This window comes from Gemmiger formicilis (genome assembly GCF_016900095.1).
Classification (GTDB): Bacteria; Bacillota; Clostridia; order Oscillospirales; family Ruminococcaceae; genus Gemmiger; species Gemmiger formicilis_A.
The window spans coordinates 1-57,671 of the sequence record NZ_JACJJP010000014.1; the positions used below are offsets into that span (position 1 = coordinate 1).

Annotated in this window: 49 protein-coding genes, 3 tRNA genes and 2 riboswitches (1 of these 54 running past the window's edge); of the genes, 42 read left to right on the plus strand and 10 right to left on the minus strand. The window is 57.3% G+C overall.

Annotated elements, in window-relative coordinates:
• Window positions 1-162 precede the first annotated feature (162 nt).
• Window positions 163-1,572: a uracil-xanthine permease family protein gene (locus H6B15_RS08115; RefSeq protein WP_204647499.1), complete on the minus strand. Its 1,410-nt coding sequence runs from the start codon at window positions 1,570-1,572 to the stop codon at window positions 163-165.
• A gap of 421 nt (window positions 1,573-1,993) precedes the next feature.
• On the opposite strand from H6B15_RS08115, the gene H6B15_RS08120 reads away from it, so the two are divergent.
• From H6B15_RS08120 to H6B15_RS08140, 5 genes are all read left to right on the plus strand, one after another.
• Window positions 1,994-2,500, plus strand: coding sequence for a CarD family transcriptional regulator (locus tag H6B15_RS08120; RefSeq protein ID WP_204647500.1), 507 nt, complete (start codon window positions 1,994-1,996; stop codon window positions 2,498-2,500).
• 253 nt (window positions 2,501-2,753) lie between these two features.
• On the plus strand, window positions 2,754-3,992 hold the full coding sequence (locus H6B15_RS08125; RefSeq protein ID WP_204647501.1) for a glutamate-cysteine ligase family protein: 1,239 nt from the start codon (window positions 2,754-2,756) through the stop codon (window positions 3,990-3,992).
• Window positions 3,979-5,310: a glutathionylspermidine synthase family protein gene (locus H6B15_RS08130; RefSeq protein WP_204647502.1), complete on the plus strand. Its 1,332-nt coding sequence runs from the start codon at window positions 3,979-3,981 to the stop codon at window positions 5,308-5,310. The genes H6B15_RS08125 and H6B15_RS08130 overlap by 14 nt, the downstream gene beginning before the upstream one ends.
• Before the next feature lie 71 nt (window positions 5,311-5,381).
• Window positions 5,382-5,903: a DinB family protein gene (locus H6B15_RS08135; protein ID WP_243424335.1), complete on the plus strand. Its 522-nt coding sequence runs from the start codon at window positions 5,382-5,384 to the stop codon at window positions 5,901-5,903.
• 14 nt (window positions 5,904-5,917) lie between these two features.
• Window positions 5,918-6,379, plus strand: coding sequence for a hypothetical protein (locus tag H6B15_RS08140; protein WP_204647503.1), 462 nt, complete (start codon window positions 5,918-5,920; stop codon window positions 6,377-6,379).
• Window positions 6,380-6,423: 44 nt separating this feature from the next.
• On the opposite strand, the gene H6B15_RS08145 is transcribed toward H6B15_RS08140, so the two are convergent.
• Window positions 6,424-7,518 (minus strand): mechanosensitive ion channel family protein, encoded by a 1,095-nt coding sequence (locus H6B15_RS08145; protein WP_204647504.1) that lies wholly within the window; start codon window positions 7,516-7,518, stop codon window positions 6,424-6,426.
• Between the two features lie 168 nt (window positions 7,519-7,686).
• Window positions 7,687-7,810: riboswitch (FMN riboswitch) on the plus strand.
• A gap of 147 nt (window positions 7,811-7,957) precedes the next feature.
• Between H6B15_RS08145 and H6B15_RS08150 the strand changes: the two genes are divergently transcribed.
• From H6B15_RS08150 to H6B15_RS08160, 3 genes are all read left to right on the plus strand, one after another.
• Window positions 7,958-8,554 (plus strand): ECF transporter S component, encoded by a 597-nt coding sequence (locus H6B15_RS08150; protein ID WP_204647505.1) that lies wholly within the window; start codon window positions 7,958-7,960, stop codon window positions 8,552-8,554.
• A 102-nt stretch (window positions 8,555-8,656) separates the two neighbouring features.
• A riboswitch (SAM riboswitch) is annotated at window positions 8,657-8,754 on the plus strand.
• Window positions 8,755-8,884: 130 nt separating this feature from the next.
• Window positions 8,885-10,036, plus strand: a complete 1,152-nt coding sequence (gene metK, locus H6B15_RS08155; protein WP_204647506.1) for a methionine adenosyltransferase — start codon at window positions 8,885-8,887, stop codon at window positions 10,034-10,036.
• A gap of 185 nt (window positions 10,037-10,221) precedes the next feature.
• Window positions 10,222-10,692: a GNAT family N-acetyltransferase gene (locus H6B15_RS08160; protein WP_204647507.1), complete on the plus strand. Its 471-nt coding sequence runs from the start codon at window positions 10,222-10,224 to the stop codon at window positions 10,690-10,692.
• A 60-nt stretch (window positions 10,693-10,752) separates the two neighbouring features.
• Here H6B15_RS08160 and H6B15_RS08165 read toward each other — a convergent pair whose 3' ends face one another.
• Entirely contained in the window at window positions 10,753-11,277 is a 525-nt protein-coding gene (locus H6B15_RS08165) for a DNA topology modulation protein (protein ID WP_204647508.1), read from the minus strand.
• Between the two features lie 177 nt (window positions 11,278-11,454).
• On the opposite strand from H6B15_RS08165, the gene recD2 reads away from it, so the two are divergent.
• The 9 genes from recD2 to H6B15_RS08210 are packed head-to-tail and all read left to right on the plus strand — an operon-like array spanning window position 11,455 to window position 23,133.
• Window positions 11,455-13,668 carry an SF1B family DNA helicase RecD2 gene (gene recD2 / locus H6B15_RS08170; RefSeq protein ID WP_204647509.1) on the plus strand — a complete coding sequence of 738 codons (2,214 nt, stop codon included), beginning with the start codon at window positions 11,455-11,457 and terminating at the stop codon, window positions 13,666-13,668.
• Window positions 13,665-14,435, plus strand: a complete 771-nt coding sequence (locus H6B15_RS08175; RefSeq protein ID WP_204647510.1) for a phosphoribosyltransferase family protein — start codon at window positions 13,665-13,667, stop codon at window positions 14,433-14,435. Before recD2 ends, H6B15_RS08175 begins: the two co-directional genes overlap by 4 nt.
• Entirely contained in the window at window positions 14,432-15,505 is a 1,074-nt protein-coding gene (locus tag H6B15_RS08180) for a rod shape-determining protein (protein WP_204647511.1), read from the plus strand. Before H6B15_RS08175 ends, H6B15_RS08180 begins: the two co-directional genes overlap by 4 nt.
• Window positions 15,506-15,562: 57 nt before the next feature.
• Window positions 15,563-18,169: an ATP-dependent helicase gene (locus H6B15_RS08185; protein WP_204647512.1), complete on the plus strand. Its 2,607-nt coding sequence runs from the start codon at window positions 15,563-15,565 to the stop codon at window positions 18,167-18,169.
• Between the two features lie 15 nt (window positions 18,170-18,184).
• Window positions 18,185-18,967 (plus strand): FAD-dependent thymidylate synthase, encoded by a 783-nt coding sequence (gene thyX, locus H6B15_RS08190; protein ID WP_204647513.1) that lies wholly within the window; start codon window positions 18,185-18,187, stop codon window positions 18,965-18,967.
• Complete coding sequence (locus tag H6B15_RS08195) at window positions 18,960-19,634, plus strand: dTMP kinase (RefSeq protein ID WP_204647514.1); 675 nt, start codon at window positions 18,960-18,962, stop codon at window positions 19,632-19,634. Before thyX ends, H6B15_RS08195 begins: the two co-directional genes overlap by 8 nt.
• A 33-nt stretch (window positions 19,635-19,667) precedes the next feature.
• The gene (locus tag H6B15_RS08200; RefSeq protein ID WP_204647515.1) at window positions 19,668-20,513 is read left to right on the plus strand and encodes a GNAT family N-acetyltransferase; all 846 of its coding nucleotides are present in this window, start codon (window positions 19,668-19,670) and stop codon (window positions 20,511-20,513) included.
• A 60-nt stretch (window positions 20,514-20,573) separates the two neighbouring features.
• On the plus strand, window positions 20,574-21,887 hold the full coding sequence (gene mltG, locus H6B15_RS08205) for an endolytic transglycosylase MltG (RefSeq protein WP_204647516.1): 1,314 nt from the start codon (window positions 20,574-20,576) through the stop codon (window positions 21,885-21,887).
• Window positions 21,888-21,900: 13 nt separating this feature from the next.
• Window positions 21,901-23,133: a peptidase U32 family protein gene (locus H6B15_RS08210; protein WP_204647517.1), complete on the plus strand. Its 1,233-nt coding sequence runs from the start codon at window positions 21,901-21,903 to the stop codon at window positions 23,131-23,133.
• A gap of 55 nt (window positions 23,134-23,188) precedes the next feature.
• Here H6B15_RS08210 and H6B15_RS08215 read toward each other — a convergent pair whose 3' ends face one another.
• From H6B15_RS08215 to H6B15_RS08225, 3 genes are all read right to left on the minus strand, one after another.
• Window positions 23,189-25,570 (minus strand): ATP-dependent DNA helicase, encoded by a 2,382-nt coding sequence (locus tag H6B15_RS08215; RefSeq protein ID WP_345941959.1) that lies wholly within the window; start codon window positions 25,568-25,570, stop codon window positions 23,189-23,191.
• Window positions 25,571-25,646: 76 nt separating this feature from the next.
• Window positions 25,647-26,747: a hypothetical protein gene (locus H6B15_RS08220; protein ID WP_204647519.1), complete on the minus strand. Its 1,101-nt coding sequence runs from the start codon at window positions 26,745-26,747 to the stop codon at window positions 25,647-25,649.
• A 107-nt stretch (window positions 26,748-26,854) separates the two neighbouring features.
• Window positions 26,855-27,421 carry a uracil-DNA glycosylase gene (locus tag H6B15_RS08225; protein ID WP_204647520.1) on the minus strand — a complete coding sequence of 189 codons (567 nt, stop codon included), beginning with the start codon at window positions 27,419-27,421 and terminating at the stop codon, window positions 26,855-26,857.
• A gap of 101 nt (window positions 27,422-27,522) precedes the next feature.
• Here H6B15_RS08225 and H6B15_RS08230 point away from each other — a divergent pair, with 101 nt between their 5' ends.
• From H6B15_RS08230 to H6B15_RS08260, 7 genes are all read left to right on the plus strand, one after another.
• Window positions 27,523-28,074: a hypothetical protein gene (locus tag H6B15_RS08230; protein ID WP_204647521.1), complete on the plus strand. Its 552-nt coding sequence runs from the start codon at window positions 27,523-27,525 to the stop codon at window positions 28,072-28,074.
• A gap of 225 nt (window positions 28,075-28,299) precedes the next feature.
• Window positions 28,300-28,376: transfer RNA gene (locus H6B15_RS08235), tRNA-Asp, on the plus strand.
• A gap of 3 nt (window positions 28,377-28,379) precedes the next feature.
• A tRNA-Thr gene (locus H6B15_RS08240) sits at window positions 28,380-28,455 on the plus strand.
• 40 nt (window positions 28,456-28,495) lie between these two features.
• Window positions 28,496-28,571: transfer RNA gene (locus H6B15_RS08245), tRNA-Trp, on the plus strand.
• A 171-nt stretch (window positions 28,572-28,742) separates the two neighbouring features.
• Complete coding sequence (locus H6B15_RS08250; RefSeq protein ID WP_204647522.1) at window positions 28,743-30,155, plus strand: MATE family efflux transporter; 1,413 nt, start codon at window positions 28,743-28,745, stop codon at window positions 30,153-30,155.
• A gap of 135 nt (window positions 30,156-30,290) precedes the next feature.
• The gene (locus tag H6B15_RS08255) at window positions 30,291-31,565 is read left to right on the plus strand and encodes a diaminopimelate decarboxylase (protein ID WP_204647523.1); all 1,275 of its coding nucleotides are present in this window, start codon (window positions 30,291-30,293) and stop codon (window positions 31,563-31,565) included.
• Window positions 31,566-31,613: 48 nt separating this feature from the next.
• On the plus strand, window positions 31,614-31,955 hold the full coding sequence (locus H6B15_RS08260; protein WP_204647524.1) for a hypothetical protein: 342 nt from the start codon (window positions 31,614-31,616) through the stop codon (window positions 31,953-31,955).
• A gap of 71 nt (window positions 31,956-32,026) precedes the next feature.
• Here the strand turns inward: H6B15_RS08260 and mnmA are convergent, their stop codons facing one another.
• Both mnmA and rnhA read right to left on the minus strand, forming a co-directional pair.
• Window positions 32,027-33,091, minus strand: a complete 1,065-nt coding sequence (mnmA, locus tag H6B15_RS08265; protein ID WP_204647525.1) for a tRNA 2-thiouridine(34) synthase MnmA — start codon at window positions 33,089-33,091, stop codon at window positions 32,027-32,029.
• A gap of 21 nt (window positions 33,092-33,112) precedes the next feature.
• The gene (gene rnhA, locus H6B15_RS08270; protein WP_204647526.1) at window positions 33,113-33,577 is read right to left on the minus strand and encodes a ribonuclease HI; all 465 of its coding nucleotides are present in this window, start codon (window positions 33,575-33,577) and stop codon (window positions 33,113-33,115) included.
• A 302-nt stretch (window positions 33,578-33,879) separates the two neighbouring features.
• Between rnhA and H6B15_RS08275 the strand changes: the two genes are divergently transcribed.
• From H6B15_RS08275 to H6B15_RS08345, 15 genes are all read left to right on the plus strand, one after another.
• Window positions 33,880-35,856, plus strand: coding sequence for an RNase J family beta-CASP ribonuclease (locus H6B15_RS08275; protein WP_243424336.1), 1,977 nt, complete (start codon window positions 33,880-33,882; stop codon window positions 35,854-35,856).
• 51 nt (window positions 35,857-35,907) lie between these two features.
• A complete protein-coding gene (locus H6B15_RS08280; RefSeq protein ID WP_204647527.1) occupies window positions 35,908-37,884 on the plus strand; it encodes a DHH family phosphoesterase in 1,977 nt (658 codons plus the stop codon).
• A 50-nt stretch (window positions 37,885-37,934) separates the two neighbouring features.
• A complete protein-coding gene (gene rplI, locus H6B15_RS08285) occupies window positions 37,935-38,378 on the plus strand; it encodes a 50S ribosomal protein L9 (RefSeq protein ID WP_204647528.1) in 444 nt (147 codons plus the stop codon).
• A gap of 46 nt (window positions 38,379-38,424) precedes the next feature.
• Complete coding sequence (gene dnaB / locus H6B15_RS08290) at window positions 38,425-39,819, plus strand: replicative DNA helicase (RefSeq protein WP_204647529.1); 1,395 nt, start codon at window positions 38,425-38,427, stop codon at window positions 39,817-39,819.
• Window positions 39,806-41,209: a tRNA lysidine(34) synthetase TilS gene (gene tilS / locus H6B15_RS08295; protein WP_204647530.1), complete on the plus strand. Its 1,404-nt coding sequence runs from the start codon at window positions 39,806-39,808 to the stop codon at window positions 41,207-41,209. The genes dnaB and tilS overlap by 14 nt, the downstream gene beginning before the upstream one ends.
• Window positions 41,210-41,221: 12 nt before the next feature.
• Window positions 41,222-41,764, plus strand: coding sequence for a hypoxanthine phosphoribosyltransferase (gene hpt / locus H6B15_RS08300; RefSeq protein ID WP_204647531.1), 543 nt, complete (start codon window positions 41,222-41,224; stop codon window positions 41,762-41,764).
• 129 nt (window positions 41,765-41,893) lie between these two features.
• A complete protein-coding gene (ftsH, locus tag H6B15_RS08305) occupies window positions 41,894-43,888 on the plus strand; it encodes an ATP-dependent zinc metalloprotease FtsH (RefSeq protein WP_243424339.1) in 1,995 nt (664 codons plus the stop codon).
• 21 nt (window positions 43,889-43,909) lie between these two features.
• Window positions 43,910-44,968, plus strand: coding sequence for a hypothetical protein (locus H6B15_RS08310; protein WP_204647533.1), 1,059 nt, complete (start codon window positions 43,910-43,912; stop codon window positions 44,966-44,968).
• 153 nt (window positions 44,969-45,121) lie between these two features.
• The gene (locus H6B15_RS08315) at window positions 45,122-45,499 is read left to right on the plus strand and encodes a GntR family transcriptional regulator (RefSeq protein WP_345941960.1); all 378 of its coding nucleotides are present in this window, start codon (window positions 45,122-45,124) and stop codon (window positions 45,497-45,499) included.
• A gap of 60 nt (window positions 45,500-45,559) precedes the next feature.
• The gene (locus H6B15_RS08320) at window positions 45,560-46,363 is read left to right on the plus strand and encodes a hypothetical protein (protein WP_204647534.1); all 804 of its coding nucleotides are present in this window, start codon (window positions 45,560-45,562) and stop codon (window positions 46,361-46,363) included.
• Window positions 46,321-47,859 carry a hypothetical protein gene (locus H6B15_RS08325; RefSeq protein ID WP_204647535.1) on the plus strand — a complete coding sequence of 513 codons (1,539 nt, stop codon included), beginning with the start codon at window positions 46,321-46,323 and terminating at the stop codon, window positions 47,857-47,859. Before H6B15_RS08320 ends, H6B15_RS08325 begins: the two co-directional genes overlap by 43 nt.
• Window positions 47,772-48,641, plus strand: a complete 870-nt coding sequence (locus H6B15_RS08330) for a hypothetical protein (protein ID WP_204647536.1) — start codon at window positions 47,772-47,774, stop codon at window positions 48,639-48,641. The genes H6B15_RS08325 and H6B15_RS08330 overlap by 88 nt, the downstream gene beginning before the upstream one ends.
• Before the next feature lie 16 nt (window positions 48,642-48,657).
• Window positions 48,658-50,073, plus strand: coding sequence for a hypothetical protein (locus H6B15_RS08335; RefSeq protein ID WP_204647537.1), 1,416 nt, complete (start codon window positions 48,658-48,660; stop codon window positions 50,071-50,073).
• A gap of 3 nt (window positions 50,074-50,076) precedes the next feature.
• Window positions 50,077-50,808 (plus strand): ABC transporter ATP-binding protein, encoded by a 732-nt coding sequence (locus tag H6B15_RS08340; RefSeq protein WP_204647538.1) that lies wholly within the window; start codon window positions 50,077-50,079, stop codon window positions 50,806-50,808.
• 2 nt (window positions 50,809-50,810) lie between these two features.
• Window positions 50,811-51,044 (plus strand): winged helix-turn-helix domain-containing protein, encoded by a 234-nt coding sequence (locus H6B15_RS08345; protein WP_204647539.1) that lies wholly within the window; start codon window positions 50,811-50,813, stop codon window positions 51,042-51,044.
• A gap of 51 nt (window positions 51,045-51,095) precedes the next feature.
• Here H6B15_RS08345 and H6B15_RS08350 read toward each other — a convergent pair whose 3' ends face one another.
• A complete protein-coding gene (locus H6B15_RS08350) occupies window positions 51,096-52,058 on the minus strand; it encodes a pseudouridine synthase (protein WP_204647540.1) in 963 nt (320 codons plus the stop codon).
• 78 nt (window positions 52,059-52,136) lie between these two features.
• On the opposite strand from H6B15_RS08350, the gene H6B15_RS08355 reads away from it, so the two are divergent.
• Entirely contained in the window at window positions 52,137-52,898 is a 762-nt protein-coding gene (locus H6B15_RS08355; RefSeq protein WP_204647541.1) for a JAB domain-containing protein, read from the plus strand.
• Between the two features lie 53 nt (window positions 52,899-52,951).
• Here the strand turns inward: H6B15_RS08355 and hpf are convergent, their stop codons facing one another.
• The gene (hpf, locus tag H6B15_RS08360) at window positions 52,952-53,467 is read right to left on the minus strand and encodes a ribosome hibernation-promoting factor, HPF/YfiA family (RefSeq protein WP_204647542.1); all 516 of its coding nucleotides are present in this window, start codon (window positions 53,465-53,467) and stop codon (window positions 52,952-52,954) included.
• Between the two features lie 194 nt (window positions 53,468-53,661).
• Between hpf and recQ the strand changes: the two genes are divergently transcribed.
• Together recQ and uvrB are read left to right on the plus strand one after the other, a co-directional pair.
• Window positions 53,662-55,512, plus strand: coding sequence for a DNA helicase RecQ (recQ, locus tag H6B15_RS08365; RefSeq protein ID WP_204647543.1), 1,851 nt, complete (start codon window positions 53,662-53,664; stop codon window positions 55,510-55,512).
• Between the two features lie 118 nt (window positions 55,513-55,630).
• Window positions 55,631-57,671: the 5' portion of an excinuclease ABC subunit UvrB gene (gene uvrB, locus H6B15_RS08370; RefSeq protein WP_345941961.1), read on the plus strand. The gene runs 14 nt beyond the window's last position; the window shows 2,041 of its 2,055 coding nt (coding positions 1-2,041); its start codon is at window positions 55,631-55,633; its stop codon lies beyond the right edge, outside the window.

A 57,671-nucleotide genomic window follows, 5' to 3' on the forward strand; every position in this document is an offset into this window, starting at 1 on the left:
GAAGGCATAAAAAATGCCCCCGAGTAGGGGGCGGCCCGTGGTAAAAGTGTGGTTGCCAGACTTTTCGGGGCTCCCTTTAGGGAGCGATCACAGGAGATAGGCCCTTATAGGGCCTGTTCAAACCACCCGTTCAACGGGTGGTTTTGATTTGGAATTGCGGGATCAGGCCTCAGATTCAACCTTGTCTTTGGGCAGCAGAATGTTCATTAGAATGGCCACAAAAGCGGCGGGCACAATGCCGGAACCGCCAAAGATCAGCTGAACCGCCTGGGGCAGACCGGCCAGAACGGCACTGTTGGCGCCGAGGCCGTATCCAAGGCCCAGGGCCACCGAGACGATGGACATGCTGCGGGCCGTCAGGGGCTCCCGGGTGATCAGCTGAATGCCGCTCATCACAATGGAAGAGAACATAATGACCGCAGCGCCGCCCAGAACGCTCTGGGGCATGATGGAAACAATGGCTGCCAGTTTGGGCAGCAGACCGCAGAGAACCAGGAACACGGCACCACAGGCCAGCGCGGTGCGGTTGACAATCTTGGTCATGGTGACCAGGCCCACGTTCTGGCTGAAAGAGGTGTTGGGCAGCACACCGAACAGGGCGGCGAAGGAGGAGCCCAGACCATCGCACATGACGCCGCCTGCCAATTCCTGGTCGGTGGCCTCGCGGCCCATGCCGCCTTCGGTCACGCCGGAAATATCGCCGACGGTTTCCACGGCAGTCACAATGAACATGATCATGACAGGGATGATGGCCCGCAAGTCAAAGACAGGCTTTACAGGCATCAGCTGGGGTACAGAGAACCAGTCCGCCTGCGCCACCTTGTCCCAATTGAGAACCCAGGCTTTGGTGTATTCCACGCCGTCGGCGGTGACACCGGTGGTGGACAGGAACAAGGGTAGAATTGCACAGATCACATAGCCGCAAATGATGCCGATCAGAATGCAGGAAGAACTGGCCAGCCCCCTGGCGCCGTGCTTCAAGATCAGGACAATGACCATGACGGCCAGGGCAATCAGCAGGTTCTCGATAGAACCGTAATCGGCGGCGGAAGTGCCGCCGCCAAAAGAGCCGACGCCCACACTGATCAGAGACAGACCGATGGACAGCACCACCGTGCCGGTGACCACGGCGGGAAAGAACCGGCGCAGCGGCTTCAGAAAAGCGCCCAGGACCGTCTCAAAGAGGCCGCCCAGAATGGATGCGCCCATAATGGCCGCATAGGAGACAATGCCGCCGCCCATGACCTTGACCACGCTTTGGAAAACGCCGATAAACCCGGAACTGGTGCCCATGATGATGGGAACTTTGCCGCCCACAGGTCCGATGGCGAAAAGCTGCACCAGGGTCACAAGTCCTGCCACCAGCATGGCGTTCTGAAGCAGGGACACCTGAATTGCCGCAAATTCTTCGGCACCGCCGCCGGCGGCGCACAGACTGGTGATGATCAAAATAGGGGTCAGATTTCCCACGAACATGGCCAGCACATGCTGAAGCCCCAGAGGAATGGCCTGCCGCAAAGGCAGCTTTCCTTCAAATTCGTAGGGAGTCGAGTATTGCTGTGTCTTTTCCATTATATCCTCCCGAATGGCTGTAATAAAACGAACACACAACATTATAGCAAAGATGGACGGCAGTTCACACAATTTTTTGCCAAAAACAGCCATTGTTTTCCAAATTCTCTCTTTTATTCAATAGGGATCGTGAAAACGTAAAGTTTCTTGTGGCGGTTGCCGGTAAAATCCGGCTATGGCTGTTTTTTCCGATGATAGAAAAGGCGTAAAGTTAATTCGCTTTACAGAAAGTGAGCGCAGAAAAAGCGAAAAAACAGGCAGGAATTCCAATTTGCGCAAAAATGACCGTATATAGGGGGAGCTGTACGGAGCAGAATCACCAAAAATCGCGTTTATACGCACAGTTGCCTTTGCCGGATTCCATTTTTTGTGTTATAATAAAAATATACGAAGCTAAGTGAAAGAAAGAAGATGGGGTATCATGTATAACGTTGGGGATATTATCGTGTACGGGGAACATGGTGTCTGCAAGGTGGCGGCAGTGGGGCCGCTCCAGTTGGGAGGCCCGGGGGGCCGCCTGTACTATACGCTGCGGCCGTATTACCATCCGGAACTTGTGATCTATGCCCCCATTGACAATGACCGGGTGGTGGTTCGTCCGCCGATCACCCGGGAACAAGCCCAACAGATTGTAAGTGAATTGCCTCAGGTTCCGGAACTGGAAATTCCGGAGGAAAAGGGACGGGAAACATTGTTTTCCCAGGTTCAGCACACCTGTGATTGCCGGGCACTGGCAGGCCTGCTGAAGGCATTGTACCATCGCCGCGCCCAGCGCCAGAAAAAAGGGCGGCGGGCCACCAGTGTGGACGAACGATACTTCCATGCCGCCGAAGATCAGTTGTATGGGGAACTGGCTTATGCGCTGGGAATGAACCGGGAGGAAACGCCGGATTACATCCGTGCCTGTTTGGGGCAAACGGACGCATAAATTTCAGGTCGGGCACAGCGTCTGCTGGCCCGGCCGTTTTGCTTTTTGGGGATACTTGCAGCGTATTTGTGCGCATAGCGGCCCAAACTGAAAAAGAGAGGCAGAATCAGGCCGGAAAAGCGCCCGAAAATGCTTGCTGGCAACCGGCATCAGCCATTGCTTTTATCTTTTGATGGGTGTACAATACCTATGTGTATGCCGTAGGGAGCGGAAGACAACTTCCGCCGGGTATGCATGGAAACAGGAGGGTATTTTGGCAAACCTGAGAAGACAAAAAGAAGCCCTGGTCAACTATTTTCTGGCGGGATGCAAGACCGACGGAAGGATGACAGTGGGGCTGGAAGTTGAGCATTTTATTACCCAGGCTGACGGAACTCCGGTCAGCTTTGAGCAGATTCAGCAGGTCATGCAAACCCTGCAGCAAAGCGGGGATGTGCCTGTGGTGATGGAAGGGGAGTATGTAGGCTTCTACAATGATGCCTATGCGCTTTCGTTGGAACCGGCCTGCCAGCTGGAAATCAGTATCCTTCCCCAGCCAAGTGTCAGCCGTCTGATGGCGGTATATGAGGGGTTTGCCGCACGGTTGCACCGGGCTTTGTCCAAGCTTGGCATGCGCGGCTACAACCTTGGGTACCATCCCACACGGCGTGCATCGGCGCTGCCTCTGATTCCGAAAAAGCGGTACGAGGTCATGGACCGCTATTTTCAAAAGCGCGGACACCATGGTATGCAGATGATGCGTGCCACTGCCTCCACCCAGGTATCGGTGGATTATTTCAGTGAGCAGGACTTTGTCCGCAAATACCGTGTGGCCTGCCTGATCGCGCCCCTTCTGGCACTGCTGACGGACAACGCGCCGGTGTATGAGGGAGAACCCAATCATACCTACAGTGTGCGGACTTCCATCTGGAATGATGTGGATCCGGACCGCTGCGGGATTCCACCCATCCTGATGGATGAGGATTTCGGCTTTGAAAAATACGCCGATTATATCTTGCAGAAACCGCTGGTGGTGTCCCGCCGCGGCCCCCGCACCGAAGGTGTGGGCCGCAAGTCGGCCTTTGAAGTCTATCCCTCTTCCATGGGCCGGGAGGAGATCGAGCATGTGCTGTCCATGTTCTTCTTCGACGTAAGACTGAAAAGCTATATCGAACTCCGTGTGGCCGACAGCATGCCGGCGGCCTATGTGGCCGGTTATGCCGAATTGGTCAAGGCTGTTTTGTCCAGCCCGGCGGCGCAGGACGGGATTCTGCGCCATTATGCAGGTGTGACGGTGGCGGATATTGAGGCAGCCAAGGTGGGAATCTGCTGCAACGGATACAAGGCACAAGTGTACGGGCGTCCGGTGGCCGATGAGGTCGCCTGGCTGATGGCCCAGGCCAAAAGCCGGGTGACCACGCCGGATGCCCGACGCAATCTGGAGCCGCTGGCTGCCCTGGCCGCACAGAAAAAGACCATCCGGGAAACGGTGACTGACTATGAATCACTTTAACAACGCCTTGGCACTGGATGCCGAGTATCTTGCCATGGCCCGCCGGGATCCGGCGGCGCTGCGGCGGGACTTTGACGCCATTGTCGAATATATGAAACACTCCACCGCCATTCACCACGGGGAGTATGTCCGCACCTGCTTCAAGCCGAAACTGCTGACCGAATCCCAGTTTGCGGCCATCAAGGCAGATATGAAAATTCTGTACTCCATCTTTGCACGGGTGATGGATGAGTATGAACAGGACGCATCCTATCGGGCTCTGTTCGGTTTTGATTCCCGGGTGGAAGAGCTGATTCTGCGGGCCAACCGGCAGCCTTCCTTGCTGCCCATGGCGCGTATCGACTTCTTTTACAACGAGGAGACGGGGGACTACACCTTCTGTGAATTCAATACCGATGGCGCCAGCGCCATGAACGAAGACCGTGAACTGCACAATGCCCAGCAGCTGTCGGCGGTGTACCGGGAATTTACCGCTGCCCACAAAACCCGCCGCTGCGAATTGTTTGACAGCTGGGTCGAAACCATGAAGCGGATCTGGCAGCGCGCCGGCGGATACGGGGTTCCCCGTGTGGCCATCGTGGACTATATGGAATGCGGCACGGTCAATGAGTTCGAAATCTTCCGGCAGCATTTCGAGCAGGCGGGTATCCCGGCGGAAGTCTGCGATGTGCGGGCTCTGCGGTATGACGGCCATAGGCTGACCGGCGATTCCGGAGAAAAGATTGATATGATCTACCGCCGGGCGGTAACCAGCGATGTGCTGGCTCATTATGAGGAGAGTACCGCCCTGCTGCAGGCGGCCCGGGACGGTGCCGTGCTTCTGGTGGGGGACTTCCACACCCAGATTGTGCACAACAAGGAACTGTTCCGCGTGCTGCATCTTCCGCGCACCTTGCAGATGTTGGATGAAACACAGCGTGCCTATATAGAGGCCCATGTGCCCTATACGGCGGAATTCGGCGCAGAGCATCTGGAGCAGGTGCTGGAAGATAAAGACCGCTGGATTCTCAAGCCCACCGATTCCTACGGATCCCGCGGTGTGTATGCGGGAGTGGAGTACGATACCGACCGGTGGGCCGAAATCGTGCGCAGCGTACCCCATACCGGATATCTGCTGCAGGCATTCCACACGCCTTATGTGACCGAAAACTACGGTCTCAACGGGGATGTGTTCGGGTTGAACCGGTACTATAATCTGACCGGTATCTATACCTATGACGGTGTGGCCCAGGGGGTCTATTCCCGGGTATCCTTGACCCCCATCATCTCTTCTCAGTACAGCGAAAAAACTTTGCCCACCCTGTTGGTGGAAGACTGAATGAATGAGGGACGGCTTTTCTGCGGATACTAGCCCAAAGAACCGTTTGAAACGGGAAAGGGGCGCAGTCCATGCGGGAATCATCTTACCATGCCATATTGACCGAGATGACCGTGCGCGCTTTGTGGGAAACCCAGAATGTCATCGATTGTATTCCGGATGATCTGTGGGACAAACCCTATGGCGGAGCACCGTTATGGCAGCATATCTATCACATGCTGCACGGGCTGGACCAGTGGTTCATCAATCCCCGCGACCGAGATTTTGTGGAACCGCCCATCCATACGCCGCTTTTGCAGGACCTGGCCATCTATCCGGCCACCCGGCTGAGCCGGCGGCAGATCAACGATTATTTCCATACCATCAAGGCCAAACTTTCGCTATACCTGCCCGCCCTGCATGATGAGGATCTCTTGCAGCGTCCGGAAGGCTGCGAATGGACCCGCATGACCCTGATTCTGGCCCAATACCGGCACCTGCATCTGCATCTGGGGATGCTGATGGGATTTGTTCAGGCCGCTACAGGGCTGTGCCCGCGGGTGCTGGATCTGGGTACCGAGATTCCCCTGGGCCCCTATGACCCTTATGAATGAAAGGAAGTTGCCCCATGAAACACTGGCTTCAGCTGACAGTGCTGCTGTTGGTTCTGGCGGTGCTGGTCTCCTGCGCTAAGGCGGAGGAAACACCGGCATGGCAGGGGACTCTGCCCAACAGCGGCGTGGTGATGACGGTGTCCGGTGGGGAAGTGGCCGAGTCGGAAACGTTCTGGTGTCCGGACAACCGGCGCCACTGGCAGGAAACCTGTCTGCTGACCGCACCGCATTCGGTGACGCTGACCTGGCAGGGTGTTTTTCCTGAGCAGGTGAGCATCGCTTTTGCCAATCCGGACAGGGACGGCTTTGTGCCGGAGACTGATTCGGATCTGATCGAAAAGGTGGATTATACGCCTCGTGTCACGGCGGACGGCGCCCTGCAATACCGGATCGATACAGCTTATTGCTTTATCATCACGGTGAGCACCGAGCGGGGAACCGACTTTTTCCTGTTGGATTGTCGGCGAGAAATCTGAACCATACAAAAAACAGCCCGGCCGGTTTGGTCGGGCTGCTTGCTTTACGACTGGGACGTTTTTTCCAGATAGACGCTGGTGGAGGGGAAGGCGAAAGAGCAGCCTTCTTTTTCCATCAGGTCCATGATCTGCAGGTTCAGACGGTTTTTCATGGCACGAAAATCCGCCAGGCTCAGCGCGGTCACATACATGCGCACGTCGATGTCAATGCTGGAAGCACCGAAGTTGGTCAGGCAGACCTGGACGGTTTCCGGCTGGGCGGTGGGCTCTGCCTTGCAAAGTTTGGTCAGGGCCCGGCAAAGGGCTTCAATCTTTTCGCGGGAGGTGTCATAGGTGACGCCGATCACAAAATTCCACAGGCGGCTGTTGCGGTCGGTGACATTCTGGATATATTCGGCGCTGACCTTGGAGTTCTCCACGGTGATCTGGCAGTTGTCCGGTGTGCGCAGCTTGGTGGAGCGGAAGGAAATCTCCTCCACCGTGCCCTCAAAGCTGCCCAGCATGATGTAATCCCCGATGCCGAAAGGCCGTTCCATCACCAGGGTGATGCCGGCAATCAGGTTGGACAGGGTGGACTGGGCGGCCAGGGATACAGCCAGACCGGCAACGCCGGCGCCGGCCATGAGCCCCGCTACCGGGACGCCGAAAAGCTCTAGCGTGGCCAGGATGGTAATGACAACCACCAATGCCCGGTAAATCTTTTCAAAAAAGCGGGTCATGGTTTTGTTGCTTTCCAGGTCCAGGCGATTCTGGGCGCTGCGCAGCAGCAAACCGCAGAGGTTCTCGCTGCGCCAGAAGCCCAATCCCAGCAGGAGGATGGCAACGGCACCGAACACCGGGCCTGCCAGCAAGGCGGTCTGCTGCGGTGTCAGGGGCAAAGGGAAAGCCAGCACGGCCAGATAAATCAGGAAAGCCCGCAGCAGCAACACCAGGGAACCGGAAAAGCCATCATAGAGGATGCGCAGCCACTCCGGCATAAACCGGAGCAGCCGGGCCCGGATGGTGCGGATCAGCGCCCGGTACAACCGGGTGCCGAACACCGCTGCCAGAGCCAGGACAGCGGTGAGCAGAATGCGAAGAAGATCATTGTGGGTGTTGATAAGGCCCATGAAAAGAGTCCAGAATTCTTGAAATGCCATTGATTTATACTCCCGTACAGACAAAAAACAGGCTGAATTTGAGCTTGCGTACGATCAATTCCGTACGTGGTAAGGATACCTTGAATTGCCGGTCGTGTCAAGGTCAAAACAATCTGCACAAAAAAGCACTTGCAATCTCTGTAGACTGTGCTATACTGATGCTCAGAAAGTCTGTTTCAGGGCGGGGTGAAATTCCCCACCGGCGGTAAAGCCCGCGACCGGCTGCTTTGGCAGCCGCTGATTCGGTGAAATTCCGGAGCCGACGGTATAGTCCGGATGGAAGAAACGGAAGCTTTGCTTTATTTGCTGTGCTTTTCGTGCCCTGCTGCATCCTTTGCGGCAGGGCATTTTTGCTTGGCAGGAAAAACAGGCCTCCCGACAGCTGTGGCAACCGGCTTTCACATTTATGATCGGGCCGCAACGGCCGGGAGGTATTTGTATGAAAACCAAAAATCACGTCCGCGAACTCACTGTAACCGCCATGCTTTCTGCCATCGGCTTTGTGCTGATGATGGTGGATTTCAGCCTGCCCATGTTCATCCCGTTCTTTGTCAAGATGGACATTTCGGAACTGCCGGCCCTGCTGGCTTCCTTCAGCCTGGGCCCTGTGTACGGCGCCGCGGTCTGTCTGATCAAGAACATTCTGGCCGCCATCTTCCACGGCTCCACCGGCGGCATCGGCGAAGTGTGCAACTTCCTGCTGGGGGCTGCGTTCACCGTTACGGCAGGGCTGATCTATAAACATCACAAGAGCCGCAAGATGGCCGTTGTTGGCGCCCTGGTCGGTTCGGTGGTCATGGCCCTGATCAGCGTGCCGGTCAACTACTTCATCACCTACCCGGTGTATGCCCAGATGTTCGGCGGTATGGATCTGATCCTGGGCGCGTACCAGGAACTGAACCCCAACGCCACCAGCCTGCTGTTCTGCCTGGTCATGTTCAACCTGCCTTTCACCTTTGTGAAAGGTCTTCTCGATTCTGTCATTTGCTTCCTGATCTACAAGCCCCTGTCTCCGATTCTGCACGGCCGCCGCTGAGCTTTTGTAGGACACTTGTCCAAAAGTGTCACAAAACGGACGAAAAATCGTTGACATCCCATCTGGGGTATGGTATTATACATCACGACATCAGAATAAGGTGACTTATCAAGAGCGGCTGAGGGAACAGGCCCAGTGAAGCCCGGCAACCTGCGCAATGCGTAAGGTGCCAATTCCTGCGGGAAACCGAAAGATAAGCGTTTTGTGCGCGTTTCCCGCCGTGTGTGGGGAACGCGCTTTTTGCTGCGTTTTCCTGCGGCGGAAAACACATGCAAGGTTTTCGTCAAGTTGCCTTTCTGACCAGCATTTTTTCAAGGAGGCAGCTTACCTATGTCCAAGTACCTGTTTACATCCGAATCCGTTACCGAGGGGCATCCCGACAAAATCTGCGACCAGATTTCCGACGCGGTGCTCGATGCCATTCTGGCCCAGGACCCCGGCGCCCGCGTGGCCTGCGAAACCACCTGCACCACCGGTCTGGTGCACATCATGGGCGAAATCACTACCAGCTGTTATGTGGACATTCCCGGCATTGCCCGCAGCGTCATCAAGGATATCGGCTATGACCGCGCCAAGTATGGCTTTGACTGCGATACCTGCGGTGTTATGACCAGCATCGACGGCCAGAGCCCGGATATTGCCTTGGGCACCAACGATGAAGTGGCCGGGGCCGGTGACCAGGGCATGATGTTCGGCTATGCCTGCAACGAGACCCCCGAACTCATGCCACTGCCTATCTCCCTGGCCCACAAGCTGGCCAAACGTCTGGCCCATGTGCGCAAGGACGGCGAAATGGCTTACCTGCGTCCGGACGGCAAGAGCCAGGTCACGGTGGAATACGTGGACGGCAAGCCGGTCCGAGTGGACACGGTGGTCATTTCCAGCCAGCACAGCCCTGAAGTGGATCAGCAGCAGCTGCATGCCGACGTGATGGAAAAGGTGATCAAGGCCACCATCCCGGCGAATCTGCTGGACGAAAATACCAAGTACTTCATCAACCCCACCGGCCGTTTCGTGGTGGGCGGTCCCCAGGGTGACAGCGGTCTGACCGGCCGCAAGATCATTGTGGATACCTACGGCGGGTATGCCCGTCACGGCGGCGGCGCTTTCAGCGGCAAGGACCCCTCCAAGGTGGACCGCTCCGCTGCGTATGCGGCCCGCTGGGTGGCCAAGAATCTGGTTGCCGCCGGTCTGGCCGACAAGTGCGAGGTGCAGCTGGCCTACGCCATCGGCGTGGCAGAACCGGTTTCCATCCTGGTGGATACCTTCGGCACCGGCACGGTGGCGGACGACAAGCTGGAAGCGGCGGTGGAAAAGGTCTTTGATCTGCGGCCCGCGGCCATCATCCGTGATCTGGATCTGCGCAAGCCCATTTACCGCAAACTGGCGGCGTACGGCCATATGGGTCGTGAGGACCTGGGCGTCAAGTGGGAGAACACCGACCGTGTGGACGCGCTGAAAGCGGCGGTTGCCTCCCTGTAATCCTCAGCTTTCCACAAAAAATAAAAACAGACAGGCTCTGTGTCCGTCGGCTGTCATTTCCGGGCAGCCGGGGCGCGGAGCCTGTTTTTACGTGGTGCGAACAACTTGCAAAACGCCGATTCGGATGTATAATTATTTGTGTATCAAAAAGAAAATGAAATATGCAGAAGGGAAGCGCATTGCTTATGAAAATCCGCAGAGCCGAAACCTGTGACATGCCTCGCATTGATGAATTGCTGATGCAGGTGGAGCTGGTCCATCACAAAGCCCGCCCGGATCTGTTCAAGAACGGCGGCCGCAAGTATACGGACGAAGAGCTGGCCGCCATTATTGCGGATGACAAGCGCCCGATTCTGGTAGCGGTGGATGATAACAATCGTCTGCTGGGATATGCGTTCTGCATTTTCCAGCAGTATCTCGACAATACCATTATGACCGATATCAAGACACTGTACATCGACGACCTTTGTGTGGATGAAGCCTGCCGCGGCCAGCACATCGGCTGTGCTTTGTACGAGGCGGTCCTGGCCTATGCCCGGGAACACGGCTGCTACAACGTGACCCTGAACGTATGGTCCGGCAACGACAACGCCCAGCGGTTCTATGAATCCTGCGGTCTCAAGCCCCAGAAAATCGGCATGGAAGTCATCCTGTAAAATCTGTATCACCAACAAAACGGCCCCGCCGCCCGTACAGGGAGGCAGGGGCCGTTTTGCTTATGGCTTTTCAAGACTATACCGTCGGAAACAGTCGTCCAGTTCCCGCTGGTTCCGGATGCGGTGCGCTTTTTCCGGCCAGGCTTGCAGCACGTGTTCATAGTGCTGCACCTTCTCTCTGGTCCGGCCGCCCCACAAGACCCAATGAAGAAATTCGGCGTCGATTTTTTCCGCGCAGTCCTTGGCCATGGACGCCCGGGTTTTTCCGTGGTAGTGCAGGTATCGGGATAAAACTCGGTACAGGCAGGTCCAGCGCCCGAAATCCAGAAAGAAAATCAGGTCGGACTCGGCCAGACGGCGGTCATAGTACAGATTGGTATAGTTTCCGTCCATGACCCAGCCGTCGGGATGGCTGTCCAGAAAGGTGCGCACGTCGGCCAGCTTTTCTTCCCGGTCCCGCTCGCTCCAGCCGGGGCCGAACTGCACTGTGTCCAGGTGCAGAACCGGCAGATGGTATCTTTGCCCGAACGCGGCGGCCAGGGTGGATTTTCCGCTGCCGCTGTATCCGATAATGCTGATCTTCATTCCGAACCTTCCTTTCCGGTTTGGCCTACGATACATCGCCAAACAATGGCACAGACTATTACTATATATAAAAAGGAAAGCCCTGTCAACGGCATTGCCAAATAAGGGGGGATTGGCTATAATATAAAAGTATATTGGGTGATTCTGTCCAAAAGACAAAGAAAGGAGGAAATGGCCATGCCCGGGGAACTGCTGAAACTGGAAGGCGTTGTGGAACACGTGATTTTTGAAAACCAGGAAACCGGTTATGCGGTGTTCGAAGTCAACGCGGGCGGTACCGACGTGGTCGTTTCCGGCAATGTGGGCAGTATCGACAACGGAATGTCGGTGGTGGTGTACGGGCAGATGACCAACCATCCCAACTATGGGGAACAGTTCCGGGCCGAGACCTGCGAAGCGGCACTGCCCCAGGATACGGCGGCCATTCAGAGCTACCTGGCCAGCGGTGTGCTGCCCTATATCGGCTCTTCCACCGCCAAGAAGATGGTGGCCAAGTTCGGGGCCGAAACCCTGACCGTGATTGCGGAGGAGCCGGACCGGCTGTGCGAGCTGAAAGGAATCACGCCCCAGAAAGCCGCGGCCATTTCTAACGAGTTCCGCCGCTTGTACGGTGTGCGGGAGGTCATCGCCTGGATGGCACGTTTCGGGCTTTCGGCCCAAAGCGCGGTGACGGCCTACCGCGCCTTCGGCCCCCACACGGTGGAAGCACTGAACAATAATCCGTATATGCTTTGCGGGGAACCGCTGAACCTGAAATTCAGTCAGGTGGATGCCATTGCCAACACCTTGCAGGTGGGGGCGGACAGCAGCCTGCGCATTGCCGCAGGGCTGCTGTATACTCTGCGGCACAATGCGGGCAACGGGCACACCTGTCTGCCCCGGGCCAAGCTGACCGACGCCACGGCCCGGTTTATCCGCCAGGAACCCCAGCGGGTGGAACAGGCACTGGATGAACTGCTGAACACCGAGGAGATGCGTGCCCGCACCTATGAGGGCACCGAGTACATCTACCTGCCGGACCTTCTCAGTGCGGAGGAGGACATTGCCGCACGCCTTGGCGAAATTTCCACCTATCCCACCGAGGCGCCGCCAACTCTGGAAAATGATATCCGGGTGTTGGAAATGGCCCAGGGGTTTGCCTATGCACCATTGCAGCGGGAAGCCATCCGGATGGCCTTGTCCAACCGGGTCATGGTACTCACCGGCGGCCCCGGCACCGGTAAAACCACCACGGTCAACGCGATCCTGACGCTGTACGAGGGGCTTTACGACCGGGTGGCCCTGTGTGCCCCTACCGGCCGTGCCGCCAAACGCCTGAGCGAACTCACCGGGCACAGCGCTTCCACCATTCACCGGCTGCTGGAAGTGGATTACTCCACCGGTACGGTGCGGTTCATCCACAACGAAAAGAACCTGCTTCCCTTTGACGTGATCATCCTGGATGAGATGAGCATGGTGGATGTCAAGCTGTTCCAGGCCTTGCTGGCGGCGGCGCAGTCCCATTGTCGCATCATCATGGTGGGGGATGCCGACCAGCTTCCCAGTGTGGGGCCCGGCAACATTCTCAGCGAGATTCTGCGGGCGGATATCCTGCCCACAGTGCGTTTGACCGAAATCTTCCGGCAGGCGCAAAAGAGCCTGATCATCCAGAATGCCCACCGGATCGTGCACGGGGAGATGCCCCGTACGGGGGGACACGATGACGACTTTTTCATGATCGAATCCTTCGGCCCCGCCTGCCAGCGATTGGTGTGCGACCTGGTATCCACCCGGCTGCCCCGCACCTACGGTTTCGACCCCGTGCGGGACATTCAGGTCCTTTGCCCTACCAAGGTGGGCCCCACGGGCAGTGTGGAACTGAACCGGCGGCTGCAGGCGGTTTTGAACCCGCCTTCGCCGGACAAACCCCAGATCGCCTGGGAGCAAAGCGGCCGGGTACTGCGGTTGGGGGATAAGGTCATGCAGATCAAGAATGACTATGACATTCCCTATGAGCGTTCCGGTGCCGAAGCAGGTGTGGGCGCTTACAACGGCGACCTGGGCATCATCACCGAGGTGGACCCGTCGGCCCGCAGTGTGACCGTCATGATGGATGACCGCAAATATGTGTACGGCGCCGATCAGCTGGCTGAGTTGGAGCCCGCCTATGCGGTGACCATCCACAAGAGCCAGGGCTCGGAATTTCCGGCGGTGATCATCCCGGCAGCGGATGTGCCCGCCCGCCTGTGCTACCGCAATCTTCTGTATACCGGTGTGACCCGCGCCAGAAAGCTGTGCATCATCACGGGTATGGGGCGCACGGTGCAGGCCATGACCGAAAACGTCCGGCAGAATCTGCGTTACAGCGGACTGCGCTACCTGTTGGCGGATGCGGTCCGTCATCAATCGTGAACGCGCTGCCGGAACGGCTGGCGGCTCTGATCTGGCCACGGCGGTGTCCCTTTTGCGGCAAGCTTCTGGGAGCCGATGCGGTGGCCGGCTGCCATTGCCGGAATTGTCTGCCGGAGGTGGAGCGGCTGTCCCATGATCCGCCCCGGCTTCCCGCCACGGAGCATGAATTTTACGCGGTGTCGGGGGCAGCCAGCGCTTTTTATTATGCGGATACCGTCCGCTACGCCATTCTTATGTGCAAGGGACACGGCAACCCCTGGTATGCCAGGGAGCTGGCGGACCTGATGGCTGTGCGTGTGTTCGGTGCACAGGCTGCGCCCGCTGCGGCGGGGCGTCCGGCGTACACAGCGCCGGGGGAACTGAAACCCTACACCTTGATTGTGCCGGTGCCGCCGCGGCGGCCCGGTACAGGTACCATGCCCCGTCTGCTGGCAAAACGCCTGTCCCGGATTCTGGACATTCCCGTGGCGTACCCGCTGTACACCACGCGCAAGATGCAGCCCCAGAAAAATCTGGATCTGAATGCCCGCCTCAGGAACACCCGCGGGGCATATGCCTGCCGCCGCGGAACCGATTTGTCCGGTATGCGTGTTCTTTTGGTGGACGATATTATCACCACTGGCGCCACCGTTTCCGCCTGTGCCCTGGCTTTGTTGCAGGGCGGTGCAGTTTCGGTGTTTGCGGTTAGCGTGGCCGCCAAGGAAGACTTACCCCCGAACAAACGTCTGCCCAAGCAAGGGCAAACGCAGGAGAAACAGAGCAAATGAAGCAATATGATATCGGCATTGATCTGGGAACCAGTTCCATCATCATTGCAACCGAACAACAGGGCGTGATCTTCCGTCAACCCAGCGTGGGGGCGGTGGACACCCGCTCCAATACCGTCATCGCTGTGGGGGAGGATGCCCTTCGTATGGTGGGGCGTGCGCCGCGCTATATTGATATCATCCGTCCGCTGCGGGACGGCGTTATCCAGGACCACCGGATGACCAATGAACTGATTGTGCGGTTCATCAACCAGGTGTGCCCCTCCCGTCTGATCCGTCCCCGGGTGGCGGTGTGTGTGCCCGCAGCTATTACGGGAATCGAGGCCGACGCGGTGGTGGAATCGGTGATGGCAGCTGGCGCCAAACAGGTGTACCTGGTGGACGAGCCGGTAGCCGCCGCCCTGGGAGCGGGACTGGATATCCGCACACCCAAGGGTTGTATGGTCATTGATATCGGTGGCGGGTCCACCGATATCGCGGTGATCAGCATGGGGGGACGGGTGCGTGCCGCCAGCCTGCCGGTGGCCGGCAACGCCTTTGACAACTGCATCGCCCAGTATGTGCAGGAAAAATTCAGCATTGCCATCGGCCCGCTGACCGCCGAAGCCTTGAAAAAGCAGGTGGCCTGCTGCTTCCAAAGCGAGTTTGAAGGCGTGATGGAAGTCCGCGGCCATTCCTGGGAGACCAATCTGCCGGCCCGCCGCCTGATCTATACCCGGGATCTGTACGAGCCGGTCCGGGAACTGGCCGCCCGCATTGCCGCTGCCGCCCATAATGTGCTGCAAAGCACCCCGCCGGAACTGGCGGCTGATGTGGGCAAAAACGGCATTTTGCTCACCGGCGGCGGGTCCATGCTCCGGGGCCTGGCCGGATACCTGGCCGGGGAACTGCATGTGGACGTGGCCATTGCCCCCGATCCGCTGAACTGCGTGGCTCGCGGTACGGCGGCCAGCCTGTCTCTGGGCAAGTATCTGACGGCCGGGTTCCGGGACGCCACACCCAAGGTATGGAAAAGCCGCCTGATGGGGCCCCGTGACCCTTTCCATGCATGGGGTTTTGTGGTATACTAAACACTTATGATTTTGTCTTTTTTACACAGATTGCAGCAGTAAAGGAAGAAAACACCTATGCCCGACGCCATTTTGAATGAATATCTTCAACTGCGGGACCAGTATATCGAATCCTGTTTTACCCGCCTGAACCCGGTACAGCGCCAGGCGGTGTTTACCACCGAAGGTCCGCTGCTGATCCTGGCCGGCGCTGGTTCCGGCAAGACAACCGTGCTGGTCAACCGCATTGCCAACATTATCCGCTTCGGTCAGGCCCACGGCAGCCGGGAAGTTTGCCGTCCGGTCACCCAGGAAGATGTGGACCACCTGCGGGCCACCATGGAAAGCGGACGCATGCCTTCCGCGGACCAGGCGCGCCTGCTGGCGGTGTCTCCGGCCCGGCCGTGGAATGTGCTGGCCATCACCTTTACCAACAAGGCCGCCGGGGAACTGAAAGACCGTCTGAAAGCCATGCTGGGGGAGACGGTGGGCAGCGACGTTTTCGCCTCCACCTTCCATTCCGCCTGCGTGCGGATTCTGCGCCGGGACGCCGAGCGCATCGGTTTCCCCACCAGTTTCACCATCTACGATTCCGACGACCAGCAGCGGGTCATCAAACAGATCTATAAAGAACTGATGATCGATGACAAGTTCCTGCCCCCCAAGCAGGCGGTGGCCCGCATCAGTGCCTTCAAGGACAAGCTGTTGTCTGCCCGGGATGTGGCGTCTGAACCGCCGAAGGATACCAAGGCGGCGCTGGTCAGCAAAATTTACACCGCCTATTCCGAACGCCTTAAAACCGCCGGCGCCATGGATTTTGACGATCTGATCTTCCATACGGTCCAGATGCTGAAAAAAGACGCCGAAGCCCGGGAGTATTACCAGAACAAGTTCCGCTACATTGTGGTGGACGAATACCAGGATACCAGCGTGGCGCAGTTCCATCTGGTTCGCCTGCTGGCCGGCGGTACCAACAATGTGTGCGTGGTGGGTGACGATGACCAGTCCATCTATAAGTTCCGCGGCGCCACCATTGAAAACATCCTGAATTTTGAAAAGGTGTTCACCGGTGCCAAGACCATCCGCCTGGAACAGAACTACCGTTCCACCTCCAACATCCTGAATGCCGCCAACAGCGTCATCAAAAACAACAACGGCCGAAAGGGCAAGACGCTGTGGACCGAAAACGGCACCGGCGCCAAGGTGCAGCATTACACCGCTGCCAGTGAACAGGACGAGGCCAGCCATATTGCCGACATCATCGGCGAAAATCTGCGCAACGGCGCCAGCCTGCGGGACCACGCGGTGCTCTACCGTATGAACGCCCAGTCCAGCCCGGTGGAAGCGTATTTCGCCCGGGCGGGTATTCCGTACCGCATTGTGGGAGGCCAGCGCTTCTTTGACCGCAAGGAAGTCAAGGATATCAACTCCTACCTGGCCGTTGTGGTCAATCCCCGGGACGATGTGCGGCTGCGCCGCATCATCAACGAACCCGCCCGCAAGATCGGTGCCACCACTGTGGACAAGATTGCGGAGTTGGCGGCTTCCCGCGGGGTTCCCATGCTGCAGATCATCTCGGAAGCCTCCACCTATCCGGCGCTAGCCCGGGCGGCCTCAGCACTGGGAGCGTTCTATGATATGTACCGCACCCTGTGTGATCTTTCGGTGACCCTGCCTCTGGATGAGTTCGTGGGGGAGGTCATCCGCAAAACCGGATACGAGGCCATGCTGAAGGCGCAGAAGGAGGAGGGGGAGACCCGCCTGGAGAACCTGGGCCAGCTGGTCAACTCGGTCAAGACCTACGCCGACCAGAACGGGGAGGACGCAACCCTTTCCGGCTTCCTGGAAGAGGTGGCGCTGATTGCGGACATCGACTCCTATGATGAGGACGCCGACTCGGTCACGCTGATGACCCTGCACAGCGCCAAGGGCCTGGAGTTCCCGTATGTCTTTATCATCGGCATGGAAGACGGCGTTTTCCCCGGCGACCTGGCCCGCTACAGCGAGGAAGACATGGAGGAGGAACGGCGCCTTTGCTACGTGGGAATCACCCGGGCCAAAAAGGAGCTGTATCTTTCTTCTTCCCGAAGCCGGATGATTTTTGGCCAGACCCGGCGCAATCCGCCGTCCGATTTCCTCAGTGAGATCGATCCCGATCTGCTGGAAGAGACCCAGAGCCCAGAACTGGCGGCGGCCGGCGGCGGATTCGGGGCGGGATATGGCACCTATTCTACCAATGTGCCCGGCGGGCGCAGCGGGTATTCCGGCGCGTCCCGAGGCTATCTCAACAGCGAGTACAACGCCGGGTTCGGCAGCCGTTATGGTTCTTCCGGCGGATTCCGCAGTGGGTTTGCCGCCACCGGCGGCCACGAAAGCCCCCGCGGCGTGGGACATCATACAGTCCCCGGCAGCGGGTTCGGCGCCGGATACGGTTCTTCCCGCAGTGCCGCCCCGGCCGGGGGCGGCTCCTCCACCTTGCTGGAAACACCGGCCTCCGCCCCCAAAAAGAAGGCGGCCGGTTTTGCGCCCGGCGACTTTGTGGATCACAAGGTGTTCGGGCGTGGCAAGGTCATCAAGGTCACGCCGGTGGCGGGGGACTGCATTGTGGAAATTCAGTTTGACCGGGTCGGCGTCAAAAAGACCATGGCAAACTATGCGCCGCTGACAAAACTTTCCAAGGAATAAACGGGAGGATACAACATGCTGGTCAACCTGATCGCCCATACCAACGACCCGGAAAAGACGGTGGCCGCTGCGGCCAAGCTGTGCTATTCCGATGCCCATATCGAAACGCTGCTGGATGGCCTTACACCGGAAAAGACAGCTGCCTTTCTGCAGCGGCTGAACGATGTGGGACATGCCAGTCCCATCGAGCATGCCTCCTTCACCTTTGGTATCGAAGGGGTCAGCCGCACCTTCCTGGCCCAGGTCACCCGGCATCGCATTGCCTCTTTCAGCGTGCAAAGCCAGCGCTATGTCCGCTTGGAAGATTTCCGCTATGTGATTCCGCCGGAAATTGAGGCCATTCCCCAGGCAAAGCAGCAGTTCATTGAATCCATGAACGAGGATGCCCGCCGTTACCTGGACCTGGTGCAGACGCTGGAAGACGCACACACTAAGACCTTTATGGCACAGGGGCTGGATGAGAAAGCTGCCCGCGCCAAGGCGTCCAAAAAGGCCAATGAAGACGCCCGTTTTGTATTGCCCAATGCCTGTGAGACCAAAATGGTTATGACCATGAACTGCCGCAGTCTCATCAATTTCTTCCAGCTGCGCTGCTGCGAGCGCGCACAGTGGGAGATCCGTGCTGTGGCGGACCGTATGTTGGAACTGGTGCTGCCCTTGGCCCCGCATATCTTTGCGGCGGCCGGGCCGCGCTGTTTGACCGGGCCCTGCCCCGAAGGCCGCATGTGCTGCGGTCGTCAGGCACAGGTCCGGCAGAAATATTCCGAAATGAAAGAGAGGGTTCTCACCCATGGGTAAACTGATCATCTTTGAAGGCTTGGATGGTTCCGGCAAAGGCACACAGACCGATCTTCTGTGCCGTACCCTCCGCGAACGCGGACAGGACCTGCGGCAGATCACCTTCCCGGATTATGAAAGCGATTCCTCAGCATTGGTAAAAATGTACCTTTCCGGTCAGTTTGGCCAGAAGCCGGACGATGTGAACGCCTTTGCTTCCTCCACCTTCTATGCGGTGGACCGCTTTGCCAGCTACAAGACAAAGTGGGGCGATTTCTATCGCCGCGGTGGGCTGGTGATCTCCGACCGATATACCACCAGCAACGCGGTGCATCAGTGTTCCAAGCTGCCGCCCATGCATTGGGACGGTTTTCTGGAATGGCTGTTTGACTTTGAATACAAAAAGATGGGCATTCCGGCCCCGGATGCCGTTGTCTATCTTTCGGTGGACGTGGATGTCTCCCAGAAACTGATTGCGGAGCGCTATCACGGGGACCAGACCAAGATGGACATCCAGGAGAAGGATGCCGAATATCTGGCCCGTTCCCGGGCGGCCGCCGAATATTGCGCCCGTAAACTGGGCTGGCGGCGGATTGTCTGCACCAAGATGGAAGACGGCGTCAAGACCATGCGCAGCGTGGAAGACATTCACCAGGAAGTGCTTTCCAAACTGGCGGACGTGCTGTAAAGGATTCAACCGGCAGGGAAGGAGGTGGACCCGATGGCCGCTGTTCTGCGTAAGGCAACTGTGCAGGATCTGGACACCCTGGCACAGCTGCGCGCACAAGCTTTTGGTACAGACCGGGAAGAGGCCTCTTCCTGGCTTCGGAACATAGCGGGCCTGGACAACGTTCTGGTTCTGGAGCGGGCGGGAACCGATGGCAAGCCGGGCATTCCGGCAGCACTGCTGGGAGCGGTGCCGGTGGAATGCGGGCACCGGCGGGGCATCTGGTTCTGCGGCATGCTTACCCGTCCTGAACTGCAAGGACGTGGTCTGATGAGCCACCTTCTGGATTCCTGCCTGCGCGCTTACGCGGCCGGCGGATACGATTTTGCCGTTGCGGTGCCTCCCTCCCCCCAAGTCGGGCAAAGCCTGAAGAAGCTGGGGTTTCAAAACGCTTTTCCGCTGCGGATGGTGCGCAAACCCATCGAGCACAACCTTCGGGCGGTGGCGGAATTTGACAACCTGACCGTGCGGCGCCTGATTGACACCCGCATGCGGTACCAGCCGGCGTGCATCATATTGCCGGAGTCCACCATAACCGAAATGATCACCCGTCTGTACCGCAAGGGGATGACCATTGTTTCCAACCAGAGGGGATACGGCCTGTTCTGTCAGCAGGATGATGTCTTGCAGGTGATGGAACTGCAGGCCGACAACGACCACTGCGCCGATCTGCTGTTGCAGGCAGCGCGGGAAAAAACCGGCGCTCATTATGCCAGTATTCTTCTGGCGGAAAACCAGACCCTGTACCTGGGGGCCGGCAAACGATGCGGGTACGGCATGATACGGTTTCTATCCCAGCCGTTTCCCATCACGGACGTGTATTTCCGGCTGCTGCAGTAAAGCGGAGCCCTGTAACAATACACCTGAACAGCAGTTGTGCGGGTGAAAAGGAGCAAAAAGATGAAGATCAATCGTGAACCGGAAAAATCTTCTTCCACCAAACAGGAAAAAGCACAGCCTTCCCGCCGTGTTCCGGCGCCGGAACAGCCGCAGCGCCGCGCTTACGATGTGGCCCAGGACGGCGGTTTTGAGGATCCGGAACCGTATGAGGAAGAGGAAGAAGTGGTTGTGCGCAAGAAACGCCGTTTCCCGGTGGGGCTTGTGATTGTGCTGGTTGTGCTGGCGCTGGTGGCTGTGGCCGGATGGCAGATGATGCAGTTTTACAGCGAGGTGGACGGCCATGGCTCCGTCGGTCAGGAAGTGACCGTGTCGGTGGAGCAGGGCTCTTCGGTGGCAGATATTGCCGCAGTGCTCAAGCAGAACAACATCATCAAGTATGACTGGCTGTTCAAGCTGTATACCAAATACAGCGGCCGTGCCAGTGGATTGCAGTACGGCGATTTCCAGGTGCATGCCGGCATGTCGTACAACGATATCATCACCACCCTGTCTGAGCAGAAAGTTTTCCGGGACACCGTGCGGGTGACCATACCGGAAGGCACCACCGCCGTGGGCATTGCCCAGATCTTTGTGGACCAGGGCCTGGTGGACAGTGTGGACACCTTCCTGAACTGCGCCGAAGGAAAAGACGGGTCTGATTTCAGCCAGTATGAATTCTGGAATGAGATTCCCGACAATGAGGGCCGCCTGCTGAAGTGTGAAGGCTATCTTTTCCCGGACACTTACGAGTTCTACTCCGATGCCAGTGTCTATGATATCGTGGACCGTCTGTACTCGGAATTCGATACCAAGACTTCCGGCCTGATGTCCACCATTGAAGAAAAGGGTACGACTCTGGATCAGGTGGTAATCCTGGCGTCCTTTATCCAGGAGGAAGCGGGGCTTGCTTCGGAGGATGCCAAGGTCAGTGCCTGCTTCCACAACCGGCTGGAATCCGACGATCCGCTGTGGGCGGAGCATAAGCTGGAATCCAACGCCAGCAGCGATATCATGCAGGACGGTGACAACAACTATCTGTGGAATTCGCCTATGGCGGAGTATATGGGCTGGCCTCAGGAAGGCACCATTCCCGAAGAGGTCCTCAATGCCTACGACACCTACCGCATCAGCGGTTTGCCGGCGGGCGCCATTTCCAACCCCGGTATCGATGCCATTGAGGCCGCGCTGAACCCGGACGAAGAGTTCCTGAACGAAGGGTATTTCTTCTTCGTCACCGGCAATCCCAGCGGGGATTACCCGGGGCAGTACTTCTATGCCAAGACTGCGGACGAACATTACCAGAATTGTGAGAAAGCCGGTTGGCCGCAAGGCTAAGAGAGGAGATCGTATGCTTTCACAGCCTGAACTGCTGTCCCCGGCGGGCAGCCTGGAAACCCTGAAATATGCGGTGCTGTATGGAGCAGATGCCGTGTACTGTGCACTGCCGCAGTTCGGCATGCGGGCGGCACCGCCGAACCTGACCAATGATGAACTGCGGGAAGGGTGTATCTTTGCCCATGCCCGCGGCCGTCGGGTGTACCTGACCCTGAACACCCTGCCCACCAACGAAGAGCTGGAGCGCCTGCCCCAGGCCATGAAGGATGCGGCAGAGGCGGGCGTGGATGCCTTTATCATCGCCGATCTGGGGGTCTTGGCCCTGGCCCAGAAGTATGCCCCCGGGGTGGAGGTACATTTTTCCACCCAGGCCGGCATTGCCAACTATGCCGCCGCCACCCAGGCCTACCAGATGGGGGCCAAACGGGTGGTTCTTGCGCGGGAACTGAGCCTGACCGATATTGCCTATATCCGGGACCATACACCGCCAGAGCTGGAGCTGGAAGCCTTTGTGCACGGCGCCATGTGCATGAGCGTCTCCGGCCGTTGCCTTCTGTCCAGCTATATGACGGGGCGCAGCGGCAACCGGGGCGAGTGTGCCCAGCCCTGCCGATGGAAGTACTATCTGGTGGAAGAACGCCGCCCCGGGCAGTACATGGAAATCGGGGAAAATGAAGACGGAAGCTATATCCTCAATGCCAACGACCTGTGCACCGCGCCGTTTATCGACCTGCTGTGCAAGGCCGGCGTGGACAGCCTGAAGATCGAAGGCCGGGCAAAAACCTTCTACTATGTGGCCTCCGTTACCAGTGCGTACCGGCGCGCGCTGGATACGTATCTGGCCAATCCGGACAGAGAAGAGTTCGAATTGCCGGATGCGGTCATTGATGAACTGAACCGCACCAGCCACCGCCATTACTCGCCGGGGTTCTACTTCGGCAAGGAAAAAGCCTTGCAGACGCCCAGCCACAGCTATGTGCGGGACTGGGACTTCATCGGCACGGTGGACAACTGGGAAAACGGGGTGGCCTCCTGCACCCAGCGTAGCAAATTCTGCCTGGGGGATACCCTGGAAGTGCTGCAGCCGGACGGGTCGGTGATCCGCCTGACTCCGGACTGGATCAAGAACGAGGAAGGGGAAAGCGTGGATGCCACGCCTCATCCGCTGATGCATTATACCATCCCCTGCGAAACACCCCTCATGCCCTACAGCTTGCTGCGCATGCAGAAAGCGGAAGACCAGTAAAATGTAATGAAAAGAAGCCGCGCAGGCACCCGAAAACGGACCTGTGCGGCTTCTTTTACAATTCGGAGGATTCCGTTGCCGGCATCTGCCAGAATGCCTCCAGCGTGGCCTGCAGGGCTTGCTCGTTGTATACAGTGCGCAGGTGGGACCAGTGGGGCGGCATTAAGCGCAGATACTCCGACGCAACAAAACGGTCGTCAAACAAAAGCACAACCCCGCGGTCGGTGGGGGTGCGGATCAAACGCCCCGCCGCCTGCAGGACCTTGTTCATGCCGGGGTAGCGATAGGCATAATCAAACCCGCAGCCGCGGGTCTGCTCAAAATGGTCCCGCAGCTGTTCCTGCCGGGCTCCGACCTGGGGCAGTCCGGGGCCTATCACCGCCACGCCGATGAGCCGGTCCCCGGCCAGGTCCACTCCTTCGCCGAACACGCCCCCCAGAACGGCAAATCCAAGCAGACTTCGGGAGGGCGACGGAGCAAACCGTTCCAGAAAAGCGGCTCGTTGGTCTTCTTCCATGGCGCTTTCCTGCCGGCATACGGCCAGGTCCGGGTATCTCTCGCAAAAGTTGTCATACACCTTGTCCAGATAGGCATAGCTGGGGAAAAAGGCTAGATAATTGCCGGTCTGCGCCCGCACCATGGTGGCCAGATAATCCGCGATGGCGGGAATGCTTTTCTCTCGGTCGCGGTACCGCGTGCTGACACTTTGGGCACACAACAGAGCCATGTTCTGTTGGGGGAAGGGACTGCGCAGCGCCACAGCTCGGGCGTTTTCCAGGCCGCATAAATCCTTGTAGTAGGCAGCAGGTGCCAGGGTGGCGCTGAACAGAACTGCGGCGCGCCCCAGCGAAAAATCGGACGCCAAAAAGTTGCTGGGATCCAGGCAGAGCAGGGAAGCACGTACCTGGGACCCGTATGCACTGATCTGCAAAACAAAATGGTCGTCGAAGGTTTCCGCCACCCGCAGCCAGGCACGGGCATCAAAATACAGCTGCAACAGCTCGCTGTGCTGTTCACTGGGGTCGCGGTGCTCATCCAGCCAGATTTCCAGCTGCTCGCACAGCCGTGTCAGCAGGCGGTCAAAGGATTCGTCAAGATCCGGCATAAACAGGGTCTGGCCGAATCTTGCGTCCTCACGGGCGGCGGCTTCCTCGCAGCGATGACGCCACTCTATAAAATGGTCGTTTACCCGGCTCAGAGCCGTTTTCAGCGAGCTTTTGCCTTTCCCCAAGTTCTTCTTTGCCTGGTAGAAAGAAGCCTTCTCCAGACTGGCACTGTGCATCTCCCGGGCACGATCCGGCAGGTTGTGGGCTTCGTCGACCAGAAAGAGATAGTCGCCCTTGGACTCGAAGAAGCGTTGCAGCCGAACCACGGGGTCAAAGAGATAATTGTAGTCGCCGATGATCACGTCACTCCAGAGGGATAAGTCCAACCCCATCTCAAAAGGGCAGACGCGGTGCTTGCGGGCGTATTCCTGCAGTACGGCGGCATTCAGGGCGCCGGTGGTGTCATCCAGGGCATCCCATAGGGCGTCTTTAATGCGGTCGTAGTAGCCGTTGGCATAGGGGCAGGCCTCCGGGGTACACTCCCGGGTTTCGCACAGGCAGATTTTGTCTTTGGCTGTCAGCGTCACGCTGCGCAGCGGCAGGGAAGAATCCTGCGTACGGAAACGGTTCAGTGCATCTTCGGCCGCCGCGCGGGTGGTGCCGCGAGCCGTCAGATAAAAGACGGGCCCCTTCACCCCGTTTCCCAGAGCTTTGAGTGCGGGAAAAAGCACGCTCATGGTTTTGCCGATGCCAGTGGGCGCCTGACAGAGCAGCTGCCCGCCATCCCGGCAGGTCGTATAGACCTCGCTGATCATGGCGCGCTGCCCGGGACGATAGGTGGGAAAAGGAAAAGCAAGCTGCCGCATGCCTTCCCGGCTCTTCTCCTGCCAGTCCGCTGCCAGCCGTGCCCAGGGCGCATACCGGTGCAAAAGATTCTGCACAATCTGGTCCAGTTCTTCGGCGGTGTAGGTGTGCTCATACGGTACGGTCAGCTCCTCGTCCACCTGAAAATAGGTGAGCAGTACCGTGATCCGGGGCAGATCGTTCTGCAGGGCATAGATAGCGGCATACACCTGGCCCTGTGCCCAGTGCTCCGGGGCGTGATTTTCGGTGATCTCTTCCAGGGGCAAGGTGGTGGATTTGATTTCCTCCACAACGGGAACCCCATCCCGCGTAAAAATACCGTCGGCGCGGCCTTCCAGGGTGTAGGTGATGCCATCGCATGTATACTCCTGACGCAGGGCAACCTCGGCCTTGTAGTCTTCGTGTACCTTGGCGGCGGCACGCTGCAGCCGGCGATGGATACGGGCGCCCTCGTTGGCCCGATCAAAGCCGGAAAAACGGCTGTCGATGCTTCCGGTTCGCAGCAGAAACTCAACAAGCCGCCGCACGGAAAGTGCGACGGCCAGAGGGGCCTTGTTTTCAGAAAGCGTGGCAGACATGAAACAATCACAAATCCTTTGATACTTACAACTCAAAAATTTCCCGTTCCACATCCTTGCGGATACGGTCGACCACCGTAAAGTCGGACGCACGCACATAATACTGTTCCAGTGCATCGTGCAGAGTTTTGGCTGCGGCCTGACTTTCACATGTCTTTTCCAAAAGACTGAATACCAGTTTCTTTTGATACAGCATCAGACGCTTGATGCGGGGGACGGGCTGTTCCGCGGCAAAGCGGGCTGCATGGATGTTCTTTTGACCTTCAAAATTCATGGGATGCCAGGGGTTGTTGGTGACAAATCCCAGGCCCAGGGAAGGAATGAAGAGGTGGTCCAGCTTGTTGCGCTGGTCGCTGGCGCAATGACAAAGGTACGCGTCGTATCCGTTTTTCCGGGCGTGGTCGGCCAGCTGCGCCATCATCAGGGAAGAGGCGGCTCCGTAGGGATCATGCACGGCATACAGGGTAGTGTGCGCCAGTTGCAGGACGGTTTGGCTGAAGACCAGCAACCCTTTGGGCGTTGGGGCGGACAAAAGGCGATGGTACTGTTTGCCGGGGGCTGCACCGCGCCGGGCAGGCATGGTGCGGGCGGCCAGACGCGCCGTGAACTGCCGGAGCTTCTTTTGATCCAACAGGGAAGCTGCCAGGCTGCGGCGACGGATGAGCACGGCGGAGGCCAGCGCCCAATGGGCGGAAGCCTGCTGCATCAGCTGGGCGTGGTCGTGGCCGATCTGCAGAATTTCTTTTCGGTTGCGGACCAGATCACGGTGGTCCAGGGCATCGTACAGTGGAATCAGCCGTTCGGCTGCATCCGGAAATTTGCAGTCCAGCGTGTGGGGGGCGGTGGCATCCAGTACCAAAACGCCCACGTCGCTCATCCGAACGCCGTCCAGACTGTCTGGGTCGCTGGAACAGTGAATCCGTTCCATCCAGCTTCCGTCACGCCGACAAACGGCGGCATCCCGCTCCAGCAGAAGCCGCATCAGCGTGGACTTTCCGCAACCGGGACCGGCTTTGATCAGCCAGGGGGTGATTTGATCATCGGCAGCGGCTTCGGCAAACCATCCGGAAAAGCCGCAGGGGGATAAAGCCCCCAAAAAGAAATCCAAAACCGGCTTGCATTGCATGGTTCAAAACCTCCCTTATTGGCAAGATTCTGAGCCATGCTATGCGGTAAAAACAGGGTTTGTGTATAAAACCGTTCTTTACGGAAATGGAAAATGCGTGGGATGGATCAGTATGTGTGATCACACACTTCGTGGATTTTGTCCCGCAGGGCGGCAAAATCTTCAAAGGCAAGGGGCTTGTTGCCCGGATTGCGCAGCAGAGCGGCCGGGTGCAGGGTCGCCATAAAGAGTGTACCCTGTTTGTCGAAGAACTTGCCGTGGTCCTTTGTGACGGAAAAGGATTTGTCAATCATCTGTTGGGCGGCAATGCGGCCCAGACAGACGACGATTTTGGGACGAAGCAGCTGGAACTGCTGGCGCAGCCAGGGCATGCAGGCGGCAGATTCCTCCGGCAGCGGGTCACGGTTTTCCGGTGGGCGGCATTTCACGATGTTGGCAATAAAAATATTGCGGTTCCGGTCCAGATCAACGGCTTCCAGGTAGCTGTCCAGCAGTTTCCCGCTGCGCCCCACAAAAGGCAGGCCCTGTTCGTCCTCGTTGGCACCGGGACCTTCTCCCACAAACAGCACTTCGGCGTTGGGAACGCCTTGGCCGAACACCACGTTTTTGCGTGTTTCGCACAGGCCGCAGCGGCGGCAGGAAAGGCACTCGGCTTTCAATGTTTCAAAATCCATAAAAAACACCTCGGATAAAATTGTGTGTCCTCAATCAGGAATGTAAGCATTTCAGCCCGTCGATGGGGCATACTGTTCTTATATTAAGGAGGAATGAGGTAATGCCTGTGAATTCGGCGACCGTTTTACTGCGGCTCGGGTGTCTGGCCTTCGGCACGGTGGCGGGGGTTCTTTTCCCAAAACATCTGCTGCTGTCGGCCAGCCGGACTTCGGCGCGTTCCTCCGCGTGGGTATGGCTGGATATTTTGCTGGGTATCTGCAAGGTGGTGGTATCCTGTGCTGTCGCCTTGCTGGTGGTACCGCTGTCAGTTTCCGTCACATTCCTATATACGGGAACCGGTATCCTGGCGGCTGCAGTTGGCGCCGAACCGGATCAATGGCAGCATCATCTGCCGGTTGTGTGCGCCTGGATGATCTTGTATCTGCCGTTTACCGGTGTGCTGGCATGCTTGGGGGGCGTCCTGCTGGTTCTTGCCGCCGAGGTGCCGGGCGTGTCCGTCCTGGCCGTGCTGGTGTTTGCCGCGCCTATGGCGTTGCTGCAGTTCGGCCCGGAAGGGGGACTGGTTTTGCTGGCGACTGCCGCCATGTGGTGCATCTGGCAGGCCGGATATCACCGCCTGCACCGAAAAAATACGGGGTTGTTTCCGGGGTAAACCGTATGATATCATCATACCATGGGGGAAAGAGAAATGCAAAACGGCTTTTTGCGCAGATTTTTTAAAAATAAAACGACGTTACAAAGATGAAAAATGAAAAACTTTCATATTTTTCAAAAAAAATGAAAAAAACCTGTTGACATTTCGGGATTCGTCCGCTATAATTATTAACGTTGCAGCCGCCAAGGCCAAGCGCCAAAGACGAAAGCAACCGCTGGTTATGGCCCGGTAGTTCAGTTGGTTAGAACGCTAGCCTGTCACGCTAGAGGTCGTCAGTTCGAGCCTGATTCGGGTCGCCATCTGCTGATATAGCTCAGTCGGTAGAGCGCATCCTTGGTAAGGATGAGGTCTCCAGTTCGAATCTGGATATCAGCTCCAGCGCAAGACCCACAGCTGTTAAACTGTGGGTCTTTTATGTAGGGGCATAGCTCAGTTGGTAGAGCAGCGGTCTCCAAAACCGCGTGCCGAGGGTTCGAATCCTTCTACCCCTGCCAAAAAGCCTGACCGATAGGTCAGGCTTTTTTGTTTGTTTTGCGGCGGAAAAGCTATTTGCACTATTTTTCTGCAGACCGCTTGATTTTCCGTTCCGATATAGTATAATTATCACCGCATTGATGCGCGGCTGTGGCCGCGCCGTTGTATTTTTGGGGATAGGGGAAAACAAAATGACAAAGGATCTTACAAGCGGGATGCCCTTGAAGGTCATCACCATGTTCACGCTGCCGCTGGTGCTGGGCAATCTGTTCCAGCAGTTCTACTCGTTGGCAGATACCATTATTGTTGGTCGCTTTGTAGGTGTGGATGCTTTAGCGGCCGTCGGCGCAACCGGATCGGTAAACTATCTGATTCTGGGATTCGTGATTGGCATCTGCAACGGCTTTGCCATTCCCATTGCCCAGTATTTCGGGGCCAGGGATTTCTCTCAGATGCGCCGGTATGTGGCCAACGCGGGCTGGCTGTGTGTGGCTCTCAGTGTGGTGCTGACCATCGCCACCGTCCTTCTGACCCGGCCGATCATGCAGCTGATGCAGACACCGGCAGACATCATTGACCAGGCATCCACCTATATCGGCTGGATTTTTGCGGGTATTCCTTTTGTATTTCTTTATAATATGGTTTCGGCCATTATGCGGGCTCTGGGCGACAGCAAGACGCCGTTGTACTTCCTGATCCTGACCAGTGCCCTGAATATCGGATTGGATCTGTATCTCATTATTGTCTACGATATGGGGGTTCTGGGGGCGGCCGTGGCCACGGATCTTTCCCAGGCTATTTCCGGTGTTGGAAGCTTTGTGTATATGCTGCGCCGCTTTTCCGTGCTCAAGATGGAAGGGGACGAGCGGCGGTATGATTCCGCTGCGTGTGCCCGCCTGTGCGGAATGGGCGTGCCCATGGGGCTGCAGTGCAGTATTACGGCCATCGGCTCGGTGATCATGCAGAGCGCGGTGAATGTGTTGGGTTCCACGGCGGTGGCTGCCGTCACGGCAGCCGGCAAGACCCAGAATCTGCTGACGGTGCCCCTGGAAAGTGTCGGCACTGCCATGGCAACTTACGCAGGGCAAAACCTGGGCGCCGCCAAGCTGGGACGTATTCGCCGCGGCACCCACAGCGCCATGCTGCTCATCACCATCTATTCGGTGGCGTCAGCCTTGTTCCTGCATTTCTTCGATGTGGTCATTGTCGGTCTGTTTATTGACACGGCTACCGAAACCACCATCGTGAGCATGGCCCGGGAATATATGTTCTGGAACAGCCTGTTCTTTATTCCGTTGGGCGCCCTGATTGTCTGGCGGTATGTGATTCAGGGCCTGGGCTATTCCACCCTGGCGATGATGGCCGGTGTGGCCGAAATGGTAGCCCGCACGGCGGTTGCCATTACGCTGGTACCTCGTCTGGGGTATTTCGGGGCGGAACTGTCCAACCCGGCTGCCTGGGTGGCGGCATGCATTTTCCTGTGGCCGGCCTATCGCTGGACCGTGGGGCAGCTGCAGAACCGGATGCATGCGCGCCGCCTGGCGGCTCTGCATGCCATCGGGATGGGCGCCGGGCAGGAACTTCCGGAAGAGCAAGCCGACTGAATACGCTAAAACTGCATAAATATACCAAAATGTGGATGAAACCCTTGCCCTGGGTCATAAAAAGTATTATAATCCAACTATATGTCTAGAGTTGTCAGACAGTACAGAGGGATAACAAGGAAAGGAAGATCATCCATGTCCAATACCAAGAGGCCGTTCATCAATCTGGAACAGGCACAGCGTATCATTGCGGATGTGCCGACGCCGTTCCATATCTATGACGAGAAAGGTATCCGGGAAAACGCACGCCTGGTCAATAAGGCGTTTGCGTGGAATCCCGGATTCAAGGAATATTTTGCCGTGAAGGCGACGCCGAACCCCTATCTGCTCAAAATTCTGCAGGAAGAGGGATGTGGCGTGGACTGCTCCAGCTACACCGAGCTGCTGCTGAGCGAGGCCTGTGGTTTTACCGGGTCGGATATCATGTTTTCCTCCAACGAAACGCCGGCGGAAGACATGAAGAAAGCCTATGACCTGCAAGCCAACATCAACCTGGATGATCTGACCCACGTGGATTTCCTGAACCGCGTGGCGGGAATTCCGCCGGTGATCTGCTGCCGCTACAATCCGGGTGGTGTGTTTGATCTGGGCAATGGCATCATGGACAACCCGGGGGATTCCAAGTACGGAATGACCGAAGACCAGATGGCCGAAGCCTACACCCGTCTGATGCAGTTGGGGGCCAAGGAATTCGGTATTCATGCCTTCCTGGCCAGCAACACCGTGACCGATGATTACTACCCGGAACTGGCCGGAATTCTGTTCCGCTTGGCCGTCCGGCTGAAGGAGCGCACCGGCGCCAAGATCAAGTTCATCAATCTGTCCGGCGGTGTGGGCATTGCTTACAAGCCGGGGCAGCGGCAGAATGATATCATGGCCATCGGCGAGGGTGTGCGCCGTCAGTATGAAGCCATCCTGACCCCGGCCTGCATGGGCGATGTGGCCATTTACACCGAGATGGGCCGTTTTATGCTTGGACCTTACGGCGGGCTTGTCACCACGGCCATCCACCAGAAACATATCTACAAAGAGTACATCGGTGTGGATGCCTGTGCAGCCAATCTGATGCGCCCGGCTATGTACGGGGCGTACCATCATATCACGGTGCTGGGCAAGGAAGAGGCCCCGGCCGACCATGTGTATGACGTGGTGGGCGGTCTGTGCGAAAACAACGACAAGTTTGCCATTGACCGTGAACTGCCCGAAATCAACACCGGGGATGTCCTGTTCATCCACGATACCGGCGCCCACGGCTTTTCCATGGGGTATAACTACAACGGCAAACTGCGCAGCGCCGAAGTGCTGCTGTGCGAAGACGGCACCCATCAGCTGATCCGTCGTGCCGAGACACCCGCCGACTATTTTGCTACGTTGGATTTCAGCCCCTTCTACAAGAAGATGGGCTTCTGAACCCGGGACATCCTGTCGGGCTGCTTTTTATAAGGGAGGACCGCTGCCATGTTTCAATTTCTTCTGGTGATCGGCCTGGTGCTGGCCTACTACGGTTATGCCGTGACCAGAAATCCGCATATCTGGGGAGACCAGGGCAAGGACAGCATCAAGGAAGAGTACTGGAAAGAATATGTGCTTCGTAATGGCCGCTTTGTGATGTATGCAGGGTTCCTGCTGGCGGCATTGGCTGCGCTGGACGCGGCGGTTTCGCTGGCCGGCTGGCTGTATCTGGTGATTCTGCTGGGTGGTTTGGCGTTGCTGGGGTATCCGCTGGCCCATTGGATGAAAAAGACCCACGGAACCTGGAACCCCTGGCCGCGCAAGAAGAAAAAGAAAAGCCGGCGCTGAGTTTTTCAAGATTGTATAAAAAAGACCGTCGCTTCCGCAAACACGGAAACGACGGTCTTTCTTTGTGCGACTTATTCGGCGGAAAGGATGAACCCACCACCGAAGACGAATCCGCCGCGATAGAATACGGCGCTCTGGCCGGGGGCCGGGGCACGTACCGGCTCGGGGAAGGCAACAATCAGGGTACCGTCCGGTGCATGGGAGACCTGGCAGGGGACCGCCTTGGCGGCACTGCGTACCTTGACCCGGTAGTCACCCTCAGCCAGAGGCTCACCGTCCGGGGTGGCGATGTTACTCACCACCATGCGGGTGGCATATTCGCCGCCGCTTTCGGCCAACTGAATATTGCCGTCGGGCAGAATTTCTTTGACGAACAGCGGGCGGCCCGCAGCGATGCCGAGGCCCTTGCGCTGGCCTACCGTGTAGTGGTCCACCCCGGCGTGCTCGCCCAGATCTTCACCTTCCGGACCGATGAAGCGGCCGGCCTTGGGTACAAAGCCCCGTCCGCGGATGAAATCGGCATACCCGCCGTCGGGAATAAAGCAGATTTCCATGGAATCCGGCGTGTCGGCACAGGAAAGTTCAATATCTCGGGCAATCTCCCGCACATCCTCTTTCTCGAAGTTGCCCAGAGGCAGAATCAGTCGGGAAAGGATTTCCTGGGGCAGACGATAGAGCATGTAGCTCTGGTCCCGGGCCACACTGTCTGCGGTGCACAGACGGCTCTTGCCGTCGTCGCAAAGTTCCACCCGGGCATAATGGCCGGTAGCAATAAATTTGCAGCCCAGTTCGTCGGCCTTTTTCAGCAAAAGGCGGAATTTTACGGCCGGGTTGCAGAGGATGCAAGGATTGGGGGTGCGGCCCGCGCAGTAATTTTCGCAGAACGGTGTGATGACTTCCCGCTCAAAATCCTCCTGGGCATCGATGACATGCACCGGAACACCCAGCTTGGCACCGGTTTCCCGGGCGGACTCGACCGCTCCGTCATGAGCCGGCGAAAAGCGGATCACTGCGCCCTGTACCGCGAATCCCTGCTCCTGCAGGATACGCACAGTGACACTGGAATCCACGCCGCCGCTCATGCCTACAAGCACCTTGTCCTGTTCTTCAAATGTGTTGAATCCGAGAGAATCCATATTCCATTTTCCTCCGTTGAATTATGCCTGGCGTCCGCCAAAACGTTTGCTCTGTTCCACCGCCATGCGGTCGCAGCGCTCGTTTTCGGGATGCCCGGCGTGGCCTTTCAGCCAGTGATAGTGGATGGTGTGTTTTTCACTTTCTTCCAGAAGCGGAGCCCATAAATCGGGGTTCAGGGCAGGGGATTTGTCGGCTTTTTTCCAGCCGCGCGCCCGCCAACCCTTGGCCCAGCCTTTTTCCAGCCCGTTGATCACATATTGGCTGTCGCTGTACAATTCAATGAGGCAGGGCTCCTTGAGCTGACGAAGAGCTTCCAACAGGCCGGTCAGTTCCATGCGGTTGTTGGTGGTGGAAGCCTCCCCGCCGCTGATCTCCTTTTCGTAGACCTTGCCGGTGCTGGTGCGGAACCGCAGTATGGCACCCCAGCCGCCGGGGCCGGGGTTGCCGCTGCAGGCGCCGTCCGTATAGATTTCGATTTGTTTCATTGTGTTTTGCAGCCTTTCCTGGTCCATACTTGATTTGTGCCCCTATTATACCCGTTTTGGCTTTGCGTGGCAACCATCGGGTCGACAAGGTGTATTTGACAAGCCTGTGTACAGGAATTATAATAAGACTAATTGCAATGTCATGTTTTTCGCAGGGCCCGGTCGCATCCTGTCGGATGGACTTTTCGCGCCCAACCGCCTGAAGGCAAAAATCATACGATGCAAAGAACGATCCCACCGCAGCAAGGCGGCGGCCGTGTGCGCGCAGGCCTGCCGGTGTGGAATTTTCCGGAGGTATTTGAATGGAAGAAATGAACCAGAACCCCAAGCGTCCGGCGCAAAAGCGCACCCGTCAGAACGGTAACGGTCAGAATCGTCGCCCCCGCGGGGAGGGTAAGGCCCAGAAGGCTGCCAACAACAATAACAGCAAAAAGTCTGCGGCCGGTCAGGAACAGAACAAAACTGCCAAGAACATCCGCGCACCTCGTGGCAGCAAAGCAGAAGGCCAGCGCCGCGCACCGCGGCAGAACAACGGCCAGCCCCGTCTGCCGGCGCCTGCCCAGACGCCCCGCTTGCCGCGCCGCCGCCAGAATGCGCCCATTTATGATGAACCTGCCATTCCCATGCACATCTGCCCGCTAGGCGGCCTGGGAGAAGTGGGCAAGAATATTACCCTGTATGAGTGCCAGGGTGATATGATCCTGGTGGACTGCGGCCTGGTTTTCCCGGATGAGGAAATGTTCGGTGTGGACCTGGTGATCCCCGATTTCACCTATGTGCTGGAAAACAAGGACCGCATCAAGGGCCTTTTCATCACCCATGGCCATGAGGACCATATCGGCAGCCTGCCGTATCTGCTCAAGAAGTTCAATGTGCCCATCTATACAGCCAAACTGACCATTGGACTGATCAAGAACAAGCTGGAAGAGCATGGTCTGGCCTCCAGCGCTGAATTCCATGAGATTCGGCCCCGCCAGAAGATCCGTTTGGGCTGCTTTACGGTGGAGCCCATCCACGTGAACCATTCCATTCCGGATGCTCTGGCCTTCGCCATCGAGTGTCCCGCCGGTATTGTGCTGCACACCGGCGACTTCAAGATTGACTATACGCCGCTGTCCGGCGATGCGGTGACCGATCTGTCCACCATTGCCGAGTACGGACGCCGTGGTGTGTTGGCCCTGCTGGCCGATTCCACCAATGCCGAGCGACCCGGCTTTACCGCCACCGAACAGACGGTGGCCGAAGGGGTGCGCCGCCTGTTCCTGCGGGCCGGCAACCGACGTATCATTGTGGCAACCTTCGCTTCCAACATTTACCGTATCCAGCAGATCATCGAGCTGGCCATGGAAAGCGGCCGCAAGGTGGCTGTCAACGGCCGCAGCATGGTGTCCAACACCGAAATGGCCCGGGAACTGGGATACATCCGCGTGCCGGACAATGTGCTGATCGACATCGAAGAGGTCAACAAGTATCCGCCGGAAAAAGTGGTCCTGATCACCACCGGCAGCCAGGGAGAACCCCTGTCTGCTTTGTCCCGCATGGCGCAGGCCAGCCACCGCACCGTGAAGGTCGGTCCCAGTGACTTCATTATCATTTCTGCCCGGCCCATCCCCGGCAACGAGAAGACTGTTACCAAGGTGGTCAACGGGCTGTTGTCTCTGGGCGCGGAAGTCATCTACGAAAACATGTACGACACTCATGTTTCCGGCCACGCCTGCCAGGAGGAACAGAAACTGATCCTGACCCTGGCTCATCCCCAGTATTTCCTGCCGGTGCACGGCGAGTTCAAACAGCTGAAGCGCCATGCCGAAACGGCGGAGCATCTGGGCTATATTCCCAAGGGCAATATCTATATCGCGGAAAACGGCCAGAACATCCGCATTTCTCAGGATGGTCTGACTGTGGAAGGGACCGTTCCTTCCGGTGCCGTGATGGTGGACGGCTACGGCGTTGGCGACGTGGGCAACGTGGTCCTGCGCGATCGTCATCATCTGTCCGAGGACGGCATTATCATCGTCACGGTGGCGGTGGACGGCCGCACGGGCCAGGTGGTTTCCGGCCCGGAACTGGTTTCCCGTGGCTTTGTGTATGTTCGTGAAAGCGAAGAGCTGATGGACGGCGCCCGCACCCAGGTGGAGATGGCGCTGGATCGCAGCCTGGCGGAAAACCTGCACGACTGGGCCAGTGTGAAGGCACGTGTGCGGGAAGCGCTCTCCAGCTATATTTATCGCCGGACCAAGCGCAGCCCCATGATTTTGCCCATCCTGATGGAAGTGTAAAGCGGATCTTGTGCGGAGCATACCGCACAGGCAACAACAGCCGAGGATACCATGAAACACAAAAGAAGTCCGGATAATATCGCCGTGATCATCCTGCTGGCAGCCGCCTGCCTCGCCCTGGCGGTGCCGGTGGCGGTTCTCAATCCGATATGTCTGATTGCCCCCGCTGTGGCGGTACTGGTTGTGGCGGTCCTTGTGTTTGTCAACATCCGGCGTCTGCGCCGGTTTGTGGCAAGAAATCTGTGCGGCCGTCAGTTCGAAAACAGCAAACTGCAGTATTCCCTGGCGGAATTGCCGGTGCCGGTCATGCTGCTGGATGGCAAAACCATTGTCTGGTATAATGATCTGTTCCGTGAACAGGTTTTATCGGATGTGGACGCCGTGCAGCCGGCAGTGGAACGATTCCTGCCGGGATTTGATCTGGCTGTGTGCGCCCGCGCCCATGGCCAGGATCTGACGGCAAACGGCAACCGTTTTACGGCATACGCCAGCCCTGTGCGCGGGTCCGGCGGCGGAAGTCTTGTGTACCTGATCAACGATACCTTCTTCAAGGACACGTTGGATGAGTACAATGCCAGCCGCCCGGCCTATCTGAACATCGTGATTGACAGTTACGATGAACTGTTCACCGATATGAAGGATTCGGAACAGGCGCGGGAACTGGAAGCCATCAACCGCCTGCTGGAAGAGTATTTTGCCCAGACCACCGGATTCCTGCGCCGGGTGTCCAACAACCGGTACATTGCGGTGGTGGAAGAGCGGGATGCCCGCCGGATGATCGAACAGCGGTTTGATATTTTGGACAAAGTTCGGGCACTGAATCCCAGTGGGATGCTGACCATCTCCATCGGCCTGGGCCATGGCGGAAAGACTTTGTTCGAATGCCAGGAGATGGCCCGGGAAAGCATTGATATCGCCCTGGGCCGCGGCGGTGACCAGGCCGCCGTAAAAACCGCGGACGGGTTTGAATTCTACGGCGGTGTGTCCCACGGTGTGGAAAAGCGCAGTCATGTGCGCAGCCGTATCATCGCCAACGCTCTGGCCGATCAGATCCGCCAAAGTGACAGCGTGATCATTATGGGGCATCGCATGACGGACCTGGACGCTGTGGGTTCTGCCATCGGCGTGCTGCGCATGTGCAAGATGTGCGAAGTGCCGTCTGTGATTGCCATACATAGAGATGCAACGCTGGCCGGTGCCTTGCTGGATGTGTTTGACGAAGCAGGGGAAGACCACAATTTTATTGAGCCCAAGGAAACGCTGGACCTGATCACACCGGACACCTTGCTCATTGTGGTGGATACCTATCAGAAATATCTTCTGGAAAGCCCGGAAATTTATGCCAAGTGCAAGCGTGTGGTGGTCATTGACCATCACCGCATGGCAGTGGGACATATCGACAATCCCATTTTGCTGTATCATGAACCCTATGCCTCCAGTGCCAGTGAACTGGTATGCGAATTGCTGCAATTCATGCCGGCGCAGGGCAATATCACCCCGCTGGAAGCCCAGGCGCTGTTGGCCGGTATTATGCTGGACACCCGCAGTTTTGCCCTGCACGTGGGGGTGCGTACGTTTGAGGCAGCCGCCTGGCTGCGCAGCCGTGGTGCCAAAACCGCCGAGACAAAGCTGCTCTTCAATGTTTCCAAAGAAGAATATGAAGCCCGTGCCGCCATTGTGGAGAGTGCCTATATCTACAAAGGCTGCGCCGTGGCGGTGTCCGGGGAACTGGACCCCGGCATGAGCGTGGTTCTGCCCATGGCGGCCAACGATCTGCTGACCATCAACGGTGTGGATGCCAGTTTTGTGGCGGTGGCCAAAAACGGCGGCGTCAACATCAGTGCCCGCAGCATGGGGGCGCTGAACGTCCAGGTGATTCTGGAACCGTTGGGCGGCGGCGGTCATCTGACCATGGCAGGTGCGCAGCTGAAGAACTGTACCGTGGACCAGGCGGAAGCCCGCATTCGGGAACAGATTGACCGGTATCGGGCCGCCCAGGCTGCCAGCAAAGCTGATGCCCGGGTGTGATTTGATTCTGTCTATACCATATTTTTTACATAAAGAGGGGAGAAACCACTATGAAAGTCATTCTCAAACAGGATGTCAAGACCATCGGCAAAAAGGACGAAATCCATGAAGTGTCCGACGGGTATGCCCGCAATTTTCTGTTTCCCCGCGGTCTGGCCGCTCCGGCGGATGCCAATGCACTGAACACCGCGCGCACCAAGAGTGAGGCCAAGGCGCACCATGAAGCCGAAGCCCGTGCCGCTGCCGAAGCTCTGGCTGCCCAGATCAAGGACAAGACCGTGGCCATCAAGGTCAAGGGAGGCGCTTCCGGTAAGCTGTACGGCAAGGTGACCGGCAAGGACGTGGCCGAAGAACTGGGCCGGATGATCGGCACCGAAATCGACAAGAAGAAGGTGGAACTGCCTTCCATCAAGGAATTCGGTTCCTATGATGCACAGGTTCGCCTGTATGCCGGTGTGGCTGCCTCCTTCAAGGTGAAAGTGGAAGAGCTGTAAAGCAATATGCCTTTACAGATGAAAAGCACAAGAAAGGGGAATCTGTATGCCTGCCGGTGAATTGAGTTTATCCAGTCTGGGAATTCAGATGCCCTACAACATGCAGGCCGAGCAGAGCGTGCTGGGCGCCGCGCTGATGGATGAAACCATCCTCAACCGTCTGATCACCGAACTGGAACCGGACATGTTTTATTCGGACCAGAACCGGGCTATTTATGAGCAGATGCGTGCCCTGTTTGCGGACAGCGAGGCCGTGGATGTCATCACGCTGGTGGATGCGCTGGCGCAGAACAGCGCATTCAAAGGGGCGGATGACGCCAAAATCTACATCGCACACATTGCCGAGACGGTTCCCGCCATCTCCAATGTGGATTCTTACATCAAAATCGTCCGGGAAAAGTACCAGACCCGTCGGCTGATCGAGGCGGCCCGTTCCACCCTGGAACAGGCGGTGAATGAGCCGGATGCGGATATGCTGCTGGAAAGCGCGGAGCAAAAACTGTATGATATCCGCGGCGGACAGGAAAAATCCGGCGTCAAGACCATCCGGGAGTCCATTCTGGAAGTCATTGACACCATGCAGAAGCTGAGCGGCGCCGACCGCGACAAGTTTGCCGGTATTCCCACAGGCTTTCACTATCTGGACAATGTTCTTACCGGATTGGGACGTTCGGACCTGGTGATTCTGGCCGCCCGTCCCGGCATGGGCAAAACCAGTTTCGCCTTGAATATTGCCACCAATGTGGCCCGGCAGCAGAAAATTCCCACCATCATTTTCAGCCTGGAAATGACCTGCGAACAGCTGACCGATCGCATTCTGTCCAGTGTGGCGGGCATTGACAGCCAGGCGTTCCGGACCGGACGGCTGAACAACTCCGACTGGAATGATTTCGCCACGGCTACCTCGCTCTTGTACAATGTGCCCATCTATATGGACGACTCTTCCGGCATCTCTGTGCCGGAACTGAAGGCCAAAATCCGGCAGATCAACCAGGACCCCAAGAAGGAAAAAATCGGGCTGGTGATTATTGACTACCTGCAGCTGATGCGGAGCGCCAAGCGCACCGAAAGCCGGGTGCAGGAAATCAGCGACATCACCCGGAATCTGAAAATCATGGCCAAGGAACTGAACGTGCCGGTCATTGCGCTGTCCCAGCTGTCCCGTGCGGCGGAAAAGACCACCGGTCGTTCGGATCATCGCCCCCAGCTGTCCGACCTGCGTGACTCCGGTTCTATCGAACAGGACGCCGACGTGGTACTGTTCCTGTACCGCGCTGCGTATTATAATCGTCAGAACGGCGAAGCCGAGCAGGCCAACGAAAACGAAGCCGAGTGCATCGTCGCCAAGAACCGTCACGGCGAAACCAGTATTGTTCGCCTGGGATGGGACGGCGCCCACACTCGCTTCAGCAATTTGGATGAGATTCATGAACAGTATTGATGCGCAAAATGTCATCGATAAAACCGAGCAAACTCTGCTTGCCTACTGTAAGCAGCAGGGTTTGTTCAAGTCTGGCGACAGGGTCATTGTAGCCTGCTCCGGCGGAGCAGACTCCATGGCCCTTTTGCTGTTTTTGCTGCGTTGCCGCCGCGCTCTTTCCATTGAGGTGCTGGCCACCCACGTGAACCACGGCATCCGCGGCGCCGCGGCCGATCGGGATGAAGCTTTCGTCTCCCGCTTCTGCGAAGACCGGGCTATCGAGCTGTTTGTATATAACGCAAAACGTGCCGGTGTGACCGTTCCGGACTCTCCCAGTGAGGAGTGGGCCCGGAATCTGCGCTACGACTGGTTTGACGAGCTGGCCTCCCGGGAAGAAGCCCATATTGCCACGGCCCACACCATGTCCGATCAGGTGGAAACGGTGCTGCTGCGCATGGCCCGCGGCACGGGCCTGCACGGACTGGGCGGCATACAACCCCATCGCGGGGTCTATGTGCGGCCCCTTTTGTGCCTGACCCGTGCGGAGACCGAAGCATACTGTGCCGCACTTGGGCAAAGCTATGTGCAGGACGAAACCAACGCCCGGGACACCTATGCCCGCAACCGGGTGCGCCATGACGCGGTGCCGGCGCTGATTTCGGTCAATCCGGCGGCAGAGCGCTGTATTGGACGGCTGTGCCGTCAGATGCAGCAGTTGGATGCCTGGCTGGCCGCCGAGGCGGCGGCTTTGCTGCAGGCGGCGGCCACTTCCTGCGGGTATGACCTGCAGGTACTGCGGGACGCCGACGGTCCTGTGCTGGATGCGGCTTTGCACAGCCTGGTGGCTCCGGTGCGGGATGCGGAGGAAAAATATGTCAGTCTGCTTCGCTTCCTTGTGATCAAGGGGGAAGGGGCGCTGCAGCTGACCCCGGATGTGACCTTCAAGGTGCAGAAAGGGGTGGCCGGCAAGGAACTGGTGCGCATTGCGCCTTCCGGTGCTGCCCCGGCTCCGGCTCCGCCGCAGCCGGCTCTGCCGGGCGTTTATCATCTTCCGGGAGGCTACACTGTGGCTTTGCGGGTGGAAAAGTATGAAGAATTTCTAAAAAATGCACCAATTTTCAAAAAAGACTTAAACTGTTGCGCAGATTATGCTAAAATAAACAAGAATATCCTGTTGCGCACGCGGCAACCGGGGGATGATTATCGTCCGCGGGACCGACATGTGCGTAAAACATTGAAAAAATACTATAACGAGCTTGCCGTTCCCATGAAGGACCGCCCGCTGCTGCCGCTTCTGGCAGACGGCAGCGAAGTGATCTGGCTGTGGGGCTCCGGGTTTGCCGATGGGTTTGCACCGGACCGGTTCACACGGGAAGTACTTGTTATCCGCACCGAAAAAACGGAGGTTTAATTCATGCATTCCATGCACCAAGATATCGACCACATCCTGGTTTCGGAAGAAGATTTGCAGGCCAAAGTGGCAGAACTGGGCGCACAAATCAGTGCCGATTACGAGGGGAAAGATCTTCTCCTTGTGTCGATCCTGAAAGGTGCGGTTGTGTTTATGGCCGACCTGATGCGCGCTGTGAGCATTCCCTGCGGCATCGATTTTATGGTTGTTTCCAGCTATGGCGGTGCCAATACCAGCTCTACAGGCCTTGTCAAGATCATCAAGGACCTGGATCAGGATCTGTCCGGCAAGGATGTGCTGATTGTGGAGGATATCCTTGACACCGGCATTACCCTTTCTCATCTGATGCCCATGCTGCAGATGCGCAAACCCAACAGCCTGCGCCTGTGCACCATCCTGAGCAAGCCCAGCCGCCGCAAGGCGGACATTGAACCCGATTATTGCGGTTTTGAGGTCCCTGACGAATTTGTTGTGGGCTATGGCCTCGACTATGATGAAAAGTACCGCAATCTCCCGTATGTGGGGGTGCTTAAACCGGAGATCTATTCCAAGTGATCTTCGATTTCATATGTAAGGATGCTGCCGGAAGGTGGCGTCCGGAAATAAGGAGTTGATCTTTTGCAGCATAAGCCACGTCTGAGCGGCATTATCATTACCGCCGTCCTCCTGGTGCTGGTTCTGGTTATGGCAACGACCTATACGTCCATGTCCGGTTCCTCCACCAGCACGATGAAGCTGTCCGAGGTAATGGATTACTTTGCCGCCAATCAGGTAACCTATTTCAATCTGGATCTGAATACCGGCGTGATCGAGCTGAGCCTGAAAGAAGGCGAGCACGCCCTGCCCGAACAGACGGAAAGCCAGAAGCAGGCTACCGGACTGCTGGCGGAATTGTCCGGCAGTGAGGAATATGGTCCGCAGAACGGCGGTGTGATGTCCATCACCTACAAGCTGCCCTATACGGCGTATTTTCTGGAATATGTTCAGGGGTATATCGATGCCTACAACGAAGCCAATCCGGACGCCCCCATGGTGTACGACATGGTGGAAATCAAAACCAGCATTCCCTGGTTTGAGATTCTGCTCTATGCGTTCATGATCGGCAGCGTGGTTCTGCTCTTCATGTCCATGTACCGTGGCGGAGCCGGCGGCGGCAGTATCATGAATGTGGGCCGTGCCAAGGTCAAGGATCAGCAGGAGGGACAACGAAAAGCCACCTTTGCCGATGTGGCCGGCGCAGACGAGGAAAAGGCGGAACTTCAGGAAGTGGTTGAGTTCCTGAAGGCCCCCAACAAGTTCAATTCCCTGGGCGCGCGCATTCCCCACGGCGTGTTGCTGGTGGGCCCTCCGGGTACCGGTAAAACCCTGTTGGCCCGTGCCTGTGCAGGCGAAGCGGGTGTGCCGTTCTATGCCATTTCCGGTTCCGATTTTGTGGAAATGTATGTGGGTGTCGGCGCTTCCCGTGTTCGCGACCTGTTTGAAAAGGCCAAAAAGACGATGCCCTCCATCATCTTTATCGATGAAATCGATGCCGTCGGTCGCCAGCGCGGCGCCGGTCTGGGCGGCGGCCACGATGAACGCGAACAGACCCTGAACCAGCTGCTGGTGGAGATGGACGGCTTTGACGCTAACGACGGTGTCATTGTCATGGCCGCCACCAACCGTGCAGACATTCTGGACAAAGCGTTGCTGCGTCCCGGCCGTTTTGACCGTCAGGTCTATGTGGGCCTGCCGGACGTCAAGGGCCGCGAGGAAATCCTGCGCGTTCATACCAAGAATAAGCCTTTGGCCCCGGATGTCAGCCTGAAGACCATTGCCAAATCCACCGCCGGTTTCTCCGGTGCCGATCTGGAAAATCTGGTCAACGAGGCGGCCCTGCTGGCAGCGCGCAAAGGCAAAAAGGCCATCACCGAGCCGGAAATCGAGGAAGCTTCCATCAAGGTGGTGGCCGGCCCCGAAAAGAAGAGCCGTGTTGTGACCGATAAAGAAAAGCGGCTTACCGCTTACCATGAGACCGGCCATGCCATCACCGGCTATTTCTGCAAGACCCATGACCCGGTGCATCAGATCAGCATCATTCCCCGCGGTATGGCGGGCGGCTACACCATGTACCTGCCGGAGAAGGATCCCAGCTACGTGACCAAGACGGCCATGAGCGAAAGCATTGTGAGCCTGCTGGGTGGTCGCGTGGCGGAACAGCTGGTGCTGGAGGATATTTCCACCGGCGCTTCCAATGACCTGCAGCGTGCCACCGATACGGCACGGGCCATGGTCACCCGGTACGGCTTCTCCGAACGGTTGGGCCCTGTGGTTTACGGCACGGATCCCAGCGAGACCTTCCTCGGCCGTGATCTGGGAATGGGCAAAGGATACAGTGAAAACATTGCTGCGGAGATCGACAACGAGATTCGTGACATTGTGGATGAAGGTTATGAGACGGCACGCCGTATCCTGACCGAGCATATGGCTGAACTGCACAAGGTGGCCGCTGTTCTGATGGAACGCGAGAAGATCAGCGGGGAAGAGTTCAAGACCCTGATGGAAGGCGGCCAGCTGCCTCCCTTTGATTTGGGCAAAACCGATTCCACGCCCGCGCAGGGCAACGCCGCTGCGCCGCAGGCTGCGGAACCTGCTGCGCAGACGCAGACGCCGGACGCTCCCGAAGCGCCCCAAGAATGACAAGGTAAGGTGGATTGAATCATGGATCAGAATTTTTCTCTTATGGCACAGTCCCGCGCCAACTACTATACGGCGGGAAGCCCTGTTCAGTTCGTTCGGGTGGAGCTGCTCAAAGGAGATGTTACCGGGGAAGTGGCGGTCTGCCTGACCTTCAAAAACGTAGGCACCGAACCGCTGACCGGCCTTGTGGTTCACTTCAAGTGTAAGGACGCCGCCGGCCAGATTCTGTGCGAAGACGACTTCTATTATGAAGATCTGAACGCCCAGCCCGGCGATTTGTTCGGCAGTGATGATGCGGTGTTCGTGAGCGATACGCCGGTCTCCAGCGTGGAGACGGAGCAGGACCGCGCCTTCCTGAACGGGCGTGGTGTGAACCTGCGCGAATACAAGCGGGTTCGCTTGCCGCAGCCCCGGGTGTTGCCCGGTTCCATTGCCAAGATTTTGCAGCAGCGCACCGGAAACCCGCAGCTGACCTGTGTACCGCAGGATACGGAGTATGGCTGGTTCTGTGCATGCGGGGCTTTCCATCCCAACGAGGAAGCGGCCCAGGTGTGCAGCGAGTGCGGCGGTGACCGCGCTTACATTAAGGCAAGCTTGACCTCCATTCTGGAGGAGGCACGCCAGGCGGCGGAGCGCCAGCAGCAGGAGCTGAATGCTGTGGCCAATGCAGCTGCGCCCGCACCGCGGAATACGGCGGCTGCCACGGCTGCCGCCGCCCAAGCAGCTATTGCCAGCGAAGAAGATGATGTGGTGGATGAACCCACCGCACAGTTCAATCCTTCTGCGGATGCCACCAATGCGGAGATGGCCCGGGTTCGTCAGTACGCACCCAACGGCCGTCTTTTTGAGGATGACGCCGAAGATGAGGAAGGCACCCGCATGTTCGACACCGATGAGGACGAGGACGAATATGATGATGAGCCTTCCGTTCGCCGGCGCGGCCGTTATGCGGATGATGACGAAGAATCTGAAGACGACGTCATGGCCGAGCGGATCATCCGGTGGGCGCCGCCCATCACTGCGGTGGTCTGCGCCCTGATTGTGGCTGTATCGCTGATTTATTATTTCGTGATTGCCTGATTTTCGCAACTGAGCATGAAGCCTCCGACCCTTTCCGGGCCGGGGGCTTTTTGTATGCCGGCAAAATCTTTACATCTGAAGAGGCCAAAACCTCTTGCCATGTTGCTGTATTAGTCGTATACTACAGGTAGAGAAAAAAGGAGGTGGAAGACGGTGGTCAGCTTTCAGGGAATCCACTTTCATGAAAGGTCGCCGGTATACCAGCAGATTGCGGAATATCTGAAGCGGCAGATCATGCTGGGCGTGGTGGAAGATGGGGAACAGATGCCCAGCCGCCGGGAACTGGCAGCCCAGACGGGCATTAACCCCAATACGGCCCAAAAGGCCTACCGCTTGATGACCGAAGAAGGCTACGTGCAAAACCAGGGCAACAATCTGAGTCAGGTCCACCTGACTCCCGAACTGCGGGACTGGATTGAGGATGAGCTCAGCCGGGGACTGGTACAGCAGTTCGTGACCGATGCCAAGGAAAATCATCTGTCGTATCGCAAGGTCATCACTCTGATCAGTGATATGTGGGGCGAAGAATAAGCGCCTATATTTTTTATCATGAGTGTACTATCATAATAATACACGAAAGAAGAGGTTCTTATGAAAAGCTTACTGCGATACACCGCCTGGAACTGGAACATGGGGCGCGTTTCTGCGGGGGTTCTGCTGGGGTTCGGCGCAGCGGTGGAATGTGTACTGCTGTTTGCCGCAGCGGCCTCCATCAACCAGGCGGCCATGGAGTACAACGGAATTGTGGAGGCCTCCGGAACATTGTGGGTCGCATGGCTGGTCTATCTGATGCTGCCCATCAGTGCGCAATGGCCGCAGGAAGCCGCGGGACAAAAATCCCGTGTCTCCTATACAATTCTGACCATGCCCATGCCGCGCTGGCAGATTCTGGTTGCCCGTACCCTGTCCACCGCTCTTTGGGTGGCTGTGGGCTTTGCTGTGCAGAGTTTGTTGCTGGTTCTTATGTATGGCCCGATCACTGCATTGCAATCCACCGTGGCCAACGGATTCTTTTCCTTTGAGGTAACGGCGCAGGGACGCTTTTGGTGGGCGCTGGCCGATTGCGGACTGTTTCGCCTGATCTTGCCGGCGAATGGCGCGGGGAGCATTCTGGTTCTGCTTTTGATTTTGGTTCCCGCCTTGATGAGTGCTGCGGCATGCTCCCACCATGGGCGACGCCGGGTGGCTGCGGAGGTCGTTGCCCTGGCAGTACAGATGACTTTGTCTGCTTTGGCGTATCAGCTGGTGGTGGGGTACATTACCGGAACGCAGGTTTTGGATATGATCCTGAAAAACCGGGCAGCGACGTTCGTATCATTGGGGCTGGCCGGGCTTGTGGTCATGTCGGTGGTATGGAGCGTTGCTGCTCTCTACCGTTCCGAGATGACGGCGTAAAGGAGGACTCTCTGATGGGACACAAAAAATCGCATCGCCCCTACGGATGGTGCCTTGGCGCCTTGGCTGTGACAATCGCCGTTTTTGCGGCGGGTCAGCTTTTTCTGTGCGTGGCTTATCCCCGCAACGCTGTGGGGTTCCGCCTGGAGGAGGGGGATGCAGCCAACCTGCAAGGCTTTACTTTACAGGGGCTTTGGCGCCAGAGCGAGACCGCCATGCTGTCCTTCACCTTGAAAGACGGCGAACTGTCGACGAAACCCAGACTGAGCAATTCCGAGTCCGATACAACATGGATGATGGCCCGGTGCAATCTTTGTGTGCCGGAAGAAGATTGGCAGGAAGTGGATGCGGCGGCCGAGGGCAGTTATGTCAGCGGTGCATACGGCGCATACTTTCTGAAAACTTCCTATGAAGGCATGCAGTACAATGCCCAGGTAACCCACCTGGAAGCCATGTATACCCTGACAGCCGCCGACGGCACGGATCGTTCCATTCGTTTCAGTCTTGGCGAACTGGAAACCGCTGAACCGGTTACCGTCACTGCGGAATTGTACGGTGAAAAGGGAAACCAGGAGTCGTACGGATATTTTGTTTCAGCGGGCGCGGTGCAGGATATTGACGCAGATATCCGGGATGTACAGGTGCTCAGTTCCACGGACCAGGTGGCTTTGTACATCCAGGGTGGTAACGGGGAATCCGGTGGAATTTACTGTGTACGGAAATTCTGTACCTCGGACGAAATCCGGAAACAAGTACCGGAAGTGACCGTGCATGGAGTATCGGTTCCTTCTCAGACGGAACCTTACGGATCTATAGAAGAGGTTTGCCCCTTTGAAGAAGGGGAAGAAATGGTTGTCTGTGACAACCAGGAAAACACCCGGCTCCGGACCGGGCGCTGGATGTTGACACAAACACAGGACGGAACTCTTTTTCTGCGTTTGTTGGACGAAGAATGGCGGCCGATGAACCGCATCGAATTGGACACGAAATTGACAGCGGGACAAACCGTCACAGCGTTGCCTGCCATGCGTTCCGACGAAATTGTCTTTACCGTGGCTGATGAGACCGGTGCAGGCAAGACAGTCCTGCTTCGGATGCAGGACGAGAACATCGGGATGCAGGAAGAATTGGCCCTGGTACCCGAATCCCCACCGATTACCGCCGGGTTCAGTGAGGACGGCAGCCGCATCATGACGGTACAGGAAACAAAGAAAGAGCTGACTGGAACAGTGCCGGGTTCGGTGCAGGAACATTATCTTTCTTCGCAGTCTCTGACGGAAGAACTGCAGTGCTCCGCCATGGCTGTGACCGGCTGGCAGATTCAGGTGTATTCGTCGCAGAACAGTGCAACGCCCGTTCTGACCGCCAGCCTGGAATACGGCCTGCCGCAAAGATGGAGAGAAGAAGTGTGGATGAACGGCATCTACGATTCCGAAAGAACGATTTATCTTTTCAGGGTAATCCCGGCCTGGCAAACAGAGGAGGCACCGGCATGAAAATGATTGGAAAAATGATAGGGTGGCACTGGCGCCTTGTGTGGGTTCCCTTTGGGCTGCTATGCGGTGTGTATGGTGTGCAGCAAGCGGTTCTTGTACTGTTGTCCGCCTCCAGCAAGGATTTGTTCGGCAACGGGCTGACGGAGCTGTTTTTGCGCTGCGGGCAGATGCCCTTGTTCTTTGTGGCGATGTTTCTGGTTGCTGTGATTGCGGCAGCCGCCGCCCGTTCTTCCGGGCGCGCCCATAGTCTGTATACCGTTTATACATTGCCGCATTCCCGCAGAAATCTCCCGGTTGTGCAGTTTTTGCTGTGTCTGCTCCTTTTGCTGTTGTTTGGTGCATGGCAGCTCATTCTGTATGCGGTTCTGTACCTGCCGGTGACCATGGTTTCCGCCGGCGTTACCGCCGAGATGGTGTCGGTTGCCTTGCCGCAGGGAAGCCTGCTTGCCGAATTCAACGCCAACCCGCTGATGCAGCTGTTGCTCCCCGTCAGCCCCAAAGGCTGGGGAGGCCTGATTGCTTTCCTGGGGGTTCTTTCCCTGGAATCGGCCTGCATGGCGTGCTGCCATGGTATCCGGCGCGTGTTTGTTTCCCTGGCGGCGCTGGTGGGGGCCGGTACTGCATCCAGCACTTTGTATCTGTGGTATCACCTTGTCGTATATGCCATAAAGAGTCCGGGAGAATGGCTGCTGCTGGCATTTTTGGCGGGGACGGCTGCCTTGTCGGCGATCCTCACACTGTTCAATGCTTGGTGGTCCGTCAAGCGAACCGAAGCTCTATGAAAGCGGGGAGATTGACATGAAGCATAGCAAAAGAAATCCGGGCCTGGGGCTGCTTGCCCTGAGCATTGTAGCCGTTCTGATGTTCGTACTGGGGACGGTGGGACGACTGTGGGGGCTGCAGGATCTGCGGGCAACCATACAGGATGAAACCGGCGATTCCCGGTTTCTGGAGCCCTTTTCCTTCACAGCCTATACCTTGTTTCAGGCAGAAAATGCAGTGGCGGAGTGCACCTTGAAAGAGGGACAATTGACCGGCAAGACACAGGCAGAAACCGCGATGCTTCCCAGTGATGCACAACTGCCCGATGATTTTCGGGCTACCAATCTGATTGCCGTCGCACCCGAAGAACGGGATACGGTCAATGCGTCTGTGGACTTCAACGGGGACACCGCTTTCGCAAAAGCCCGGAAGCTTTGGGTCATGCGGGAACTGGAACTGCCGGATGGAACCTATCTGCGTTTCCACCTTGCGGATTATCAGTGCGACACGGGCGCGACCGTACTGGCTTATCCCGGAGGCAGAAGCGGGTTAGACTGGGAGCTTGTAAGCAACGAATATCCGGAAGAGTTTTCTGCGTGGATCCATATGCCCACCGCGGAATGGAATGAAAAATGGTATATCGGCATCGGATCGGACAGCACCCACTACCCTTGTGGAATCTGGCGCGTGGAAAAGAGCCTGACCGAGGAAGAAATTGAGGCACTGCCGACGGATGGAACGGTACAATATGGTGACAATACACTGCCCGTTGTGTGTGAAACCACGGAATACGGGGACATCCAGCTGTTCTACCAGCCGCAGAATCTGAGCAATATCCTGGAATGCGTTCCGGTCGGACAGTTTTTGGGCGTTGTGTATCTGGACACCGATCAAAGCATTCTGTTTGATCTGGTGGACGAAAACGCAAAGTGCATACAGACGGTCACATTGCTGGAACAGGCGGGGGAAGACCCCATCACAAACTGTACCAAAACACAGAAGGCGGATCAGGTCTGCTTTTCGCTGGGAAAAACCACAGAGGGGGAAAGATGGATTGCCCTTCTGCGTGCAGATGAGCAGGGAAACCTGGAAACCATCCTTCTGCCGGGAGATCTCCTGCAAGACGGCAATCGGTTGGCGGGAAGTACCCTGACCCAGCTCAGTGAGGATGGCCAGAGCATTCTGTTTGTGAATCAGGAACAAGCCCAGGTGCAGGTACAGCACTTTGAGTGGGATGGTCAGGAAAAATGCTATTCCCTGGGATACCGGATGACCGTATACGACCTGGCGCAGAAAGAAGTTTTATACAGTGGTATGCTGGATACAGGCGTGGAGAAGTATTGGGGACGATATCTGGGGAACAGCAACATCGGGTTTGGTCTGGCAGGGGAATTGTTGACCGTCAACCGTGACTGCTATACGATTTTCTCCCAGAAACCACAGGAGGGTTGATCGATGATCGAGGTAAAGAATCTGGAAAAGACCTGGCGGCGTGGGCGTTCCCGCGTGGGCCTTCACCCCACCAGTTTTACGGTGCCAGACGGACAGATTGTGGGCATTCTGGGGGACAACGGCGCCGGGAAAACAACACTGCTGCGCTCTATGGCCGGACTGCTGCACCCGAATGCGGGGGCTGCTTTGTTTGACGGAAAACCTGCCGTAAAGCAGTATGAGCGCATCAGCTATATCACGGGGGAGGGCAGCTACTATCCCAACCTGACGGTGGGGGAGTACGGCGCCTTCCTGGAAGATCTGCATCCTGCCTTTGATCCCAAGCGTTACTATGAATTCCTTCAATTTTTCCAACTTCCCGCCGATGTGCGGATCACACGTCTGTCCACCGGCCAGAAAGCGCGGGTGGAACTGGCGGCCGGCTTTGCCAAGCGGGTGGATTACTACCTGATGGACGAGCCGTTTCTGGGCAAGGATGTATTTACCCGCAAGGATTTCATCAAATTGATGAGTGCGGTGCTTCATGGACAGGAGACAATCCTGATCACCACCCACTATCTGGATGATATCGAGCATTTCCTGGACCGGGCCATTGTACTCCACCAGGGAAAAATCGCAGACGACTTCATGATGGAGGAACTGCAGCAACAGGGCCAGACGCTGGTGGACCGCATGGCCAAAACCTGCGGCTGGGACCCTCAGAGATATCTGCAATTCGGCGAAGAGGAGGGCTGATTATGGATTCGGATAACGGCAAAAGACTGACCCCAAGCGAACAGGCATTATGGGATACCCTGTGTGATAACCGCGGCAAGGCGGTACCGCGCGGCCAACTTTTGGCCGTTGTCGGATACCCGGCGGGGATCAACACCCGCACGCTGGATGTCCATATCCAGCATCTGCGGCGGAAAATGGGGCAGGAAGCCCGCATCGAAACGGTGTTCCGGATTGGGTACCGTCTGGCGGTGTAAGAAGCAGCCAACGAAAAACAGACCGTGGAAGACGTATCCACGGTCTGTTTTTTACGGTTGGTTCAGTGCGTCAAACCGGCGCACGATTTCCGGATCGCTCAATTTGATGACCTGTCCGGAAAGACGGTGCAGGCTGTTGGTTTCGGGAATTCGGCCGAAGGTCAGCCGCTGGGCGCACAGCGCCTGTGTTTTGAAGCCGGTCCGCTCGTTCATCGAACGGTTGCCGTACTTGATGTCCCCCAGAACGGGATGCCCCAGAAAAGCCAGATGAGCACGGATCTGGTGGGTGCGCCCGGTCAGCAGTCCGATGCGGCAGAGGGTGAAGGGTCCGTTACGCCGGATGGGCGTCACCTCGGTGATAATCTGCTTGTACCCTTCGGATTCATGGACATGCACCCGGACTTTGTTGCCTTTTTCGCTGTGCTGCAGCCAGGCAATATGCCGCCCGGCGGGCGGCGTACCGATGGTGATGGTCAGATACTCCTTTTTCAGCCAGTCTTCCCGGATGATCTCGTTCATATCCCGCAGGGCCGTGTAGCTTTTGGCTGCGATGACAAGACCTTCGGTGCCACGGTCCAGCCGGTTGCACAGGGCCGGGGCAAACCGATTTTCGGCTTTGGGATCGTATTTGCCTTCTTCGATCAGGCGAGCGGTGAAAGCATCCACCAGATTGGGGTCTCCGGTGCGGTCACTGTGGCACAGCAGATGGGCGGGCTTGTATAAAACCGCAATGTCCTCATCCTCGTATACCACCGTCACAGGGGGCTGGCGGCGGGGTGGCTTCTTTACGCTGGTCACCGGCACAGCGGGGAAGAATTCGTCATTGATATATAGCTCAATCACATCGCCGGTTTGCAGCCGGGTATCCGGCTCACCCCGTTTGCCGTTGACCTTGATCCGCTTGTTGCGGAAACTCTTGTACATCATGCTCCGGGGCATGCCGGACGTGACCGCTTCCACAAATCGGCTCAGCCGTACTCCGTTTTCGTTTTCTCCCGCCGTAAACCTTTTCATCCTTGTTACACTCCACTTTGCAAAACAGTATTTATAGTATATAATAGAAAAAGTCAAACGTAAAGGATGTGCACCCATATGGCACGGGGCAAAAAGGAAAAACCGATTCACGCCAACCACCGTTCCCGCATGCAGGAACGGGTGCGCCGGGAGGGCCTTTCCGGCCTGGCTGCCCATGAAGTGCTGGAATATCTGCTGTATTTTTCCATTCCGCGCAAGGACACCAACGAACTGGCCCACCGATTGATCCAGCATTTCGGCAGCTTCTGCAACGTGTTGGATGCCAGTGAGGAAGAGTTGTGCAAGGTGGAAGGAATCGGCCCGGCCAGTGCGCGACTGATTGCCGGGATCCGCAAGTTTGACCAGTATTATCTTTTGCAGCAGCGCCAGGGACATGCCCGCCCCCTGAACAGTGAAGAAGCCCGCATTGAATATGTAAAACCTCTGTTTTACAGCGAACACAATGAAATCTGTTATCTGATTGCCATGAATGATCAGTATATGCCTTTGCGGGATATCCGGGTATCGGAAGGTGTGCCCAACCATGTGGGCATCAACACCCGCAAGATGGCACGGGAGGCAGTTGCCAGCGGGTGCACCTGTGCATTTCTGGCACACAACCATCCCACCGGTCTGGCGGTGCCATCCAGTGCCGATGTGTATGCCACCCGTCTGGCGGCAGGGGCCTTGCAGCCGCTGGGCATTCATCTGGTAGATCACATCATTGTGGCGCCGGTGGATGCGGGAAGCATGATGAAGCAGTTTCAGGCTCTGCCTGATTCCATGGGCCAGACTGCCTTGGCCAGTGAGCCGGGCGGCGGGGCTGAACCCGAAAAGTAAACCGAAGCAAAAAGCGCCGCCCCCGGATAGGGGGCGGCGCTGTATTGAGTCAGTCAGGATTGCGGAATCAGAACACCGTAACCGCCATCGGCACGGCGATACACAACCTGGATTTCACCCGAATCGGCACTGCGGTACAGGAAGAAGGTGTGCCCCAGAAGTTCCATCTGCATGATGGCTTCTTCGGTGGTGCAGGGCTTGACGGCAAAGTGCTTTTCACGCACAATGGTCAGCGGTTCTTCCGGTTCGTTGACGGGGGCTTCCTGCGCGACGGCTGCGGTCAGCTTGTCGCCCAGACGTTTGCGGTGCTTGACCACGCGGCGCACCAGAAGATCTACGGCATCACTCAGGGCGTCCTCCATCCGGTCAGAGGCCTTTTCAGCACGCATGGTCAGCGTGCCGCTGCGCAGGGTCAGTTCAACCGTCTGCCGGCTTTTCTCTACCGTTACCGTAACCTGCGCCTGTGCTTCTTCCGGGAAAAACTTGTCCAGCTTGGACAGCTTTTTTTCCGCCAGTTCAATGAAGCTGGGTTTCAGCGTTACGCGACGACCGGTACATGTGACTTTCATAGGACAACCTCCTTATTTGGCACCGGAAAAACGGTGCCCGGTCTTGGCAGCCGCGGTGGGGTTATGTACCAAACTGCGGTTACCGTAACTTTATTATAGCAACCTTTTCACAAAAAGTAAAATGTTTTGCATGAATTGAAGAAAATTTTTGTAAAAAGTTCACACACGGCGCGCCGCGCGGAAAGGACAGACGGATGAACCAATACGACGTGCTTCAAAAATATTTCGGCCACGACAGCTTCCGCCCCGGGCAGGAAACGCTGGTCAATGCCATTCTCACAGGGCACGATGTCCTGGGCGTCATGCCTACCGGTGCCGGAAAATCGGTCTGCTACCAGGTTCCCGCCATGCTTTTGCCGGGGCTGACGCTGGTGATTTCGCCGTTGATCTCCCTGATGCAGGACCAGGTGGCTGCCCTGCGTCAGAGCGGTATCGAGGCCGCCTGCATCCATTCGGGTATGGAGGAGCAGGAATATTGGAATATTGTACAAGGGGCACGTCTGGGACAATACAAGCTGCTGTATGTGGCACCGGAACGTCTGGAAACAGACGGATTTCTCTCCCTGGTCAGCGGGATACGGGTGTCGCTGGTAGCGGTGGACGAAGCCCACTGCGTGTCTCAGTGGGGGCAGGACTTCCGCCCCAGCTATCTGCGCATTGCCTCTTTCCTGGAAAAATTGTCGCCCCGTCCGCCGGTGGGGGCCTTTACCGCCACCGCCACGGGACAGGTCAAACAGGACATTGCCCGGCTGTTGGAATTGCGGGATCCTGTATCCATCACAACGGGTTTTGACCGGCCCAATTTGTATTTTGCGGTGGAACGGCCGCGTGATAAGGACCGTTTTGTGGAAGACTATATTCTGGACCATCCTGACAAAAGCGGCATTGTGTACTGTGCCACCCGCAAAACGGTGGAGCTGGTATGTAACCAACTGCGCAGAGCCAAAATAGCAGCCACACGGTATCATGCCGGTCTGGAGGCGGAAGAACGCCGCAAAAATCAGGAAGACTTCGTCTATGACCGGAGGCGTGTCATGGTGGCCACCAACGCCTTCGGCATGGGGATTGATAAATCCAACGTGGGATTCGTCATCCATTACAACATGCCGAAAAACATTGAAAACTACTACCAGGAAGCCGGTCGTGCGGGGCGGGACGGCAGCAGTGCCGAGTGTATCCTGCTGTACTCACTGGGGGATGTGCAGACAGCCCGTTTTCTGATTCAGAACAGCCATGACAATGAGGAATTGTCCGAAGAACAGGCCGTACAGATTCAACGCCTGGATTTGCAGCGTCTGGACCGGATGGTTGCCTACTGCAAAACCACCCGCTGCCTGCGTGGCTTTCTGCTGGAATATTTCGGCCAGCGGCAGACGGGTAACTGTGGCAACTGCAGCAACTGCCGCGGCGATTTCGTGCAGACCGATATCACCACCGAGGCGCAGAAAATCCTGTCCGGGGTGGCTCGCATCGAAAAGCGCTGGCCGGGCGGACTGGGCGTGGTGGCATTGGTCCAGATGCTGCGGGGCAGCAAGGACAAAAACACCCTGAAGCGGGGACTGGATACGCTGCCTACCTACGGCATCATGCAGCACACGTCTCCCGCCCGCATGCGGCTGTATCTGGACGCCCTGGAAGAGCAGGGATATATCATCAATACCCAGGGAGAATATCCGGTGGTGCGCCTGGCGGCAGACGCGAAAGAGGTTTTGTTCAACGGAAAAACGGTGACCATGACCGAGCGCAAGGCAGCGGAAAAATCGAACAAGACATCGAAAACCAAGGAAGTCGGTGTACAGGCCGATCTGCCACAGGACTTGTATGAGCGCCTGCGTGCGGTGCGCAGCGAACTGGCCCAGAAACAGCATGTGCCGGCGTATATCATCCTTTCCAATGCCTCCTTGGCAGAGATGGCCTCCAAACGTCCCCGAACTACGGGAGACCTGATGCGGATTTCCGGTGTGGGTGAGGCCCGCGCCCATCGTTACGGGCAAAAATTCTTACAGGCCATCGCCGAATATATGGCACAACATCCGCAGGGATGACACCGGTCCGGTTTTTGCAAAAAAGGCTTTACGCCGTGACCAAACCATGCTATAATCAGACAGGAATACAACTTAATGTTGTGAATTAGAACGTGATCGGAAAAATGGGGGAATGGGTGTGAACGAAGAGAAAACCACCGAACTGCAGGGCGTCTTTCATCTGAAAGCACCTTTCTCGCCGACGGGCGACCAGCCGCAGGCCATTGACGCCCTGGTGAAGGGGATCGAGGCCGGCGACAAAGGCCAGACATTGCTGGGCGTAACCGGTTCCGGCAAAACCTTCACCATGGCCAATATCATTGCCCGATGCAACCGGCCCACCCTGATTCTGGAGCCGAACAAGACCCTGGCTTCCCAGATCTGCACCGAGATGCGCAGTTTCTTTCCGGATGATGCCGTGGAGTATTTTGTTTCCTACTACGACTATTACCAGCCGGAAGCCTATATTCCTTCCACCGATACCTATATTGAAAAGGACAGCGCCATCAACGATGAGATTGACCGGTTGCGCCATTCGGCCACCGCAGCCCTTTCGGAACAGCGCAACGTCATCATTGTGGCCAGTGTTTCCTGCATCTACTCCTTGGGTGACCCCATCGATTACCGAAGCATGGTCATCAGCCTGCGTCCCGGTATGCAGATGGAGCGGGATGAACTCTGCCGCCGGTTGGTCAAGCTGCAGTACGAGCGCAACGACATGAATTTCATCCGCAACAAATTCCGGGTGCGGGGAGACATCGTGGACATTCACCTGGCCTACAACGATGAGTTTGCCATCCGGGTGGAGTTTTTCGGGGATGAAATCGATCGTATCAGCGAGTTTGACCCGCTGACGGGGGAACGGCGCAACATTGTGCGCCATGTGGCCATCTTCCCGGCCAGCCACTATATTGTGGGACCGGAAAAGATGAAGGAAGGGCTTACCAAAATCAACGAGGAGATGGAACGGCAGGTCAAGTTCTTCACCGAGGAAGGCAAGCTCATCGAAGCCCAGCGGATTGCCCAGCGCACCAAGTACGATATGGAAATGCTGCAGGAAGTGGGCATGTGCAAAGGCATTGAGAACTACTCGGCGGTCTTGTCCGGGCGTGCCCCCGGGTCCACGCCCACCACACTGCTGGATTACTTCCCTAAGGATTTCCTTTTGATGGTGGACGAAAGTCACGTCATGCTGCCCCAGATCCGGGGTATGTTCGGCGGTGACTACAGCCGGAAAAAGACGCTGGTGGAATACGGGTTCCGCCTGCCGTCTGCCTTCGACAACCGTCCGCTGAAATTCGAAGAGTTTGAATCCAAAGTCGGTCAGACCATCTTTGTCAGCGCCACCCCCGGTAGCTATGAGCGGGAGCATTCCTCCCGGGTGGCGGAGCAGGTCATCCGGCCCACCGGTTTGCTGGATCCGCTGATCAGCGTGCGCCCGGTGGAAGGGCAGATTGAAGATCTTCTGGGTGAGATCCGTCTGCGCATCGACCGCGGCGAGCGCGCCCTGGTCACCACCCTGACCGTCAAGATGGCTGAGGACCTGACCGATTTTTTGGAAGAGCACGGTGTCAAGACCAAGTATATGCACCACGAGGTGGACACCTTTGAGCGCATGGAGATCATCAAGGATCTGCGCACCGGCGCTATTGACGTGATTGTGGGCATTAACCTGTTGCGCGAAGGATTGGACCTGCCGGAAGTGTCCCTCATCGCCATTCTGGATGCGGATAAGGAAGGGTTCCTGCGCAGCGAGACCAGCCTGATTCAGACCATCGGCCGTGCCGCCCGAAACGCCAACGGTGTGGTGCTGATGTATGCCGATGAGGTGACCCCCAGCATGGAGCGCGCCATCACCGAGACGGAACGCCGCCGTGCCATTCAGGATGCCTACAACAAGGAACACGGCATCACTCCCAAAACCATCGTCAAGGCCATTGGCGGTGGGCTGGAAATCAGTATGTCCGAAGAGAACAAGAAGATGCGCCGCAACCGGATGAGCCGCGCCGAGCGGGAACAGACCATTGCCCGCCTGACCAAGGAGATGAAGGAAGCCGCCCGGCTGCTGCAATTCGAGCATGCTGCCTTCCTGCGTGACGAGATCGAACGGCTGCAGCGGGGCGAGGATCCCACCAACAAAGAAGAAGCGCCTCACCGCACGGCGGGAAAGGCCAGAAAAG

Bases quoted from the DNA above. Each gene is read 5' to 3' on its own strand.
- H6B15_RS08115 (WP_204647499.1), bottom strand. From the start codon at position 1,572: ATGGAAAAGACACAGCAATACTCGACTCCCTACGAATTTGAAGGAAAG.
- H6B15_RS08120 (WP_204647500.1), top strand. From the start codon at position 1,994: ATGTATAACGTTGGGGATATTATCGTGTACGGGGAACATGGTGTCTGC.
- H6B15_RS08130 (WP_204647502.1), top strand. From the start codon at position 3,979: ATGAATCACTTTAACAACGCCTTGGCACTGGATGCCGAGTATCTTGCC.
- H6B15_RS08135 (WP_243424335.1), top strand. From the start codon at position 5,382: ATGCGGGAATCATCTTACCATGCCATATTGACCGAGATGACCGTGCGC.
- H6B15_RS08140 (WP_204647503.1), top strand. From the start codon at position 5,918: ATGAAACACTGGCTTCAGCTGACAGTGCTGCTGTTGGTTCTGGCGGTG.
- H6B15_RS08145 (WP_204647504.1), bottom strand. From the start codon at position 7,518: ATGGCATTTCAAGAATTCTGGACTCTTTTCATGGGCCTTATCAACACC.
- H6B15_RS08150 (WP_204647505.1), top strand. From the start codon at position 7,958: ATGAAAACCAAAAATCACGTCCGCGAACTCACTGTAACCGCCATGCTT.
- metK (WP_204647506.1), top strand. From the start codon at position 8,885: ATGTCCAAGTACCTGTTTACATCCGAATCCGTTACCGAGGGGCATCCC.
- H6B15_RS08160 (WP_204647507.1), top strand. From the start codon at position 10,222: ATGAAAATCCGCAGAGCCGAAACCTGTGACATGCCTCGCATTGATGAA.
- H6B15_RS08165 (WP_204647508.1), bottom strand. From the start codon at position 11,277: ATGAAGATCAGCATTATCGGATACAGCGGCAGCGGAAAATCCACCCTG.
- recD2 (WP_204647509.1), top strand. From the start codon at position 11,455: ATGCCCGGGGAACTGCTGAAACTGGAAGGCGTTGTGGAACACGTGATT.
- H6B15_RS08180 (WP_204647511.1), top strand. From the start codon at position 14,432: ATGAAGCAATATGATATCGGCATTGATCTGGGAACCAGTTCCATCATC.
- H6B15_RS08185 (WP_204647512.1), top strand. From the start codon at position 15,563: ATGCCCGACGCCATTTTGAATGAATATCTTCAACTGCGGGACCAGTAT.
- thyX (WP_204647513.1), top strand. From the start codon at position 18,185: ATGCTGGTCAACCTGATCGCCCATACCAACGACCCGGAAAAGACGGTG.
- H6B15_RS08195 (WP_204647514.1), top strand. From the start codon at position 18,960: ATGGGTAAACTGATCATCTTTGAAGGCTTGGATGGTTCCGGCAAAGGC.
- H6B15_RS08200 (WP_204647515.1), top strand. From the start codon at position 19,668: ATGGCCGCTGTTCTGCGTAAGGCAACTGTGCAGGATCTGGACACCCTG.
- mltG (WP_204647516.1), top strand. From the start codon at position 20,574: ATGAAGATCAATCGTGAACCGGAAAAATCTTCTTCCACCAAACAGGAA.
- H6B15_RS08210 (WP_204647517.1), top strand. From the start codon at position 21,901: ATGCTTTCACAGCCTGAACTGCTGTCCCCGGCGGGCAGCCTGGAAACC.
- H6B15_RS08220 (WP_204647519.1), bottom strand. From the start codon at position 26,747: ATGCAATGCAAGCCGGTTTTGGATTTCTTTTTGGGGGCTTTATCCCCC.
- H6B15_RS08225 (WP_204647520.1), bottom strand. From the start codon at position 27,421: ATGGATTTTGAAACATTGAAAGCCGAGTGCCTTTCCTGCCGCCGCTGC.
- H6B15_RS08230 (WP_204647521.1), top strand. From the start codon at position 27,523: ATGCCTGTGAATTCGGCGACCGTTTTACTGCGGCTCGGGTGTCTGGCC.
- H6B15_RS08250 (WP_204647522.1), top strand. From the start codon at position 28,743: ATGACAAAGGATCTTACAAGCGGGATGCCCTTGAAGGTCATCACCATG.
- H6B15_RS08255 (WP_204647523.1), top strand. From the start codon at position 30,291: ATGTCCAATACCAAGAGGCCGTTCATCAATCTGGAACAGGCACAGCGT.
- H6B15_RS08260 (WP_204647524.1), top strand. From the start codon at position 31,614: ATGTTTCAATTTCTTCTGGTGATCGGCCTGGTGCTGGCCTACTACGGT.
- mnmA (WP_204647525.1), bottom strand. From the start codon at position 33,091: ATGGATTCTCTCGGATTCAACACATTTGAAGAACAGGACAAGGTGCTT.
- rnhA (WP_204647526.1), bottom strand. From the start codon at position 33,577: ATGAAACAAATCGAAATCTATACGGACGGCGCCTGCAGCGGCAACCCC.
- H6B15_RS08275 (WP_243424336.1), top strand. From the start codon at position 33,880: ATGGAAGAAATGAACCAGAACCCCAAGCGTCCGGCGCAAAAGCGCACC.
- H6B15_RS08280 (WP_204647527.1), top strand. From the start codon at position 35,908: ATGAAACACAAAAGAAGTCCGGATAATATCGCCGTGATCATCCTGCTG.
- rplI (WP_204647528.1), top strand. From the start codon at position 37,935: ATGAAAGTCATTCTCAAACAGGATGTCAAGACCATCGGCAAAAAGGAC.
- dnaB (WP_204647529.1), top strand. From the start codon at position 38,425: ATGCCTGCCGGTGAATTGAGTTTATCCAGTCTGGGAATTCAGATGCCC.
- tilS (WP_204647530.1), top strand. From the start codon at position 39,806: ATGAACAGTATTGATGCGCAAAATGTCATCGATAAAACCGAGCAAACT.
- hpt (WP_204647531.1), top strand. From the start codon at position 41,222: ATGCACCAAGATATCGACCACATCCTGGTTTCGGAAGAAGATTTGCAG.
- ftsH (WP_243424339.1), top strand. From the start codon at position 41,894: ATGGCAACGACCTATACGTCCATGTCCGGTTCCTCCACCAGCACGATG.
- H6B15_RS08310 (WP_204647533.1), top strand. From the start codon at position 43,910: ATGGATCAGAATTTTTCTCTTATGGCACAGTCCCGCGCCAACTACTAT.
- H6B15_RS08320 (WP_204647534.1), top strand. From the start codon at position 45,560: ATGAAAAGCTTACTGCGATACACCGCCTGGAACTGGAACATGGGGCGC.
- H6B15_RS08325 (WP_204647535.1), top strand. From the start codon at position 46,321: ATGGAGCGTTGCTGCTCTCTACCGTTCCGAGATGACGGCGTAAAGGAG.
- H6B15_RS08335 (WP_204647537.1), top strand. From the start codon at position 48,658: ATGAAGCATAGCAAAAGAAATCCGGGCCTGGGGCTGCTTGCCCTGAGC.
- H6B15_RS08340 (WP_204647538.1), top strand. From the start codon at position 50,077: ATGATCGAGGTAAAGAATCTGGAAAAGACCTGGCGGCGTGGGCGTTCC.
- H6B15_RS08345 (WP_204647539.1), top strand. From the start codon at position 50,811: ATGGATTCGGATAACGGCAAAAGACTGACCCCAAGCGAACAGGCATTA.
- H6B15_RS08350 (WP_204647540.1), bottom strand. From the start codon at position 52,058: ATGAAAAGGTTTACGGCGGGAGAAAACGAAAACGGAGTACGGCTGAGC.
- H6B15_RS08355 (WP_204647541.1), top strand. From the start codon at position 52,137: ATGGCACGGGGCAAAAAGGAAAAACCGATTCACGCCAACCACCGTTCC.
- hpf (WP_204647542.1), bottom strand. From the start codon at position 53,467: ATGAAAGTCACATGTACCGGTCGTCGCGTAACGCTGAAACCCAGCTTC.
- recQ (WP_204647543.1), top strand. From the start codon at position 53,662: ATGAACCAATACGACGTGCTTCAAAAATATTTCGGCCACGACAGCTTC.